The 55,135-nt window shown below is 66.7% G+C and carries 52 protein-coding genes (2 of these 52 cut by a window edge); 19 read left to right on the top strand and 33 right to left on the bottom strand.

All coding sequences use genetic code 11. The features are described from left to right. From kdpE to F7R26_RS00630, 9 genes are all read right to left on the bottom strand, one after another. Window positions 1-534, bottom strand: partial view of a two-component system response regulator KdpE gene (gene kdpE, locus F7R26_RS00670; protein ID WP_150985443.1) — the 5' portion only. Its footprint begins 162 nt before the window's first position; the window shows 534 of its 696 coding nt (coding positions 1-534); it begins with the start codon at window positions 532-534; its stop codon lies off the left edge, out of view. Window position 535: 1 nt separating this feature from the next. After that, on the bottom strand, window positions 536-3,469 hold the full coding sequence (locus F7R26_RS00665) for a sensor histidine kinase (protein WP_150985442.1): 2,934 nt from the start codon (window positions 3,467-3,469) through the stop codon (window positions 536-538). Between the two features lie 320 nt (window positions 3,470-3,789). Beyond that, window positions 3,790-4,407, bottom strand: coding sequence for a potassium-transporting ATPase subunit KdpC (gene kdpC, locus F7R26_RS00660; protein ID WP_150985441.1), 618 nt, complete (start codon window positions 4,405-4,407; stop codon window positions 3,790-3,792). Window positions 4,408-4,455: 48 nt separating this feature from the next. Further along, window positions 4,456-6,675, bottom strand: a complete 2,220-nt coding sequence (kdpB, locus tag F7R26_RS00655; RefSeq protein WP_150985440.1) for a potassium-transporting ATPase subunit KdpB — start codon at window positions 6,673-6,675, stop codon at window positions 4,456-4,458. An 11-nt stretch (window positions 6,676-6,686) separates the two neighbouring features. Continuing rightward, window positions 6,687-8,507, bottom strand: coding sequence for a potassium-transporting ATPase subunit KdpA (gene kdpA, locus F7R26_RS00650; protein WP_150985439.1), 1,821 nt, complete (start codon window positions 8,505-8,507; stop codon window positions 6,687-6,689). Beyond that, window positions 8,507-8,596: a K(+)-transporting ATPase subunit F gene (kdpF, locus tag F7R26_RS00645; RefSeq protein ID WP_006164365.1), complete on the bottom strand. Its 90-nt coding sequence runs from the start codon at window positions 8,594-8,596 to the stop codon at window positions 8,507-8,509. The genes kdpA and kdpF overlap by 1 nt, the downstream gene beginning before the upstream one ends. Beyond that, window positions 8,596-8,763, bottom strand: coding sequence for a hypothetical protein (locus tag F7R26_RS00640; protein ID WP_170301836.1), 168 nt, complete (start codon window positions 8,761-8,763; stop codon window positions 8,596-8,598). Before F7R26_RS00640 ends, kdpF begins: the two co-directional genes overlap by 1 nt. A gap of 273 nt (window positions 8,764-9,036) precedes the next feature. Then, the gene (locus F7R26_RS00635; protein WP_150985438.1) at window positions 9,037-11,121 is read right to left on the bottom strand and encodes a hypothetical protein; all 2,085 of its coding nucleotides are present in this window, start codon (window positions 11,119-11,121) and stop codon (window positions 9,037-9,039) included. 320 nt (window positions 11,122-11,441) lie between these two features. Beyond that, window positions 11,442-12,413 carry a magnesium and cobalt transport protein CorA gene (locus F7R26_RS00630; RefSeq protein WP_150985437.1) on the bottom strand — a complete coding sequence of 324 codons (972 nt, stop codon included), beginning with the start codon at window positions 12,411-12,413 and terminating at the stop codon, window positions 11,442-11,444. A 144-nt stretch (window positions 12,414-12,557) separates the two neighbouring features. Between F7R26_RS00630 and minC the strand changes: the two genes are divergently transcribed. The 4 genes from minC to F7R26_RS00610 all read left to right on the top strand — a co-directional run bounded on the left by minC (window position 12,558) and on the right by F7R26_RS00610 (window position 15,958). Then, window positions 12,558-13,373 (top strand): septum site-determining protein MinC, encoded by an 816-nt coding sequence (gene minC / locus F7R26_RS00625; RefSeq protein WP_150985436.1) that lies wholly within the window; start codon window positions 12,558-12,560, stop codon window positions 13,371-13,373. Between the two features lie 62 nt (window positions 13,374-13,435). Next, entirely contained in the window at window positions 13,436-14,251 is an 816-nt protein-coding gene (gene minD, locus F7R26_RS00620; protein ID WP_043342744.1) for a septum site-determining protein MinD, read from the top strand. 15 nt (window positions 14,252-14,266) lie between these two features. Beyond that, complete coding sequence (gene minE, locus F7R26_RS00615) at window positions 14,267-14,521, top strand: cell division topological specificity factor MinE (protein ID WP_006164360.1); 255 nt, start codon at window positions 14,267-14,269, stop codon at window positions 14,519-14,521. A gap of 351 nt (window positions 14,522-14,872) precedes the next feature. Beyond that, window positions 14,873-15,958, top strand: coding sequence for a porin (locus F7R26_RS00610; protein ID WP_150985435.1), 1,086 nt, complete (start codon window positions 14,873-14,875; stop codon window positions 15,956-15,958). A gap of 92 nt (window positions 15,959-16,050) precedes the next feature. On the opposite strand, the gene F7R26_RS00605 is transcribed toward F7R26_RS00610, so the two are convergent. Further along, the gene (locus F7R26_RS00605) at window positions 16,051-16,761 is read right to left on the bottom strand and encodes an ATP-binding protein (protein WP_150985434.1); all 711 of its coding nucleotides are present in this window, start codon (window positions 16,759-16,761) and stop codon (window positions 16,051-16,053) included. Between the two features lie 128 nt (window positions 16,762-16,889). Continuing rightward, window positions 16,890-17,588, bottom strand: a complete 699-nt coding sequence (locus F7R26_RS00600) for a response regulator transcription factor (protein ID WP_150985433.1) — start codon at window positions 17,586-17,588, stop codon at window positions 16,890-16,892. A 232-nt stretch (window positions 17,589-17,820) separates the two neighbouring features. Here F7R26_RS00600 and F7R26_RS00595 point away from each other — a divergent pair, with 232 nt between their 5' ends. Continuing rightward, window positions 17,821-18,513: a response regulator transcription factor gene (locus F7R26_RS00595; RefSeq protein ID WP_150985432.1), complete on the top strand. Its 693-nt coding sequence runs from the start codon at window positions 17,821-17,823 to the stop codon at window positions 18,511-18,513. 17 nt (window positions 18,514-18,530) lie between these two features. On the opposite strand, the gene F7R26_RS00590 is transcribed toward F7R26_RS00595, so the two are convergent. The 3 genes from F7R26_RS00590 to F7R26_RS00580 all read right to left on the bottom strand — a co-directional run bounded on the left by F7R26_RS00590 (window position 18,531) and on the right by F7R26_RS00580 (window position 21,052). After that, on the bottom strand, window positions 18,531-19,541 hold the full coding sequence (locus tag F7R26_RS00590) for a Bug family tripartite tricarboxylate transporter substrate binding protein (RefSeq protein WP_150985431.1): 1,011 nt from the start codon (window positions 19,539-19,541) through the stop codon (window positions 18,531-18,533). 134 nt (window positions 19,542-19,675) lie between these two features. Beyond that, on the bottom strand, window positions 19,676-19,966 hold the full coding sequence (locus F7R26_RS00585; RefSeq protein ID WP_150985467.1) for a hypothetical protein: 291 nt from the start codon (window positions 19,964-19,966) through the stop codon (window positions 19,676-19,678). Between the two features lie 48 nt (window positions 19,967-20,014). Further along, the gene (locus F7R26_RS00580) at window positions 20,015-21,052 is read right to left on the bottom strand and encodes an EamA family transporter (protein WP_241754391.1); all 1,038 of its coding nucleotides are present in this window, start codon (window positions 21,050-21,052) and stop codon (window positions 20,015-20,017) included. 121 nt (window positions 21,053-21,173) lie between these two features. On the opposite strand from F7R26_RS00580, the gene F7R26_RS00575 reads away from it, so the two are divergent. Then, window positions 21,174-21,752 carry a MarR family winged helix-turn-helix transcriptional regulator gene (locus F7R26_RS00575; protein ID WP_241754390.1) on the top strand — a complete coding sequence of 193 codons (579 nt, stop codon included), beginning with the start codon at window positions 21,174-21,176 and terminating at the stop codon, window positions 21,750-21,752. Between the two features lie 124 nt (window positions 21,753-21,876). Then, window positions 21,877-23,196, top strand: coding sequence for a M20/M25/M40 family metallo-hydrolase (locus F7R26_RS00570; protein ID WP_150985430.1), 1,320 nt, complete (start codon window positions 21,877-21,879; stop codon window positions 23,194-23,196). Window positions 23,197-23,387: 191 nt separating this feature from the next. Here F7R26_RS00570 and F7R26_RS00565 read toward each other — a convergent pair whose 3' ends face one another. Beyond that, window positions 23,388-24,644: an MFS transporter gene (locus tag F7R26_RS00565; RefSeq protein ID WP_170301835.1), complete on the bottom strand. Its 1,257-nt coding sequence runs from the start codon at window positions 24,642-24,644 to the stop codon at window positions 23,388-23,390. Between the two features lie 107 nt (window positions 24,645-24,751). Between F7R26_RS00565 and F7R26_RS00560 the strand changes: the two genes are divergently transcribed. Continuing rightward, a complete protein-coding gene (locus F7R26_RS00560; protein ID WP_150985428.1) occupies window positions 24,752-25,621 on the top strand; it encodes an AraC family transcriptional regulator in 870 nt (289 codons plus the stop codon). A 915-nt stretch (window positions 25,622-26,536) separates the two neighbouring features. On the opposite strand, the gene F7R26_RS00555 is transcribed toward F7R26_RS00560, so the two are convergent. The 3 genes from F7R26_RS00555 to F7R26_RS00545 form a co-directional block, all read right to left on the bottom strand. Further along, window positions 26,537-27,802, bottom strand: a complete 1,266-nt coding sequence (locus F7R26_RS00555) for a M20 aminoacylase family protein (RefSeq protein WP_150985427.1) — start codon at window positions 27,800-27,802, stop codon at window positions 26,537-26,539. 295 nt (window positions 27,803-28,097) lie between these two features. Next, window positions 28,098-28,940, bottom strand: a complete 843-nt coding sequence (locus F7R26_RS00550; protein WP_150985426.1) for a fumarylacetoacetate hydrolase family protein — start codon at window positions 28,938-28,940, stop codon at window positions 28,098-28,100. Continuing rightward, entirely contained in the window at window positions 28,937-29,665 is a 729-nt protein-coding gene (locus tag F7R26_RS00545; RefSeq protein WP_150985425.1) for a GntR family transcriptional regulator, read from the bottom strand. Before F7R26_RS00545 ends, F7R26_RS00550 begins: the two co-directional genes overlap by 4 nt. A gap of 181 nt (window positions 29,666-29,846) precedes the next feature. Between F7R26_RS00545 and F7R26_RS00540 the strand changes: the two genes are divergently transcribed. The 5 genes from F7R26_RS00540 (at window position 29,847) to F7R26_RS00520 (ending at window position 35,064) form a co-directional block, all read left to right on the top strand. After that, window positions 29,847-31,145, top strand: coding sequence for an MFS transporter (locus F7R26_RS00540; protein WP_150985424.1), 1,299 nt, complete (start codon window positions 29,847-29,849; stop codon window positions 31,143-31,145). Window positions 31,146-31,239: 94 nt separating this feature from the next. Then, entirely contained in the window at window positions 31,240-31,968 is a 729-nt protein-coding gene (locus F7R26_RS00535) for a maleate cis-trans isomerase family protein (RefSeq protein ID WP_150985423.1), read from the top strand. Window positions 31,969-31,981: 13 nt separating this feature from the next. Then, window positions 31,982-33,397: a dihydropyrimidinase gene (hydA, locus tag F7R26_RS00530; RefSeq protein WP_150985422.1), complete on the top strand. Its 1,416-nt coding sequence runs from the start codon at window positions 31,982-31,984 to the stop codon at window positions 33,395-33,397. Between the two features lie 379 nt (window positions 33,398-33,776). Continuing rightward, entirely contained in the window at window positions 33,777-34,514 is a 738-nt protein-coding gene (locus tag F7R26_RS00525) for an aspartate/glutamate racemase family protein (RefSeq protein WP_150985421.1), read from the top strand. Between the two features lie 76 nt (window positions 34,515-34,590). Next, on the top strand, window positions 34,591-35,064 hold the full coding sequence (locus tag F7R26_RS00520) for an isochorismatase family protein (protein WP_150985420.1): 474 nt from the start codon (window positions 34,591-34,593) through the stop codon (window positions 35,062-35,064). A gap of 8 nt (window positions 35,065-35,072) precedes the next feature. Here the strand turns inward: F7R26_RS00520 and F7R26_RS00515 are convergent, their stop codons facing one another. Then, entirely contained in the window at window positions 35,073-36,065 is a 993-nt protein-coding gene (locus tag F7R26_RS00515) for an NAD-dependent epimerase/dehydratase family protein (protein WP_241754388.1), read from the bottom strand. Between the two features lie 126 nt (window positions 36,066-36,191). On the opposite strand from F7R26_RS00515, the gene F7R26_RS00510 reads away from it, so the two are divergent. Continuing rightward, window positions 36,192-37,085 carry a LysR family transcriptional regulator gene (locus F7R26_RS00510; RefSeq protein ID WP_150985419.1) on the top strand — a complete coding sequence of 298 codons (894 nt, stop codon included), beginning with the start codon at window positions 36,192-36,194 and terminating at the stop codon, window positions 37,083-37,085. An 18-nt stretch (window positions 37,086-37,103) separates the two neighbouring features. Here F7R26_RS00510 and F7R26_RS00505 read toward each other — a convergent pair whose 3' ends face one another. Continuing rightward, window positions 37,104-38,015 (bottom strand): LysR family transcriptional regulator, encoded by a 912-nt coding sequence (locus F7R26_RS00505; protein WP_150985418.1) that lies wholly within the window; start codon window positions 38,013-38,015, stop codon window positions 37,104-37,106. Window positions 38,016-38,168: 153 nt separating this feature from the next. On the opposite strand from F7R26_RS00505, the gene gstA reads away from it, so the two are divergent. Further along, complete coding sequence (gene gstA / locus F7R26_RS00500) at window positions 38,169-38,795, top strand: glutathione transferase GstA (RefSeq protein WP_150985417.1); 627 nt, start codon at window positions 38,169-38,171, stop codon at window positions 38,793-38,795. A 21-nt stretch (window positions 38,796-38,816) separates the two neighbouring features. Here gstA and F7R26_RS00495 read toward each other — a convergent pair whose 3' ends face one another. The 4 genes from F7R26_RS00495 to F7R26_RS00480 all read right to left on the bottom strand — a co-directional run bounded on the left by F7R26_RS00495 (window position 38,817) and on the right by F7R26_RS00480 (window position 43,061). Beyond that, window positions 38,817-39,608 (bottom strand): oxygen-binding di-iron domain-containing protein, encoded by a 792-nt coding sequence (locus tag F7R26_RS00495; protein ID WP_150985462.1) that lies wholly within the window; start codon window positions 39,606-39,608, stop codon window positions 38,817-38,819. Between the two features lie 194 nt (window positions 39,609-39,802). Beyond that, on the bottom strand, window positions 39,803-40,441 hold the full coding sequence (locus F7R26_RS00490; protein ID WP_150985416.1) for a glutathione peroxidase: 639 nt from the start codon (window positions 40,439-40,441) through the stop codon (window positions 39,803-39,805). Between the two features lie 72 nt (window positions 40,442-40,513). Continuing rightward, a complete protein-coding gene (locus tag F7R26_RS00485) occupies window positions 40,514-42,004 on the bottom strand; it encodes an MDR family MFS transporter (protein WP_150985415.1) in 1,491 nt (496 codons plus the stop codon). Window positions 42,005-42,611: 607 nt separating this feature from the next. Beyond that, complete coding sequence (locus tag F7R26_RS00480) at window positions 42,612-43,061, bottom strand: CBS domain-containing protein (RefSeq protein WP_150985414.1); 450 nt, start codon at window positions 43,059-43,061, stop codon at window positions 42,612-42,614. A 255-nt stretch (window positions 43,062-43,316) separates the two neighbouring features. Here F7R26_RS00480 and F7R26_RS40820 point away from each other — a divergent pair, with 255 nt between their 5' ends. Beyond that, window positions 43,317-43,964: a CDGSH iron-sulfur domain-containing protein gene (locus F7R26_RS40820; RefSeq protein ID WP_150985413.1), complete on the top strand. Its 648-nt coding sequence runs from the start codon at window positions 43,317-43,319 to the stop codon at window positions 43,962-43,964. On the opposite strand, the gene F7R26_RS00470 is transcribed toward F7R26_RS40820, so the two are convergent. Then, window positions 43,939-44,667: a TetR/AcrR family transcriptional regulator gene (locus F7R26_RS00470; protein ID WP_150985412.1), complete on the bottom strand. Its 729-nt coding sequence runs from the start codon at window positions 44,665-44,667 to the stop codon at window positions 43,939-43,941. The two genes, F7R26_RS40820 and F7R26_RS00470, sit on opposite strands and share 26 nt — an antisense overlap. Window positions 44,668-44,728: 61 nt before the next feature. On the opposite strand from F7R26_RS00470, the gene F7R26_RS00465 reads away from it, so the two are divergent. Continuing rightward, window positions 44,729-45,871 carry a DUF2855 family protein gene (locus F7R26_RS00465; protein WP_150985411.1) on the top strand — a complete coding sequence of 381 codons (1,143 nt, stop codon included), beginning with the start codon at window positions 44,729-44,731 and terminating at the stop codon, window positions 45,869-45,871. 49 nt (window positions 45,872-45,920) lie between these two features. On the opposite strand, the gene F7R26_RS00460 is transcribed toward F7R26_RS00465, so the two are convergent. The 4 genes from F7R26_RS00460 to F7R26_RS00445 all read right to left on the bottom strand — a co-directional run bounded on the left by F7R26_RS00460 (window position 45,921) and on the right by F7R26_RS00445 (window position 49,825). Further along, on the bottom strand, window positions 45,921-46,769 hold the full coding sequence (locus F7R26_RS00460) for a PA4780 family RIO1-like protein kinase (RefSeq protein WP_150985410.1): 849 nt from the start codon (window positions 46,767-46,769) through the stop codon (window positions 45,921-45,923). Window positions 46,770-46,833: 64 nt separating this feature from the next. Continuing rightward, entirely contained in the window at window positions 46,834-48,255 is a 1,422-nt protein-coding gene (gene dbpA / locus F7R26_RS00455) for an ATP-dependent RNA helicase DbpA (protein ID WP_150985409.1), read from the bottom strand. A gap of 102 nt (window positions 48,256-48,357) precedes the next feature. After that, the gene (locus F7R26_RS00450; RefSeq protein WP_150985408.1) at window positions 48,358-49,512 is read right to left on the bottom strand and encodes an exo-alpha-sialidase; all 1,155 of its coding nucleotides are present in this window, start codon (window positions 49,510-49,512) and stop codon (window positions 48,358-48,360) included. Window positions 49,513-49,555: 43 nt separating this feature from the next. Then, a complete protein-coding gene (locus F7R26_RS00445; RefSeq protein WP_043342689.1) occupies window positions 49,556-49,825 on the bottom strand; it encodes a MoaD/ThiS family protein in 270 nt (89 codons plus the stop codon). 253 nt (window positions 49,826-50,078) lie between these two features. On the opposite strand from F7R26_RS00445, the gene F7R26_RS00440 reads away from it, so the two are divergent. Next, a complete protein-coding gene (locus F7R26_RS00440; RefSeq protein WP_150985407.1) occupies window positions 50,079-50,630 on the top strand; it encodes a glutathione peroxidase in 552 nt (183 codons plus the stop codon). 79 nt (window positions 50,631-50,709) lie between these two features. Here F7R26_RS00440 and F7R26_RS00435 read toward each other — a convergent pair whose 3' ends face one another. Then, window positions 50,710-52,191 carry a M81 family metallopeptidase gene (locus tag F7R26_RS00435; RefSeq protein ID WP_150985406.1) on the bottom strand — a complete coding sequence of 494 codons (1,482 nt, stop codon included), beginning with the start codon at window positions 52,189-52,191 and terminating at the stop codon, window positions 50,710-50,712. 247 nt (window positions 52,192-52,438) lie between these two features. Between F7R26_RS00435 and F7R26_RS00430 the strand changes: the two genes are divergently transcribed. Then, the gene (locus F7R26_RS00430) at window positions 52,439-52,933 is read left to right on the top strand and encodes a hypothetical protein (protein WP_150985405.1); all 495 of its coding nucleotides are present in this window, start codon (window positions 52,439-52,441) and stop codon (window positions 52,931-52,933) included. 51 nt (window positions 52,934-52,984) lie between these two features. Here the strand turns inward: F7R26_RS00430 and F7R26_RS00425 are convergent, their stop codons facing one another. From F7R26_RS00425 to F7R26_RS00415, 3 genes are all read right to left on the bottom strand, one after another. Next, window positions 52,985-53,320, bottom strand: a complete 336-nt coding sequence (locus tag F7R26_RS00425) for a nucleotide pyrophosphohydrolase (RefSeq protein ID WP_150985404.1) — start codon at window positions 53,318-53,320, stop codon at window positions 52,985-52,987. 92 nt (window positions 53,321-53,412) lie between these two features. Further along, window positions 53,413-54,684 carry a DUF445 domain-containing protein gene (locus F7R26_RS00420; protein ID WP_150985403.1) on the bottom strand — a complete coding sequence of 424 codons (1,272 nt, stop codon included), beginning with the start codon at window positions 54,682-54,684 and terminating at the stop codon, window positions 53,413-53,415. A 142-nt stretch (window positions 54,685-54,826) separates the two neighbouring features. Continuing rightward, a protein-coding gene (locus F7R26_RS00415) for an ADP-ribosylglycohydrolase family protein (protein ID WP_206702500.1) crosses the window boundary here: on the bottom strand, window positions 54,827-55,135 show its final stretch. 816 nt of this gene lie beyond the right edge of the window; the window shows 309 of its 1,125 coding nt (coding positions 817-1,125); its start codon lies beyond the right edge, outside the window — the gene reads right to left on this strand; the stop codon is at window positions 54,827-54,829.

Raw genomic sequence — 55,135 nt, 5'->3', positions numbered from 1 at the left:
CGTCATGACCTTGCCGCGATGCGCGATCAGCACGGCGAGCAGGCGATACTCGATCGGCGTCAGGTGCACATCCTGCCCGGCGCGGGTGACCACGCGGTTGGCCAGGTCGATCTGCACCTCGCCAAAGCCGACCTGCGGCGTGCCTTGCGGATTGGTCTTGGCGTGGCGGCGCAGCAGCACACGCACGCGCGCGATCAGCTCGCCCACGCCGAAGGGCTTGGTCAGGTAGTCGTCCGCGCCAGCGTCCAGCGCGGCGATCTTGTCGTCCTCGCCAGAGCGCGCCGACAGCACCAGCACCGGCACTTCGGTCCAGGTACGCATCTCGCGGATCAGCGTCATGCCGTCGCCATCGGGCAGGCCCAGGTCGAGGATCACCACGTCGGGCTGGCGCGTGCCGGCATCGATCAGGCCGCGCTTGAGCGTCTCGGCCTCATGCACGGCGCAGCCTTCTGCCTGCAGCGCCTCGCGCACGAAGCGCCGGATATGCGGCTCGTCTTCGACCAGCAAGACAGTTGGCGAAAATTCAAATGCCATTTTAGTTGGACTCCTTGTGTGCTGCATCGTGCGCAACCAGCCCGGCGCCGTTGCCGTGCGTGGCAAGCTGCGCCGATTCAAGTGCCTCGGGCGGCTCGGCCTCGATCGCAGGCGGATTGCCGCGCGGCAGCGCCACGACAAAGCGCGCGCCGGTGTGGTCCGCGTTCACGCTCTCCACCCAGATGCGCCCGCCGTGCACCTGCACGATGGCCTCGCACACGGCCAGGCCGAGGCCAACGCCCGCGGTCGCGGATTCGCGCTCGCCGCGCGTGAATTTCTGGAAGATCGAGAGTTCTTGCCCGCGCGGCACGCCGGGGCCGTCATCCTCCACCGCGAGCCGCACCTCCGCTTCGACCACTTCGCCGGAGATGCGGATGCCGGTGCCCGGCGGCGTGTACTTGGCAGCGTTCTCCAGCAGGTTGCACAGCACCCGCTCCATCAGCACCGCATCGCACTCCACCAGCGGCAGCGCCGACAGATCCGCGACCGACACATGGTGCCGCGACAACGCATCACGCATGCCGGCAAGCGCCGCGCCGACCAGCTCTTCGAGCGACTGCCACTCCTTTTGCATGCGCACGTCGCGGCTTTGCAGCCGCGCCATGTCGAGCAGATTGACCACCATGGTGCGCATGCGCAACGCTTGCTCGCGCATGGCGGCGACGGTTTCCGACAGCGGCGCAGGCAGCGGCGGCTCGGTGCGCTGCATGGTCTCGGCCATGCCGATCAGGCTGGTCAGCGGCGTGCGCAGATCATGCGAGACGGCGGCCAGCAGCGAGCTGCGCAGCCGCTCCGACTCCATCGACACCAGCGCCTGCTGCGCGACCTCCACGTAATGCAGCCGCTCGATGGCGATCGCGATCAGCGTGGCGAACACGTCGATCTGGCGGCGCCGCTCGGGCCGCGCAAAGGCACGCCACTCCTGCGGCTCCACCGCCAGCACACCGCGCGTCTGCATCGGCGCCTTGAGCGGCAGGTAGAGCACGGTGCTGCCCGGCAGCGTATGCGTGCCGGTGCCGGCGGGCTGGCCGTGATCAAACACCCATTGCGCCAGCACGGGATCGATCGCGTCATTGCCTCGCTGCGTGGGATCGATCACCGGCGGCATCAGCCGCCCCTTGGGCGAGACGAGGAAGAACGCCGAGCGCGCACCAAGCGCGGCTTGCAGGAAGCGGCTGCTGATGTCGATGATCTGCTCTGGCATCAAGGCAGCGGACAACTCGCGCGCCAGCTCGTACAGGGTGCGCGCATCGGTCTCGCGCTCCACCGACACCTGGGCCTGCTCGCGCAGCCCGGCGGTAAGCTGGCCGATCACCAGGCCCACCGTCAGCAACACCGCGAACGTCACGAGGTACTGCACGTCGCTCACCGCGAAGGACATGCGCGGCGGCACGAAGAAAAAGTCGAAGGCCGCCACCGACAGCACCGAAGCCAGCGCGGCGGGGCCGCGGCCGTGGCGCAGCGCCACGCCGACCACGGCCGCGAGGAACAACATCGCGATATTGACCAGGTCGAACCATGGCCGCGTCAGCGCCGACAACAAGCTGGCGCCCCCGCACCATGCAACCGCCCACAGGTAGTCGATGCGGTGCGCCACCACGCTGCTGTCGTCGTTGCGCGCCGGATCCTCGCGCACGTCGGCGCGCCCGCCCGCCGGCTGAGCGCGGCCGCGCGTATCGGCGCCCATGGCGTCGGCGGCCACGCGGATCACGTCGATCTCCGGGCAACCGAGCGCCAGCGAATCGGCAAAGCTATGGCGCCCGAACAGCCAGGCACGCGTGCCCAGGAACGGCGACAAGCCGAGCGCCAGCAGCGCCCGGCCGCGTGCCAGGAGGCTGCCGCCGCTGCGGCGCCAGTTGCCGGGGGCCCGCCCGACAACAACCTTGGTGAGGTTGTGGCGCCGCACATAACCCGCCACCGCCTGCACGATATCGCTGCCGGCCAGCGTCTCGGTGCGCGCGCCCAGCTCTTCGGCCAGCCGCATCGCCTCCTCGATATTCGCGCGCTCGTGCCCGGCGAGCGGCGCCAGGCGCGGCGTGGCCACCGTGACCACATGCCAGTCGCAATCGAGCTGCCCGGCCAGCCGGCGCGCGCTCTTGACCACCTGCGCGGCATCGTCGCCGGTGCCGATGCACGCGAGCACTGCCTCGCGCGTGCGCCACACCGGACGGATGGATTCGGCATGGCGGTATGCGCGCACGTCGTCGTCGACGCGGTCGGCGGTGCGGCGCAGCGCGAGCTCGCGCAACGCGATCAGGTTGCCCTTGCGGAAAAAATTGGTGGCCGCGGTGCGCGCCTGCTCCGGCAGGTAGACCTTGCCGTCGCGCAGCCGCCGCAGCAATTCGTCGGCGGGCAGGTCCACCAGGATGACTTCGTCGGCGTCATCGAAGACCGTGTCGGGTACCGTCTCCCACACACGGATGCCGGTGATGCCGCCCACCGCCTCGTTAAGGCTGTCCAGGTGCTGCACGTTGACGGTGGTCCATACATCGATGCCGGCCGAGAGCAGCTCCTCGATGTCCTGCCAACGCTTGGGGTGGCGGCTGCCGGACGCGTTGGAGTGCGCCAGCTCGTCGACCAGGATCAGCGCCGGGCGCCGGGCCAGCGCGCCGTCCAGGTCGAACTCCTGCAGCACGCGGTCGTCGAGCTTGTGATGCGGCATGGCCTTCATTGGCAGCCGCTCCAGCCCCGCGACCAACGCCTCGGTCTCCGCGCGGCCATGGGTCTCCACCACGCCGATCACGACATCGCTGCCCTGCTCGCGCAGCGCTCGCGCCGCGGTCAGCATGGCAAAGGTCTTGCCCACGCCCGCGGAGGCGCCGAAATACACCCGCAGCTTGCCGCGCGCGGCGCGCTCGCCCTCCTGCTGCATGCGTTGCAGCAAGGCATCGGGATCGGGCCGGCCGGGGGCGTCGCGCTGGGCGGTGTCAGGCATGGTGGGGGTCATTGCCCGGGAGGAGGATGGATGAAAACGATTGTGCCACGCCTGAGGTCAAACCCCGCGCGAATAGCGCGCCGGCGGCGCATGCCGAAGCCGCCGAACGGGCCAAGACCACGCGCCATGACGACGGCTGTCTCTCCCTCTCCCCTCATGGGGAGAGGGCCGGGGAGAGGGGCGGTTCGGCTAGGAGCCACTGGAAGCGGAGCCAACGGTTTTATCCGGCCCGCCCTTCTCCCGCCCCTCCCGCCCTTCTCCCGCCATGCGGGAGAGGGGAGCAAACCCGTGGATGCATGGCGAGGCAATCGCGTGCGCCCTTACCGCTTCTCGGCATCCAGCGCCAGGTTCAACTGGAGCACATTCACCACCGGATCCCCCATCACCGCAAGCAGCGGCTTTTCCGTGTTGGCCGCAACCAGCGCCTCTACGCGCTCCAGCGGCAGGCCGCGCAAGCGGGCCACGCGCACCGCCTGGTACTGCGCCGCGGCCGGGCTGATCTGCGGATCGAGGCCACTGCCCGAAGCCGTGACCAGATCCACCGGCACGGGCGCCTTGTTGCCGGGGTCCGCCTCGCGCAGCGCGTCGATACGGGCGCGCGCGGCATCGGTCAGGGCCGGGTTGCTCGGGCCAAGGTTGGAGCCGCCGGAAGCCGCGGCGTTGTAAGGCATGGGCGCGGTGGCCGACAAGCGGCCCCAGAAGTACTTCGGATCCGAGAACGGCTGGCCGATCAGTTCCGAGCCGATGGCGCGGCCGTCCTTGACGATCAGCGAGCCGGCCGCTTCATGCGGGAACACGACGCGCGAGATGCCGGTGATCACGCCGGGGTACAGCAGGCCGGTAACGGCCGACAGCACGACGAAGATCGTCAGCATGGGGCGCAGCAGGCCACCCTGGATGGGCGTGGCGGGCTGGGCGGGTTGGACTTGCGTATTCATGGATGGCTCCGTTTATGTTCAGCGCGTTCGATGCGTTCGATGCTGCGCTCAGACCCAGCCGAACAGGGTCAGGATCATGTCGATCACCTTGATGCCGACAAAGGGCACCAGGATGCCGCCGAGGCCGTACACCAGCAGGTTGCGCCGCAGCAAGATGGCCGCGCCGAGCGGCCGGTACACCACGCCGCGCAGCGCCAGCGGGATCAGCACCACGATGATCAGCGCGTTGAAGATCACCGCCGACAAGATGGCCGAGGCCGGCGTGGACAAGCCCATCACGTTGAGCTGGTTGAGCTGCGGATACGTGGTGGCGAACGCTGCCGGGATGATGGCGAAGTACTTCGCCACATCATTGGCCACGCTGAAGGTGGTGAGCGAGCCGCGCGTCATCAGCATCTGCTTGCCGATCTCGACGATCTCGATCAGCTTGGTCGGATTGCTGTCGAGGTCGACCATGTTGCCGGCTTCTTTTGCCGCCTGCGTGCCGCTGTTCATCGCCACCGCCACGTCGGCCTGCGCCAGCGCCGGTGCGTCGTTGGTGCCGTCGCCGGTCATCGCCACCAGGCGGCCTTCGGCCTGGTAGTCGCGGATCAGCTTGAGCTTGGCTTCGGGCGTGGCTTCGGCAAGGAAGTCATCGACGCCGGCCTCCGCTGCGATCGACGCGGCGGTGAGGCGGTTGTCACCGGTGATCATCACCGTCTTGATGCCCATCTTGCGCAGCTCGCCGAAACGCTCGCGAATGCCAGCCTTGACGATGTCCTTGAGCTCCACCACGCCGAGCACGCGTACATGCTCGCCATCGGTGCTGGACTCCGCCACCACCAGCGGCGTGCTGCCGGCGCGGGCCACGTCGTCCACCGCCTGCATCACGGCCTCGGGGAACTTGCCGGCGCGCTCGGTCACGTACTTGCGCACGGCATCGGCGGCGCCCTTGCGCACGCTGCGCCCGCCGGCATCCACGCCGCTCATGCGGGTCTGCGCGGTGAACGGCACGAAGATCGGGCGCAGCGCGCTGATATCGGGCGTGGCGGCGCCGGCCTGCTGGCGCGCCAGCGTGACGATGCTGCGGCCTTCCGGCGTCTCATCGGCCAGCGATGACAGCCAGGCGGCTTCGGCCAGTTGCTGCGCCGACACGCCGGGCGCGGCGATAAAGCGCGAAGCCTGGCGGTTGCCGTGCGTGATGGTGCCGGTCTTGTCGAGCAGCAGCACGTCCACGTCGCCGGCGGCTTCCACCGCGCGGCCCGAGGTGGCGATCACGTTGGCTTCCATCATGCGGCTCATGCCGGCCACGCCGATGGCCGACAGCAGGCCGCCGATGGTGGTCGGGATCAGGCACACCAGCAGCGCGATCAGCACGGTGATGGTGACGGGCATGCCGGCCTTGGCGACCAGCACGCTGTACACCGAGAACGGCTGCAGCGTGGCGGTGGCCAGCAGCAGCACGATGGTCAGGCCCACCAGCAGGATGGTCAGCGCCAGTTCGTTCGGCGTCTTCTGCCGCTTGGCGCCTTCCACCATGGTGATCATGCGGTCGATGAAGCTCTCGCCCGGATTGGTGGTGATGCGCACCACGATCCAGTCGGACAGCACGCGCGTGCCGCCGGTGACCGAAGAAAAGTCGCCGCCGGACTCGCGGATCACGGGAGCCGATTCGCCGGTAATGGCGCTCTCGTCGACCGAGGCCACGCCTTCGATCACGTCCCCGTCGCCGGGCACCATGTCGCCCGCCTCGACCAGCACCACGTCGCCACGGCGCAGCGCGGCAGCGCCGCGCGCCTCGGTGGCGCCGGCGGCGCGGTAGTCGCGCCGGCCCTCCTTGACCAGCTTGGCGGTGACGGTGGTCTTGAGCCCGCGCAGCGCTTCGGCTTGCTGCTTGCTGCGGCCCTCGGCCAGCGCTTCGGCAAAGTTGGCGAACAGCACGGTGAACCACAGCCACACCGACACGGCCAGGATAAACCCGGCGCTCTCGCCGCCCGCCGTGGCGGGCGAGAACAGCGCGCGGAAGAACAGGATCGTGGTCAGGATGCTGCCCGCATAAACCACGAACATCACCGGGTTGCGCAACTGATCGCGCGGCGAGAGCTTCTTCACCGAATCGAGCAGGGCCGGCTTGACGAGCTCGGGCGCGAACATGCCGCCGCGCGGGCGATGATGGCCGCCGCTCTTTTGCGCGGCCAGGGCCGGCGTGACCACGCTGGTGGCCGGGGTAGTGTTTGCCGGTGCCGCGCCGGCGTTCTTGCTGCGCGTCACCATGGATTCTTGTTGCATGCGTTTCTCCATTACTTGCTAGCCGCCGAGACCACCGGCGCCTGCAGCTGCTCCGCCACCGGGCCCAGCGCCAGCGCCGGGATATAGGTGAGCGCGCCCACCATCAGCACCGATCCGACCAGCAGCACCACGAACAGCGGGCCGTGCGTGGGCATGGTGCCGCCCGTCACCGGCAGCCTGCGCTTGGCCGCCAGCGAGCCCGCCATGGCCAGGATCGGCACGATGATCCAGAAGCGGCCGAACCACATCGCCGCAGCCAGCGCCACGTTGTAGAAGGGCGTGTTGGCAGACAAGCCGCCGAAGGCGCTGCCGTTGTTGTTGGCAGCCGACGAGAACGCATAGAGGATTTCCGAGAAGCCGTGCGTGCCGGGGTTGAACACACCGGCGCGGCCCGGCTCCACCATCACCGCCACCGCCGTGCCCAGGAGCACCAGCAGCGGCGTGACGAGGATCGCCACCGCGGTCATCTTCATCTCATAGGTCTCGATCTTCTTGCCCAGGTACTCCGGCGTGCGGCCGATCATCAGGCCCGCGATGAACACGGCGAGCACCGCATACACCAGCATGCCGTACAGGCCCGAGCCCACGCCGCCGAACACCACTTCGCCAAGCTGCATCAGCAGCATCGGCACCAGCCCGCCGATGGCGGTGAAGGAGTCGTGCATGGCGTTGACCGCGCCGCACGACGCCGCCGTGGTGATGGTGGCGAACAGCGCGGTGGCGGCGATGCCAAAGCGCGTTTCCTTGCCTTCCATGTTGCCGCCCGCCTGCAGCGCGCTGGCCGCGTGGTCGATCGGCAATCCCGCCAGCGCGGCGTTGGCCTGCTGCTCGGAGAGCGCCGCCACGCACGCCATGACGATAAAGATCACCGCCATCGAGGCCAGGATCGCCACGCCCTGGCGGCGGTCCTTGACCATCTCGCCGAAGGTGAAGCACAAGGCCGCCGGAATCAGGAAGATGGCCAGCATCTGGATCAGGTTGGCGAGCTCCGTCGGGTTCTCGTAGGGATGGGCCGAATTAGCGTTGAAGAAGCCGCCGCCGTTGGTGCCGAGCATCTTGATGGCTTCCTGCGAAGCCACCGGGCCCATTGCCAGTGTCTGCTTGTCGGTCTTCATGGCCTCCATCACCGGCGCGCCCTTGGCGTCGAGCACGGGCTGGCCGGCTGCGTCCACCTTGGGCTGGCTGTATTCGACCGGCGTGACCAGGCTGACTTCCTTGTAGCTGTCGAAATTCTGGATCACGCCCTGGCTGACCAGCGCCAGCGCGATCGCGGCGGCAATCGGCACCAGCACGTAAAGCGTGCAGCGCGTCATGTCGACCCAGAAGTTGCCGATGGTGGCCGCGCTCTGGCGCGCAAAGCCGCGGATCAGCGCGAACACCACTGCGATGCCGGTAGCCGCCGAGAAGAAGTTCTGCACCGTGAGCGCCAGCATCTGCGTGAGATAGCTCATGGTGGACTCGCCCGCATAGCCCTGCCAGTTCGTGTTGGAGACGAAACTGACGGCGGTGTTGAAGGCGGAGTCCGGCGCAACGGCGCCAAAGCCTTGCGGGTTGAGCGGCAGCCAGACCTGCACACGCTGCAGCACGTAGACGGCCACCACGCCCAGCATGTTGAAGGCGATGACCGCGATGGCATATTGCTTCCAGCCCATCTCGGCATTGGCGCGCACGCCCGCCACGCGGTACAGCACGCGCTCAAGCGGGCGGCCCCAGGCGGTGGCGAGGTAGCGGTCGTCTTCCATCGCGCGGCGGATATAACGCCCCACGAAGGGCGCGAGCGCCAGCAGGATGGCTAGGTAGAGGACCAGTAGTCCCAGGAATTCGGTGGACATCAGAATTTCTCCGGCCGGAACAGGGCGATCAGGAGGTAGATAAAGACAGCAACGGCGAGCACGCCGCCCAGCAGGTCAGCCCAATCCATCACAGCCTCCTGTCGGTGGCGCTGTCCTTGCGGCGCGCGTCGGCGGCTTCTGCGCCCGGCCCCTCGGCCGCTCCCGGCGGTTTGCCTGCGAGCGCGGCGCACAAGAGCAGCAGTGCGCCGGTCAGCGCACCAAACAGCAACAAACCAATGAAATAGATCCCGTCCATGGCAAACACCGTGAGTGATTCACAGATGGCAGATTAGGGATCGAGCGGTAAAAACGGGGTAGAGAGGGGAGGCGGGGGTGTAAAGAAGATATAAAAATCGCGTAAAAACGGTGCGAATGCCCGTGGCGGCGCGCGTCCCGCTTGCCGGGCATCGGCGCTAGTGAAAAAAAAAGCCCCGCAGGCTGTTGGCCTTGCGGGGCTATGCAGGTCGCCGAAGCCGGCTGTGGCGCCGGCTGCGTCAGGAGCGCCTGATCCGTTACGTCAGTTGCACGGTCAGTTGTAGGTAAAGACCGCTGACTTGTTGCTGTTATCCAGCATGCGGTACCCGAACAGCAGCCCGCGGCTGGTGGTGGCCGTGAAGGCCGGCACCGCCGCGTTGACCACGATCGAGGTCGCGCCCTTGGGCGCCGGCGTGGCGGTGCTCCAGGTGCCGCTGTTGTCGACCGTGGCGGCAACGCTGCCGATCTGCTGGGCGGCGACGTTCTGCACCCAGTCCGCCGTCAGCGACGTCTGCGCACCGGCCAGGCTCGAGTTGGACGGGTCCAGTGCGGCCAGCGACTTGCTGCCCAGCGTGTTCCACGGCAGGTTCGCCCCTTGGGTGGCCGGCACGAGATCGCTCAGCAGGGTCTTGTTGTAGCTGTAGGTCGGCGTGGTGTTGGTGCCATGGAACAGCTCGATGCGGTACTTCGCGCCCTTGACCACCTTGGAGGCATCCGCGTTGTCCGCCGCTTGCGCCCATACCAGGCTGGCAGGATTGCCCGCCAGGGTGCTGGCCGCGCTACCGCTGAGGCCCGCGGTCCGCGAGAACCAGAAGTTCGGGCAGTTGTACGACGGCGCGGGCGGGCTGAGCTCGTTGCCGCACTGGGCGGTGACGGGCACCGTGCCGGTCTTGTTGCTCACATCCATATAGGTCTGGCCCACCTCGGCCGGGACCGGCGCGATATAGACGATGCCATTGCTCGGCAAGCCGGGCCCGGTCACGCGCGCATAGCTCAGGGGGGCGTTGTTGACCACGCTGCCCGGGCCCTTGGCGTTGATCATGAACTGGATGCCGCTCTGGAAGTGGCTGTAGTTGTTGTTGCCCTTGTTGAAGCCCGGGTTCATCTGCTCGACGCGCCGGATCTGGGGCTTGAGCGTGACGTCGACCGGCTGCTGGTTGCCGACCAGCCACCAGGTCGACGGATGCGCGCTGGACGCGCCGCCCGCGATATCGCGGGCCGTGGTGATGATGTTGCCGGGGTTGCCGCTGGCGTCCAGGTACCGGATGTTGAAGATGGCTTCGTCACGCCCCGAGGCCGTCGATGCGGCGGGATAGAACGCCATGATTTCCGGCACGCTGAACTGCGCGCCCGTCATGGTATCGCTGGTCAGGATGCCATAGAGCAATTGCCCGAAGTCGTAGCCGTTGTGCAGGAAGCCGATGCCGGCCGCGTTGCTCAAGTCAGCAGCGATGTTCTGGCATGCGGACGCCACCCCATCGACCTCCGGGCCGCCCTGCGACGCGCTCAGGCTGGCATTGGAGGACGTCACGCGCTGCGCGACGGGCAGCGCGAAGCAGGCCGAGAGCCCCTTGGCGACCGCCTGCGCTGCCTGCGGCAAGGCCGCGACGCCGGCGGGCGGCGCAGCGAGCGTGCCACCCGTGCTGGTGGCAGTGGCGATGGCCACGGGCGTCGGGTTGTCGACGGTGGCCAGCGCCAGCTTGCCGGTGGCGGGATCCGTGACCACCTTGACGATATCGAGCACCTGGTCGGCGGTATTGCCCACGCCGGTGGCGGTGGCGGCGGTAATCGCGGTCGAGAACGGATCGTAATTGGCGGGCGCGCCGATGGCGGCGAGCACGCTGGCGAGCTGCGCGACCACATTGGCGGTGACCTTTTGCAAGGCGGCGGCGTCCACCGTCTTGCCACTGACAAAAGTCAGCGGATTGCCGTCGGCGGCGAGTTGCGCCACGATGGCCGTGGTCAGCGGCGTGGCGTTGATGGTCAGTTGGGCGCCGGCAGCCGGCGTGACCGTGCTCACGCTGACCAGCGGGGCGGTGTTGCCCGTGGGGTCGGTGACGACCACGAAGAACGGCGCCACTTCGCCCGTCTTCAGGGTACAGGTGTAGGTGCCCAGCGCGCTGGTGGTGATAGCGGCTTCCTGGCAGGGGGACGCGCCCGCGCTGTCGGTAATGGCCACATTGGCGTTGGCCAGCGCCGCGCCGGTGGCGGCCGTGCCGGTCACCGCGGCTGCGGTGACCGGCTTGTCGCCGGCGGCGCCGCTGCTTGTGCTATCGCTGCCGCCGCCACCGCAGGCGGCCAGCGCCAGCAGCGCCGCGCCGCTCAGCGCGACCCCGAATGTCTGACGTTGAAGCTTCATTGGATTTCCCCCTGAGAATGGATTCCGGTGTTTCTTCCGCTTTTCTTTTTTTGCCGGCGCCGTGCTGGCAACATGATTTACGGCAGGACCCTGTTATTCATTAGCCGGCCGATGGCGGCGGTCTTGCGCCCCCCGGCACGGGCAAGACTAAGCAGCCGGCCGGCAGGTGGGAATCCCATAAACATGGCATGGCGCCCTACCCCGGCCTGCGCGGGGAGGCGCGGGGGGGAGGCGCGGGGAGGAGGCGTGAGGGAAGGCGGGCGGGGAAAGAAGGGGGGCGCCGTGGGGCGCCAGGCGTGGCAACCGGGTTGCCGCGCCGCTCAGATCCAGCCGGATTTATGCAGCTTGCGCCAGAGCCCGCCGCAGGCCAGCACGGTCACCCCGATCACGGTCGGATATGCATAGTGGAATTTCAGCTCCGGCATGAAGTTGAAGTTCATGCCGTACAAGCTGAACACCACGGTGGGAATCGCCAGGATGGCGCCCCAGCCGGCCAGGCGCTTGACCACTTCGTTCTGGCCCACCGTGACCAGGGCCAGGTTCACCTGCACCGCGGTGGTCAGCATCTCGCGCACCACGTCCAGGGTGCGCACCAGGCGGCTGGCATGGTCCTCGATGTCGCGGAAGTACGCGCGCAGCTCCTTGGGCACCAGGTCCTCGTGCAGCCGGATCAGTTGTCCGCAGATCTCCTCGATCGGGTAGACCGCATTGCGCAGGCGCAGCACCTGGCGCTTGATGTGGTACAGGTGCTCGATCGCGGCACGGTCGAACTCGTCGCGGAAGATACCTTGCTCAAGCTGCTCGAAGCCATCCTCGAGCCGGGTGACGATGGGCATGTAGTGGTCGACCACGAAATCCATCAGCGCGTAGAGCACGTAACCCGGGCCGTTGGCCAGCGCGCGCGCGTCGCTCTCGCAGCGCTCGCGCACCGGGGCGTAGCTGCTGCTCACGCCGTGGCGGACCGACACCACATAGTTAGGGCCGACAAACAGGTGGGTCTCGCCCACCACCACTTCGTCGTCTACCAGCTGTGCGGTGTTCAGCACGATGAAGATGGAGTCGCCGTAGGTCTCCAGCTTGGGGCGCTGGTGGGCATCAAGGGCATCCTCCACCGCCAGGTCGTGCAGGCCAAACTCCTGCTGCACCTTGCGCAGCAGCGCCAGGTCCGGTTCATGCAAGCCCAGCCAGACAAAGGTGCCCGGGACCGAGATTGCGTCACTGATCTGGTCCAGCGCGACATCACCCACGCGCTTGCCGCTGCGGTAGGCCACACTGTTGACGATCGCGCCCATGACTGCTCCCTTATTCAGATGGCGCAATCGTAACAAGAGCGCCGTCAACGCGCCGCATCCGGCACTGGTCTCGGGTCATCCGGCATTTGTTACAGTTCTGCACCCAGACGAAGTTAGAATGTCCCATTTCCACGGTCACCGACTATGTCCCAGAAGAAATCGCCACGCTTCGAGCTGCGCAGTGGCAATGTCGACGCCCTCCTCCTCGCTCTCAAGACCACCGACATCGCAGCGCTGCGTGACGATCTCCTGTCCCGCTTCGAATCGACCCCCGATTTCTTCTCCAACGATGTGGTGGCCCTGGACCTGCGCCGGCTGGAAAACGACGACCAGGTGGCCCTGGACACGGTGATCGAGACCCTGGCCCTGCTCAAGGCCCGCGCTATCGGCGTGGTGGCCCGCGAGGCGCAGCGTGGCTGGGCCGAGTCGTTTGGCCTGCCGCTGCTCGACAGCCAGAGCCGGCGCGGTGGCCGGGACGAAACCCCGCCGGCCGAGCCGGCAGGCCCCTCCCCGGCCGAAGCGCTGGCCGACGCCCAGGCTGCGGCCCAGGCCGAGGCAAAGGCGGCGGCCGCCGAAGTGGAAGCCGCCGCCGCGGCCGCCATTGCCGAAGCCGCCGCGCGCAGCGTGCCCACCATGCTGATCGACAAGCCGCTGCGCTCCGGCCAGCAGATCTACGCCGCCGGCGACGTGGTGATCCTCGACCTGGTCAGCTACGGCGCCGAGGTCATCGCCGAAGGCAACATCCATATCTATGCCCCGCTGCGCGGCCGCGCGCTGGCGGGGGTCAAGGGCTACGCGCAGGCGCGCATCTTCTGCACCTGCCTGGAGCCCGAACTGCTCTCCATCGCCGGCATCTACCGCACCGCCGAACTGCCGCTGCCCGCCGATGTGCTGGGCAAATCGGCCCAGGTGCGGCTGTCGGGGGAGAAACTGATTCTCGAACCGCTCCGGATGAAGTAACACCCGCCGCAGAGCCCAAACCACAGCAGCGCAAGCTTCAACCATTACTGGATCCAAGAGCCATGGCAAAAATCATCGTTGTGACCTCCGGCAAGGGAGGCGTAGGCAAGACCACCACCAGCGCCAGCTTTTCCGCCGGCCTGGCCCTGCGTGGCCACAAGACTGCCGTGATCGACTTCGACGTCGGCCTGCGCAACCTCGACCTGATCATGGGTTGCGAGCGCCGCGTGGTGTACGACCTGGTCAACGTAGTACAGGGCGAAGCCAACCTGAACCAGGCCCTGATCAAGGACAAGAAGTGCGAAAACCTGTTCATCCTGCCGGCCTCCCAGACGCGCGATAAAGACGCGCTCACCAAGGAGGGCGTGGAGAAGGTCATCAATGGCCTGGTCGACATGGGCTTCGAGTACATCGTCTGCGACTCGCCCGCGGGCATCGAGTCCGGCGCCCTGCTGGCCATGTACTTCGCCGACGAGGCGCTGGTCGTGACCAACCCCGAGGTGTCCTCGGTGCGCGACTCGGACCGCATCCTGGGTATCCTGTCGTCCAAGACCAAGCGCGCTGCCGAAGGCGGCGACCCGATCAAGGAACACCTGCTGATCACGCGCTACAACCCGAAGCGCGTGCACGGCGGCGAAATGCTGTCGCTCACCGATATCCAGGAAATCCTGCGCATCAAGCTGATCGGCGTGGTGCCGGAATCCGAAGCCGTGCTGCACGCGTCCAACCAGGGCACACCGGCCATCCACCTGGAAGGCTCCGACGTGGCAGACGCCTATGGCGACCTGGTGGACCGCTTCCTCGGCAAGGACAAGCCGATGCGTTTCACCGACTACCAGAAGCCGGGGCTGCTTTCGCGCATCTTCGGCAACAAGTAAGGGGGGTCTACCATCATGTCGATTCTGTCCTTCCTGCTCGGCGAGAAGAAGAAGTCCGCCTCGGTTGCCAAGGAGCGGCTGCAGATCATCCTCGCCCATGAACGCACCGGCCATTCCGCGCCGGCCGATTACCTTCCCGCCTTGCAGCGCGAGCTGGTCGCGGTGATTTCCAAATACGTAAAGATCAGCGACCAGGATCTGCGCGTGAGCCTGGAACGCCAGGACAATCTCGAAGTGCTCGAGGTCAAGATCGAGATCCCACAGGGATAACCCTGAGCCGGGCCAGCATTCTCCGGCCCGCGCTTCCAGCGGCGGCGCTTCACCGTGAAACGCCCGCCTGGCCTGCCTTGGTGGCCTGCGCGCACTCGCGCCGCCGGCACCATCCCCACGGCGTGGGGTACACGAGTAACGCGGGCTTCATCTCGCGATGCACCATTGTGTAGATTTGTCGCGGCGTCACAACGCTTTTGCACCAATTGCCAGCTTAGAGACTGCCAACGGCGTGCATTAGTGTCTAAATCTTTTCTGTTTTGTTAAATTTTCGCGGGCGTTTACACGAAACGTAAACTCGTCAGCCGTCGCGATCCGACCGCTGACACTACAGAATAGAAAAGGAGCCACATGAAGAAATCAGCCCTGACCCTCGCACTTGGTACGCTGCTGGCCGGCAGCGCCTACGCACAGACGTCCGTGACCCTGTACGGCATTGCAGACGTGAGCATTCGCTACACGAACAATTCCAACCAGGCCAACAACAGCCAGTACCAGATGACCGACGGTGCTGTGACGCAAAGCCGTTGGGGCCTGAAGGGCAGCGAAGCCCTCGGCAACAACCTGAAGGCGATCTTCCAGCTGGAAAGCGGCTACAGCCTCGACAACGGTTCGATGAATTCGTCGGGCGTGCTGTTCAATCGTCAGGCTTATGTGGGTCTGGCAGGCGATTTCGGCACCATCAAGCTGGGCCGTCAGTACACCGAAGGGTTTAACTTCTTCGGCGACTTCGATCCGCTGACCATCGGTAACTACCAAGCCAATGCCTGGCCGTTCTTCCTGACCCAGTTCCGCGCCAACAACGTCGTGAGCTACGGCGGCAAGTTCAGCGGCCTGGACGTGGGTGCCAGCTATGGCTTCGGCGAGCAGCCGGGCAGCCTGACCAAAGCCAGCTCCACCGGCAAGCCGTACTTCGGCGCTCGTGCAGCCTATACGGTTGGTCCGTTCGCCTTCGGCGGCGTGTACCAGGAAATCCGCGACACCTTCGGCAACAAGCAGCAAATGTGGGGCGCGGCTGGTAAGTACTCCATCGGCCCGGCGAAGGTATTCCTGGGTTATGTCGGCGGCCAGGACAAGACCGGCCAGATCGACACCAACTTCATGAACGTTGCCGGCAATCCGGTTCCGGTCGGTGGCAACGCTGTGAACAACCCCCGCAAGGACGCCCTCGGCTACCTGGGCCTGACCTATCAGGCAACCCCGGCCCTGGCGCTGACCGGCGTGTTCTACGGCGACCACATCCAGAACAAGAATGGCCTGTCCAACAACGCTGGCAATCGCTACACCGGCGTGCTGCTGGCCGAGTACTCGCTGTCCAAGCGCACCCAGGTCTACGGCACCGTGGACTACAACAAGGTGACTGGCGGCGTGACGACCGAACTGCCGGGCAAGAACAACCAGACCGGTGCGGCAGTCGGTATTCGCCACATTTTCTGATTGTCCTTGTCGGCATGCCCCGCGCTCGCGCGGGGTAACGCCTGACTGCAAGAAAGCACCTTCGGGTGCTTTTTTGTTTTTCAGCGCATTTTTCAGCGCAGCATGGGCAAGCGCAGATGCCAGGTGACACTGCCATCGGCTTCAGTGCCAGCTTCAGTTCCGGCTTTGGCATCCGCATCGAGCGCGCCGCCATGGCGCAACAGCACGCGGCGGCAAAACTGCAGCGCCGGCGTCCCGGCACGCGCGGCACGCCACGCATCGGCATCGGCATCGGGCACGAAGACAACGGAAATCCGGCAGAGGCGGCCGTCGAGCCGCTGCCGCACCCGCGGCGGCGTGCTCCCGGCTGCGGACATCATGGCCAGCGCCATCAGCACGCGCAGGGCTTCGGCCAGCATGGCGGCATCGCCCCGTATCCAGGCCTTGCGGCCAGCCAGGTCGAGTTCGGGCGTGGGCCCGGCATGCAGGCAGAGCGTGTCGGCGGACTCGCGCAGCAGCGCGGTCAGCTCCAGTATCTCCATGCGGTAGCCGTGGGCAAGCTCGCGCAACAGACGCGCGATGTCGTCGGTGAGCCGCAGCGACGCCTGCGCATAGCCCGCTGTCTGCGCCACGAATGCCGCGTGCGCGCATGCCGACGGCACATCCTGGTGCAATTGCACCAGTGCCAGGATGGCACTCTGCGGCGAGCGCAGATCGTGCGACAACGCCCGCATGGCGGTTTGCCAGGATGCCAGCGCCGCGCTGTCGCACGCCGCCGCATCGACGGCGCCACCAGCAGGTAGCATCGCGCGGATGGCGGCCATGCCCGCGGGCCTGTCTTGCCCGCCCTCTGCCATGCCCGCCCCCATCCTGTGGGCTAGACGCTCCAGGCAACGCGCGACAGCACGCAGGCCCGCTGCCCAGCGCAGGATTTCACAACACAGCCACGCCGTCATGGCGCCGCGCCGGTGAGTTCGAGACGGTAGCCATGCGTGTAGACGGGCAGCAGCCGCAGCCCGTGTTCCGGGTTCAGGGCTAGCTTGCTGCGCACACGCGACATATGCGTATCGATGGTGCGCGACAGCGGCGAGATCTCGCGCCCCCAGACCGCCGCCACGATATGGTCGCGCGACACGATGCGCCCTTCGTTGCGAAACAGCAGCACGGCCAGGTCGAACTCCTTGGGCGTCAGCCTGAGCGGCTGGGCGCGATGCGCCACCGTGCGCGCGGCGCAATCGATGACGTAGTCGGCCAGCGCCACCTGCGCGCCGCCGCTGCCCGGGTCCGGATAGGCACGGCGCAGCAGCGAACGGGTGCGCGCCAGCAGCTCGCCGCGACGCACCGGCTTGAGCATGTAGTCGTCGGCGCCCGTGGCGAAGCCATCGACGATGTCTTCTTCCTGCGTGCGGCAGGTCAGGAACATCACGGGCACGCGCCGGTCCAGGTTGGCGCGCACCCAGGTCAGCACCTCCTTGCCGGAAAGATCCGGCATCTGCCAGTCGAGCAGCAGCAGGTCGAAGTTCTCCTCGCGCAGTTGCCGCAGCAGGTCGCGGCTGCGCGTGAAGGTGGTGCAGGCATGCCCGGCCTCGCCGAGAATCTGCCGGATCAGGGCCGCCTCGGCGGGTTCATCTTCCAGTGATGCGATCTTCATACCCATGCAATTTGGCCGGAAAGGCTTGGGCGCCTGCCGGTCTCGCGGTAATTGGCGCCGCCGGCGCCAGGGATTGACCCGACGATGCGGGGCTATCCGTCATTAGAAGCCGCGAGAGAAGCCTGTCGGATGAGAAATTTCGCAATCTGCGGCGGGAGCTTCCATTAGCGCTCCGCCACGCGGGCCGCGACGCTAAGATGCCCTGGCAATGCCGAGCACGAGGAGAGCGTTCATGCGAGTCGCAGTACTGGAGGACAACCCGGCGCGAGCCATCCTGCTGGAGCAGACGCTCAGGCTCAGCGGCCATGAGACAGTGCGCTTTCGCGAAGGGGGCGCGCTGATGCAGGCGCTGCGCAGCGAGCCCTACGCGCTGCTGCTGATGGCCTGGGAGGTTCCCGGCATCCCGGCGCGCGACGTCTTGCTGTGGATACGCCGCACCCTCGGCGATGCGTTGCCGGTGATGCTGCTGAGCCAGCACAACGACGACGACCATATCGCCCGGTGCTTCGCCCATGGCGCGGACGCCTTCCTGCCGCCGCCGGTGCGCCATGCCGAGCTGGCCGCGCGCGTCGATGCGCTGCTGCGGCGCATGGCGCCGGTAGCGCAGGCCTGCGGCGATCTTGAGCTGGGCGCTTACCGCTTTGTGCTGGCCGAGCGGCGCGCCTTCGTCAACGGCCGCCTGGTCAAGCTGGCGCCCAAGGAGTACGAGCTGGCGGTCTTGCTGTTTCGCCATGCCGGCCAGTTGCTGCTGCGCCAGACCATCGAGGAAGCGGTCTGGCACCGCAGCATGCCGTGTGCGTCGCGCACGGTGGACAGCCACCTGTCGCGCGTGCGCACCAAGCTGGCGCTGGAGCCGCGCAATGGCGTACGCCTGTCGGCGGTGTATGCCACCGGCTGCCGGCTGGACCTGGTCGAGCAGCCGTGACGCGGCTGCCCGGCCCGTCAGTCCGCCTTGATGCCCGCTTCCTTCACGATGCGGGCGTTGTCGTCGTATTCCGCATGGATGGCCTTGGCGAACTGCGCGGCGGTACCGCCGGTGGGGACTTCGCCGCCCTTGAGCAGGCGCTCGCGCACCTCGGGCTCCTGCAGGGCCTTGTTCAGTTCGGCATTCAGCCTGGTGATGATGGCCACGGGCGTGTGCGCTGGCGCGAAAATGCCGAAGGTGGAGGTGAGGTTGGCCTTGGGGTAGCCCAGCTCGGCAAAGGTCGGCACATTGGGCAGCGACTCGATGCGCTTGGGTGCGCCCACCGCCAGCGCGCGCAGCCGGCCGGCCTGCATGTGCTGGGTCAGCATGGGGCTGGCGTTGGTGCTCATCACCTCGAACTGCCCGCCGAGGGCGTCGTTCATCTGCTGGCCCGCGCCCTTGTAGGGAATCAGGGTGAGGTCGGCCTTGGCCTTCGACTTGACCTGTTCCAGCATGACATGGCCCACCGTGCCCAGTCCGGACGTGGCCCAGCGCACCGAGCCCGGCTTGGCCTTGGCTTGCGCCAGCAGGTCCTGGAACGACTTGCCGCCAAAGCTGGACGTGGCGATCACCAGCACGGGCGAGTACATCACGCTCATGACCGGCGCGATGTCACGCTGCGGATCGTAGTTGACGCGGCCCACGTGCGGGTTGAGCGTGAGCGGGCTGGTCGAGGCAAAGCCGAGCGTGTAGCCGTCCGGCGCGGCCTTGGCCACGGCGTCGATGCCGATGCTGCCACCCGCGCCCGCCTTGTTTTCCACCACCACCGAGGCACCCATCTGGGCCGACAGGCGCTCGCCGAGCGCGCGCGCCACGGTATCGCTGATGCCGCCGGTGGGATAGGCCACGATCAGCCGGATCGGGCGCGCGGGATATGCACCAGCGGCACCGGCGGCACCGGCTGCATCAGCAGCGTTGGCGAGCGGGCACATCAGGGCCGCAGACACGGAGGCAGCAGCCAGCAGGGGAATTCGGTGGGAAGCGGACATGGCGGGGGACGACGAGGACAACGGTTGGAAGACGGCACAACGGAACGACGGAACAACGGAACTGGCCGTGCTGGCGCCGCCGGGCGGCCCGGAACCGGGCGCTGGACCGTCAGCACGCGTGCAGGAAACAGGCACTATTTTATCCGATCGGCGCCGCGGCCCAGCGCGCGGTCCGGCACCCACGAGACAAAGAGCTCGTTGGCGCGGTCATAGAGCCGCCATACGGTACCGCACTCGCGGCACGTGAACGTGAGCATGCTGAACGGCACGCCGGCGGCGCTCTGGCTGACCAGCGGCGCGGTGTGCTTGAGCACAAGCCGCTCATGCGGCTCGCGCCGGCGGGAATCCGCCGCTAGCGCCAGACAGTGATCGCAAGCGGGCCGGGAGGAGGTGGGGGAAGGTACGGCGGACGTCATGCCCGCCATGATGCCGCAAAAACGGCGCGCCATTCACCCTGGTCGTTCACCTTTGCTTCACCGTTGCGTTCCCCCTTGCCGCGGTGCCAACGGCGCATGCGCCTTATCTGAAGCCCCGGAGCCTGCGGCAGCAGCCTGCGCCGCCTTCGGCGCGCGCTGCCCGAGCCACACGCTGGCCAGCACCAGCAGCGCGCCGGCCATCTGCGCCGGGTTCAGGGTCTGGCCAAGTACCAGGAAGCCCAGCACGGTGGCGCTAACGGGGCTGAGCAGGCCCAGCGCGGACACCGCCGCGGTCGGCAAGCGGCCAATGCCACGGAACCAGAACGCATAGCTCACGCCGGCACCGGCCACGCACAGCCACAGGTAGCCGAGCACGTTGGGCAGCGTCAGCCGCGCCGGCAGTGTCTCGAAGGTCAGCGCGAAGGGCAGCAGGAACAAGGCGCCCGCGGTGAGCTGCCACGCGGTGAGCACCAGCGGCGAGACCGGAGGCCGCCAGCGTTTGGCGAGCACCGTGCCCAGCGCCATCGACACCGCGCCGGCCGCCGCGGCAGCCACGCCCACGCCGTCCAGCCGCGCGGCGGGCCCCAGCACCAGCAAGGCCACGCCGCCGATGCCGCCCAGCCCGGCCAGCCACGTCGCCAGATGCGGCCGCGCGCCCAGCAGCAGCCACGCCAGCAGCACCACCAGCAACGGCTGGATCGCACCCACGGTCGCTGCCACGCCGCCCGGCAGCCGGTAGGCGGCGATAAACAGCATGGCCTGGAACAGGCCAATATTGAGCACGCCCAGCACCGCCGCCTTCCACCACCAGCCGCCGCGCGGCAGTTGCCGGCCCCACGCCAGCATCGCCAGGCCGGCCGGCAGCGCGCGGATCACGCCCGACAGCAACGGCTGCCCCGGCGGCAGCCACTGGCTGGTGACCAGGTAGGTGCTGCCCCAGATCAGGGGCGCCGAAGCGGTCAGCAGGACATCCGCCGTGCGTACCTGAACCTGCGGGGCAGGCGTGGAAGACGGCGCGGATGGGCGCGCCGCGCGCAGCGTTGGCGAGACGAGTTGGGGGGCGGGTTGGGGGGCGGGCTGAGGGTCGGCTTTCATGTCGTCATGGCTCCATTTTTCTTCACGACAATATTCTTGATATCAAGATATAAAATCCACTTTACGAACTGAAAGCCTTGATGTCAAGATTCTCGTCAACCAACATCAACAGCAGCCCACCATGGCCACCCGCGGCAAACCCAAGCCACGCAGCGCGACAGCGCCCTCCCCGAAAGCCGGCAGCGACGAGGCCCCCCAAGACGGGGGCGATCGCGTCGACCATATCCTGGCCCAGTGGGCGCGCGAGCGCCCTGACCTGGATGCCGCGCCGATGGGCATCATCGGCCGGGTCTGGCGCCTGGCGCGCCACACCGACCGCGCGGTGGAGGCCGCGCTGGCGCCGACCGGCCTGAACGCCTGGGAGTTCGACGTGCTGGCCACGCTGCGCCGCTCCGGCCCGCCTTATGCGCTGTCGCCGGGCGCGCTGATCGATTCGCTGATGATCACCTCGGGCACCATGACCAACCGCATCGACCATCTGGAGCGTGCCGGGCTGGTGCGTCGCAGCCCCAACCCGGATGACCGGCGCGGGCTGCTGATCGAGCTGACCCAGCCGGGCCGCGAGCGCATCGACCACGCGCTGGAAGTGCACGTGGCCAATGAGCACCGTTTGCTGGAGCGGCTATCGGCCGCGGAGCGCAAGCAACTGGCAAGCCTGTTGCGGCGCTGGCTGCAGGGCTTCGAGACGGCCGGCGAATGACGCGGCAGGCGGGCGCGTCGCAGCAACGCATGCGCCACGCGTGGCACGAACCCTGCAATCCTCCCAGCCTTTTTTCTGTTTCCCCCCCAACGCGTTTTTCCTCACTGCATCACGGAGCCCCCACATGCGCTTGAACCTTAGCCCGCGCGCCAGCGCGCTTGCCCACCGCCGCCGTCCGTCCTTGAAAACGGCGGCCGCGCTTGCCGCCCTGCTCTGCGCCGCTGCCGCGCAAGCGGCGCCGGTGGAGCCCGCCTACCAGTTGTCACAGCAAGAAAAGCCGGCGCTGATCGCCACCCTCAAGGACCTGGTCTCGATCGAATCCGGCAGCAAGGACATCGAAGGGCTGGACCGCATCGCCACGCTGATCCGCGACCGCCTGGCCGCGATGGGCGGCGACGCGCAGCTGATCGAGCCCACCGAGGTCTACCGCATGGAAGACACGCCCAAGCAAGTGGGCAAGATGGTGATGGCGCAGTTCAAGGGCACGGGCAAGCGCAACATCATGCTGATCGGCCATATGGATACGGTCTACCTGCGCGGCATGCTGGCGCAGCAGCCGTTTCGCGTCGACGGCGAGCGCGCCTACGGCCTGGGCATCGCCGACGACAAGAACGGCGTGGCCGTGATCCTGCATACGGTAGCCATCCTGCAGAAAATGGGCTTCAAGGACTACGGCACGCTGACCGTGCTGATCAACGGCGACGAGGAAATCAGCTCGCCGGGCGCGCGCGCCATGCTGACCAAGATGGGCAGCCAGCAAGACGCGGTGTTCTCCTGCGAAGCCACGCGCGTGACCGGCGACCGCCTGTCGCTGGCCACCAGCGGCATCGGCGCCATCTCGCTGACTGTGCACGGCAAGGCCTCGCACGCCGGCAGCTCGCCCGAGAATGGCCGCAACGCGCTGTATGAACTCTCGCACCAGATCCTGCAGATGCGCGACCTGTCCAACCACGAGACCGGGCTCAAGGTGAACTGGACGATCTCCTCGGCCGGCACCAACCGCAACGTGATCCCGGCCACCGCCACGGCCCAGGCCGACGTGCGCGTGCTGCGCACCGCCGACTACGACAACCTGGAGCGCACGCTGCAGGAACGCATAAAGAAGCAGCTGATTCCCGATACCAAGGTCGAGGTCAAGTTCGAACGTCGCCGGCCGCCGCTGGAAGTCACCGACGCCGCGCGCAAGCTGGCCGCGCACGCGCAAGACGTGTATGCGGAGATCGGCGAGAAGCTGGCCGTGTACGACACCGCCGAAGGCGGCGGCACCGATGCGGCCTTTGCCGCGGCCGCCACCAAGGCGCCCGTGATCGAGCGCTTCGGCCTGCGCGGCTTTGGCGCGCACTCCAACGATGCGGAATACGTCGACCTCAACTCGGTCACGCCGCGCCTGTACCTGCTCACGCGCATGATCATGGACGTGTCGCAGGACAAGACCGGCCGCTGATCGGCTCGCCCAGCCTGTCGCGCGTGCCGGCCCGATGCCGGGCTGGCACGCTTCTCACCTATGGAGTACGACAGGAGCGCGGCAGCACGCGCCGGCGATGCGGGCCGCGGCTTCAGCGTCGTGGCGAATCAGGTCAAGCCGGTCTCCGAGCTCACCCAGCTCGGTATGGCCACAAGCCGCCGCGCGCGGACTCAGGCCAGCTTTTTTCGCCCGCCCAGGTCTGGCAGGAAAATGGCCAGCAGCCCCAGCAACGGCAGGAAGGCGCACAGCTGGTAGACCGATTGGATGCCGTGCGCATCGGCCAGCTTGCCCAGCACCGCGGCGCCGATGCCGCCCATGCCGAAGGCAAAGCCGAAGAACAAGCCCGACACCATGCCCACCTTGCCCGGGATCAGCTCCTGGGCGAACACCAGGATGGCCGAGAACGCCGAGGCCAGGATAAAGCCGATGATGAACGACAGCACGCCAGTCCAGAACAGGTTGGCATGCGGCAGCATCAGCGTGAACGGCGCCACGCCCAGGATCGACGCCCAGATCACGCGCTTGCGGCCGATGCGGTCACCGATCGGGCCGCCCAGGATGGTGCCGGCCGCCACCGCGAACAGGAACACGAACAGGTAGAGCTGCGAGCTCTGCCGCGTCAGGCCAAAGCGCTCCATCAGGTAGAAGGTGTAATACGTGTTCAAGCTCGCCATGTAGAAATACTTGGAGAACACCAGCGCCATCAGCACCACCATGGCCCGCACCACGGTACTGCGCGGCAGCGGCGCGGCGGCGGCGACCGCCTTGCGCTTGCGCGTGGTGTGCGCCAGTTCACGGCCATACCAGCCGCCGATCTGCCACAGCACGGCAATCGCCAGCAACGCCGCCAGCGAGAACCACGCCACGCTGCTCTGCTGATGCACGATCCACGCCGCCAGCAGCGGCCCGGTTGCGCTGCCCGCGTTGCCGCCAACCTGGAAGATCGACTGTGCCAGCCCGTGCTGCCCGCCCGACGCCATGCGCGCCACGCGCGACGACTCCGGATGGAAGATCGACGACCCGGTGCCCACCAGCGCGGCCGCCACCAGCAGCACGCCATAGGTCGGCGCCACCGACAGCAGCAGCAAGCCGCACAACGTGAACCCCATGCCGATCGACAGCGACTGCGGCTTGGGATGCTTGTCGGTGTACAGGCCCACCACCGGCTGCAGCAGCGAGGCGGTGATCTGGTAGGTCAGGGTCAGCAGCCCGATCTGGGTAAAGCTGAGGTTGAAGCCGCCCTTGAGCATCGGATAGATGGCCAGGATCAGCGACTGGATCATGTCGTTGAGGAAGTGCGAAAAACTGATCGCCCCCAGCACCCGGAAACCGGTCCGCTCGGTGGCCTGCGCGGTAGTGGAAGTCTGGGCCAGGCCTTGTGGCGAGGCATTCGCGCCGCCGGGCGCGGTTTCGATGTGGCTGCTCATGATGGATACGGGGCCGAAAAGGCAATGGGGGAATCCTGGCGCTCATCCTAAATGGCACGATCCAGTCTGTCCTGCGAGAATAGGGCCAGAACCTTGGAGAAAAGGACATGCCCCGCCTCCCCCGCCCGATCACACAGCGAAGCGCCAAAAAAGCCGAACGCGCCGAAAACGCCGCGCCCACGACACCCGCCTCCCCCCGCGCCGACACCTACTCCGAGTCGCCCGACTACCTGCGGTACGACCGCAGCGCCATGCCGGTCACCGCCATGGCCGCCGACTACGTGCCCGGCCACGTTACCAAGCCACACCAGCACCCCAATGCGCAACTGGTGCACGCGGTGCATGGCGTGATGGTGGTCGCCACCGCCGAAGGGCAATGGATCGTGCCCCCCACGCGCGGCATGTGGATGCCTGGAGGCATGTTGCACTGGATCCGCATGGTCGGGCACGTGCGCATGCGCACCGCCTATATCCGGCCGGACGCCGCTGACAACCTGCCCACCCGTTGCACCGTGCTGGGCATCACGCCACTGCTGCGCGAGCTTATCCTCGCCGCGATCGATATCCCTTCGCCCTACACGGAAGCGTCCCGGAACGGGCGGCTGATGCGGTTGTTGCTGGACGAAGTCATGCTGGTGCCGACGTTGCCGTTGCACTTACCGCGTCCTGCCGATGCGGGATTGCGGGAGATTTGCGATGCGATTGTCGGAGCGCCGGATACAGCGCTGACTTTGGCGCAATGGGGCGAGCGGCTGGGAGTGGATCCCAAGACCATTCAGCGGCGCTTTGCGCGGGAGACCGGGATGACATTTGGGCAGTGGCGGCAGCAGGCTCGGCTGCTGTCGGCGTTGGAGGGGCTGGCCGCCGGGGCTAAGGTGGTGGATGTGGCGCTGGATCTGGGGTATGAGAGTCCTAGTGCGTTTTCTACTATGTTCAGGAGGCAGTTTGGGGTGCCGCCTAGTGGGTTTTTTCGGTGATTTTTGGGGGGGGCGAGGGGGGAACCGTTGGCTCTTGGTGTTTGATTTGGCTTGGATTTGGTACGGCGTTGGCTTTTGCACCCAAGGGCCATACGACATCCCCCTGCGGGGGCTGCCGGTCACTTTTCTTTGACCGGCAAAGAAAACTAACGAAAAGAAAGCCGCCCTGCCGGGAGCAGAGCAATCGGGCTTATGTGGGGCGGTGGTTGCGTCGTACGGCCCGGAGTGTTGGCTGGCAGATCCTACCGACCCAAAGGACATCGCACTTGCATGACCTACGGGTTGCGTGGTGCGGCCCCTGACCTCGTGTGCGGTGACCATTCCCACATCTGCCGTTCGCGGGGCGAAGTGCTGCGCCGTTTCGGGTGTGGCTGGTTTCGTGGTTTTGTCTCGGAGGGCGAGCGTCGTGGGTGGGGTCTGAGCACGGCCCTCACGGGCGGGCCACGGTGCCCACCACGAAACCAGGGGAGTTGATAGCAAGGCGTCGGCTGCGCCGGTACGGCAGGACATCAAATGGCCGGGCGCCCGCCGCCAGAGACAAAACCACGAAACCACCAGGGCAGGCAGGATCGTGGTGCTGCGCACCGCGAACGGCAGATGTGGGAATGCTCACCGCGCAAAGCGATCAGGGGCACCGCCACGTGACCATTGGGTCATGAAGTTGCGATGACCTGTGAGCCGGTAAGGCAAAGGCCAGCCAACACTCCGGGCCGTACGACGCAACCACCGCCCCACATAAGCCCGATTGCTCTGCTCCCGGCAGGGCGGCTTTCTTTTCGTTAGTTTTCTTTGCCGGTCAAAGAAAAGTGACCGGCAGCCCCCGCAGGGGGATGTCGTATGGCCCTTGGGTGCAAAAGCCAACGCCGCTGAAAAAACACCAGCCAACACAGCAAAAGCCAACTGGTCACCCCCCTTTCAATTCTCCAAATACCTCTCCACCAACCTAGCCCAATAAGCCGCCCCAACCGTCAAATTCTCATCATTAAAATCATACCCAGCGTTATGCAGCAAAGGCTGCCCCGCCCCATTCCCCATCCGCACAAAACACCCCGGCCGCTGCTGCAGGAAGTAAGCAAAATCCTCGCTCCCGGCGATCAGCGGGAAATTCGCCACCACCTTGTCAGGCCCCACCAGTTCCTCGGCCACCTGGCGGGCGAACTCCGTCTCGCGCTCACTGTTGATCAGCACCGGGTAGCCCCGGATGTAATCAATCTCCACCGTAGCGCCATAGCCCTCCACATGTGAGGTCACCAGCCGCCGGATACGATCCTCCAGGGTGCGCCGCACATCGGGGCTGAACGAGCGCACGCTCAACTCCAGCTTGGCGCTCTCGGGGATCACATTGGGCACATGCCCTGCATGCAATGTGCCGATGGTGACCACGGCGGTTTCGTTCGGGTCGATATTGCGCGACACGATGCTCTGCAGCGCCATCACCAGGCTGCCGGCAACCAGGATCGGGTCGATCGACTGGTGCGGGCGGGCCGCGTGGCCGCCCTTGCCGCGGATAGTGATGGCGACCGTATCGCAGGCCGCCATGAAGGGGCCGGCGCGGAACATGAAGGTGCCGGCTTCCACGCCGGGATGGTTGTGCAGGCCGAAGATCGCGTCGCAGGGAAACCGCTCGAACAGGCCGTCGGCAAGCATGCGCTCGGCGCCGCCGCCGGCGCCGATTTCCTCGGCGGGCTGGAAGATCAGGTTGACGGTGCCGTTGAAGTTGCGTGTGCGGGCCAGCTGGCGCGCCGCGCCGAGCAGCACGGTGGTGTGGCCGTCGTGGCCGCAGGCGTGCATCTTGCCGGCATGGATGCTGGCGTATGCCAGGCCGGTGCGCTCATGAATGGGCAGCGCGTCCATGTCGGCGCGCACGCCGATGCTGCGCGGACTGTCGCCCTGGCGCAGCGTGCCGACCACGCCGGTGCCGCCAACGCTGCGCGTCACCGCGTAGCCCCAGCCTTCGAGCTGGGTGGCGACCAGCTCGGCGGTGCGCACTTCGTCGAAGGCGAGCTCGGGATGCTGGTGGATGCTGTGGCGAATGGCTTCCAGCTCGGCGCGGCTGTCGACGGTGTCGGCCAGTTCACAGAATCGGGAAGCGCGGGAAGTGGAGGTAGCGCAGGCGGCGGGTCGGGTCGCGTGCGAGTCGGCAAGAAGTGACTCGATCAGTTCGGGGGCGTGTTCTGACATGGCAGTACTCTTTTTCTCGATGCCCTTTGCGAGGCGCAGGGCGTATAGAAAACAGTATTTCACGCTGGGCGCAGAGCGCAAACGGTTTAACCCTTTGTAGCGAAATCAGCGTAACAACTGTTGCGAACGGGGAACGTTCTCGCGTTCATTGGGATCATGGGGAGATTTGCGGCCGTGGGGGCAGGTGCCGATAGCGGTACAGGCGGGCCGACCAGCAGGCCAACAAGCGGCACCACAAAGCAAGAAGGGCGGCCATCGCTGGCCGCCCTTCTTCACGTCTTTCGGACAATCCGCTCTACGCGTAGGCCACCACCGTCTGGCCCTGCTCGCCCAGGCCGTCGATGCCCAGGCGCATGGTGTCGCCCGCCTTGAGGAAGCGCGGCGGCTTGAAGCCCATGCCCACGCCCGGCGGCGTGCCGGTGCAGATCAGGTCGCCGGGGTGCAGCGTCATGAAGCGGCTGACGTAGCTCACCAGCGTGGCCACGTCGAACACCATGGTGGCGGTGCTGCCCTTCTGCACGCGCTGGCCGTTGACATCCAGCCACAGGCCCAGCGCCTGCGGGTCGGGCACTTCGTCGCGCGTGACCAGCCAGGGGCCGACCGGGCAGAAGGTGTCGCAACCCTTGCCCTTGTCCCAGGTGCCGCCGCGCTCGATCTGGAATTCGCGCTCGGAGACGTCGTTGACCACGCAGTAGCCGGCCACGTGCGAGAGCGCATCGGCGAGCGAGACGTCGCGTGCCACTTTGCCGATCACCACGCCGAGCTCCACTTCCCAGTCGGTCTTCTCGGAGCCGCGCGGCAGCATCACCGGGTCATTGGGCCCGTTGAGCGCGCTGTTGGCCTTCAGGAAGACGATGGGCTCGGCCGGCAGCGCCATGCCCGCCTCGGCGGCGTGATCGGCGTAGTTCAGGCCGATCGCCACGATCTTGCCGATGCCGGTCCAGGGCACGCCGAAGCGCTCGGCCTGCACCACCGGCAGCGTGGCCGGGTCCAGCTTGGCCAGGCGCGCCAGCGCTTCGGCCGACAACGCCTGCGGCCCGAGGCCGTCCAGCACGCCGGACAGGTCGCGCACGCGGCCTTCAGCATCGATCAGACCCGGGCGTTCCGCGCCCGGCTTACCCACACGTACTAGTTTCATCGTTTCCCCTTGGCTTCGGTGGCGATGTGGCCGGCGGGCTCGGAAAGGGTCCGCGCGACCACGGTCAGGACTTCTTTTGCAGTGTTCTCGGAATGCTGGCGCAGCACCTGCGCCAGCCGCGGCCGGCCCGGTTCGCGCAGCGCGGCCATGATGGCCTCGTGTTCCTCGTGCGACTCCTGCCAGCGCAGCATATCCGCATTGGCGGCACCGCGCGCGCGGTGGACCTTGCTCATCAGCATGGCGTAGATGCCGGCCAGCACGGGGTTGGCCGCGCCGTCGATGATGAGCTGGTGGATTTCCTGGTTGGTGCGGAAGTACTCGGTGCGCCGCCCGGCGGCGTGAGCCTCCAGCATCGTCTGGTGCTTGCGCTCCAGCCGCGCCATGGCCACCTCGGACAGGCGCGCCGCCGCGAGTTCGCCGGCGGTGGCCTCCAGCCCGTGCAGCGTCTCGAAGGTGGAGCGCAGCTCATCCAGATCGAGCGGGGCCACGCGGTAGCCGATGTACTGCCGATGCAGCACCAGGCCTTCGGACACCAGCACCTTGAGCGCCTCGCGCAGCGGCGTCTTGGAGACGTCGAACATCTCGCAGAAGGCGCGCTCGTCGATGCGCGCGCCGGGGGGCAGTTCGCCCTCCTCGATCATGGTACGCAGCCGCGCGGCGATTTCGGCCGACATGCCGAGGGTGCGCAGGCGGGTGGATTTAGGAAGCGTTTGAGTCACAGACATCACCGAGATGGGGAACATGCACCACAAGAAGGCTAACACATCCCAAAATTGTGCGTTCGCATAACAATAAAATCAATGACTTACGAGAGTTGTAATTACAGATTACGTATCCTATACTCCGTCCCAGTTGCGCGACACACAACACAAACCGCCTAACATTCCCCCAAAGGAGACAAGCGTCATGCAAACGACAAGCCGGGCTGCAGCGCTAACGGAGACGAAGAGCTCCGTGCGCTGGAAGATTTTCCTGATGATGTTGTTCCTCATCGCCATCAACTACATCGACCGGGCCTCGCTCTCGGTCGCGATGCCGCTGATCGCCAAGGAATTCGATCTCAGCCCCACCATGCAAGGGCTGATCCTCAGCTCTTTCTTCTGGACCTACGCGGTCATGCAGATTCCCGGCGGCATGCTGGCGGACAAGTACAAGCCGCGCATCGTGATCGCCACCGCCACCGTTTTCTGGGGCGCGTTCCAGGCCCTGGCGGCCGTGTGCACCAGTGCCGGCGCGCTGTTGCTGACCCGCCTCGGGCTGGGCGCGGCCGAGGCGCCGATCTACCCGGCCGGTGGCAAGCTCAATGCGATCTGGATGACGCAGAACGAACGCGGCCGCGGCGCCACCCTGCTGGACGGCGGCGCGCCGCTGGGCGCGGCGCTCGGCGCCATCATCATCACCTGGCTGATCACCGCGCTGGGTTCCTGGCGCCTGGCCTTCGTGGTCGCTGGCGTGGGCACCGTGCTGGCCGGCATGCTGGCGTGGTACTACGTGCGCAACTCGCCGCGCGAACACCGTGGCGTCAATGAGCTGGAAGCGAGCTATATCGAAGCCGCGCAAGCCAGCGAGCACCGCGCCGAGCCGGCCAACCTGTCGGGCCGCTCGCTCGACTTCCTCAAGTACCGCTCCGTGTGGTGCATGGCGACCGGCTGGATGTGCTTCAACAGCGTCTTCTACGGCCTGCTGACGTGGATGCCCAACTACCTGAACAAGGTGCATGGCTTCGACATCAAGCAGATGGGCGGCGCCAGCTTCATCATCTTCTTCTCCGGCTTTATCGGTGAACTCATCGGCGGCTGGATCGCCGACAAGTGGAAGGCCGCCGGCGGCGCGCCCAACCTGGTGATGCGCACCCTGTTCGGCATCGCCGCCGTGGTGGCTACCGTGTCGATCTTCTCGGTGGCGTACGTGAAGGATCCGGTGGTGGTGGTTGCCCTGCTCTCCTCCACGCTGTTCTTCCTGCGCTGGTGCGGCCTGTACTGGTGCATCCCGTCCATCCTCGGCACCCGCAACAAGGTGGGCGTGCTGGGCGGCATCATGAACCTGGGCGGCAATATCGGCGGCATCACCGTGCCCATCATCGTCGGCATGATCGTGCAGATCACCGGCTCGTACTTCCTGGCGCTGATGTTCTTTGCCGCCGCCGGCGTGGGCCTGCTGATCTCCTCGACCGCGATCGACTACGAGAAGAAGCTGCCGGTCTGAGCGCAGCGCGACCTCCACAGCTAGCCATACAGTCGCACGCGCCGCGCCGGCACACGCCGGCAGCGGCGCGGCATCTCCTAAAGAGCATTACCCCATGACCAAACGCACCCTCCTCGGCATGCTCACGCCGTCGTCCAATACCGCGCTGGAACCCATCACCAGCGCCATGGTGAGCGGCCTGCCCAATGTCAGCGCGCATTTCTCGCGCTTCACCGTCACCGAGATCTCGCTGCGCGACCAGGCCCTTGGCCAGTTCGACCTCGACAAGATCATTGGCGCGGCCAAATTGCTGGCCGATGCGCGCGTGGACGTGATCGCATGGAACGGCACCTCCTCCGGCTGGCTCGGCTTCGAGAAAGACCAGGCGCTGTGCCGCCAGATCACCGAGGCAACCGGCATTCCCGCCACCACCTCGGTGCTGGCGCTGAACGAAATCCTGGAAAAGACCGGCGCGCACGACTTCGGCCTGGTCACGCCCTATCTCGACGATGTGCAGCAACGCATCGTGCAGAACTACAAGCGCAACGGCTTTAGCTGCACGGCCGAGCGTCACCTCGACCTGCATGTGAACTACAGCTTCGCCGAGGTGGAAGAAGACACCATCCGCCGCATGGTGCGCGAAGTGGCGCAGCACAAGCCGTCAGCCATCACCACGTTCTGCACCAACCTGCGCGCGGCGCACCTGGTGCAAGCGCTGGAAGCCGAGACCGGCATCCCCGTCTACGACACCATCGCCACCGTGGTGTGGAAATCGCTGCGCCTGGCCGGCGTGGACACGCGCGCGCTGCGCGGCTGGGGCCGCTTGTTTGCCGAAGTGGAATGAAGGAGCAGGGCGCATGAACACCGAACTTGATCTTGTCATCCGCAACGCCGAAGTGGTCACCGCCTCTGACCGCTTCACCTGCGACATCGGCGTGCGCGACGGCCGCATCGCCATGCTGGGCAATGGCCTGCCGCGTGCCGCGCGCGAGATGGATGCCACCGGCCTGCTGGCGCTGCCGGGCGGCGTGGATGGCCACGTCCACCTGGACCAGCCCATGCCCGACGGCATGCGCATGGCGGATGATTTTTTCACCGGCACGCGCGCTGCCGTGTGCGGTGGCACCACCACGGTGATCCCGTTCGCGGCGCAGGAAAAGGGCGGCTCGCTCAAGGCCGCGGTGGCGGACTACCATCGCCGCGCCGAAGGCCGCGCGGTGGCGGATTACGGCTTCCACCTGATCGTGGCGGACCCCACGCCGGAAGTCTTGCAGAATGAATTGCCCGAGCTGATTCGCAAGGGCTACACCTCGTTCAAGGTCTACATGACCTACGACGACCTGAAGCTGTCAGACCGCGAGATGCTGGACGTGCTCGACGTAGCCAAGCGCAACGATGCGCTGGTGATGGTGCATGCCGAGAACGCGGATTGCATCTCTTGGCTCACTGAAAAGCTGGTCGGGGAAGGGCGCATCTCGCCGCGTTTCCACGGCATGGCCCGGCCTGCGCTGGTGGAACGCGAAGCCACGCATCGCGCGATCACCTTTGCCGAGCTGGTCGACGTGCCGATCCTGATCGTGCATGTTTCCGGCAAGGAGGCGATCGAGCAGATTCGCTGGGCACAGGGCAGGGGCCTGCCGATCCTGGCCGAGACCTGCCCGCAGTACCTGTACCTGACTGCCGAGGATATGGGCTTGCCTGGCGATGATGGTTACGAAGGCGCCAAGTGCGTGTGCAGCCCGCCGCCGCGCGATCCGGAGAATCAGGAGGCTGTCTGGCGTGCGCTGACCAATGGCGTGTTCAGCGTGTTTTCCTCGGACCACGCGCCGTTCAACTATGACGATCCGCAGGGCAAGAAGCTGGGCGGCACGGCGCAGCCGTTTGACCACATTCCCAATGGCGTGCCCGGCATCGAGACGCGGCTGCCGCTGTTGTTTGATGGGATTGCGAAGGGCAAGCTTTCGCTGCATCAGTTTGTTGAACTGACTTCCTACCGGCCGGCACGGCTGTATGGCTTGTACCCGCGCAAGGGGACCATCGCTGTTGGCGCGGATGCCGATATTGCGTTGTGGGATCCTTCGCGGAAGGTGCGGATTGCTAATAGCGATTTGCATCATGCGGTGGATTACACGCCTTATGAGGGGATTGAAGTGACCGGGTGGCCGGTGCATTGCTTCTCGCGGGGGGAGTTGCTGGTGGAGGATGGGAGGTATCTGGAGCCGGCGCCGGGGAGGGGGAGGTTCTTGCCGGCGGGGGCGCCTTCGTTGGTTTGAGACTGTTGTTGAGTTGACGTGAGTGGCTTAACTTCAAATTCAAAAGCCTAAAGTCAAAGGCAGTTTCACCACCCCTGCGGGGCGGCGACCTACTTTCTTGTCTTGCCAAGAAAGTAGGCAATGAAGGCGCGCCGGATGGGGCGACACCCCCTCGTCGTCAGGCAAAAAGAGCGGCCGGGGGCCAAACTCACATCGCCTTAAGGCGATGCTCAGACATGGCCCCCTCTTTTCCGCTCTTTTTGCCTGACGACGAGGCGCCCCATACGGCCTGGTACACCTTCACGGCTCGCTTCGCATCGCGTGGGGGGGCTCGCTTCGCATCGCCTGGTGGGCAGCCACTCGGGGCCGGTTTGCTGGGCAATTTTTTCCGGACATGATCATGCGTATTCTTGTTGTTAATCCTAATATTTCCGAGAGCGTTACCGAGCTGATTCGCGCGGAGGCTTTGCGTACGGCTTCGCCGGGGACTTCGCTGGCGATGGCGACGGCGCAGTTTGGCGTGGCTTATATCGAGACGCGTTTCGAGGCGCTGGTGGGGGGCTACGCTACGGCTTGCGTGGCGGCGGAGCATCAGGGGCAGTTCGATGGCCTGGTGGTGGCTGCGTTTGGCGATCCTGGGCTGGCGGGGTTGAAGGAACTGTTCAACGTACCGGTGGTGGGGATGACAGAGGCGGCGCTGGCCAGCGCCTGCCTGCTTGGGCAGCGTTTTTCCATCATTGCGATTTCGCATCGGATCGAGGCCTGGTATCGCGAGTGCGTGGCGGCTAACGGGCTGACCTCGCGGCTGGCCAGCGTACGTTCGCTGCAGCAGCCGCTGCGCGATATCGGCAGCGTGCAGGAGGATCATGCGGCGCGGCTGGAGGAACTGAGCCTGAAGGCAGTGCGCGAGGATGGCGCGGACGTGATCATCGTGGCCGGCGCGCCGCTGGCCGGGCTGGCGCGTACGCTCACGGACCGGATTCCGGTGCCGGTGGTGGATGGTGTATCCAGCGCGATCCGGCATTGCGAGAGCTTGATTGCGCTGGCGCCCACTGGCGCGGCAGAGGGCAGCTTCGCGCGGCCGCCACACAAGCCGAATCGCGGGTTGCCGCCGACGCTGGCGGCGATGCTGGACTAAGTGGCGCCGCCGGGCGCAGGCCGTCTCTTATAATCTCCCGGCTTGGCATTTCGATGCGATCTCCGGAGAGAATACCTTGCGACAAGCCCTGTTGATCGTCGACGTTCAGCCCACCTTCTCGCCGCCACAATGGCTGATCGATGGCCTGTTGCCACTGATCGGCCAGATGCCATCGGTAGCAACCGTGGAGCACCATGACGAAGCGCGCACGCCGTTCATGCGCCAGCTCGGCTGGGCGCCCGGCACGGGCGACCAGTCCCTCATACCGGCGGATCGCGTGTTCGTGAAGCATGGCTACCTGCCGTGCGCCGAGGCAATTGCGTATCTGCGTGAGCTGGCGCCGGAACGTGTGCTTGTTGCCGGCATCCAGACCGAGACCTGCGTGCTGGCAGCGGGCTTCGCGCTGTTCGATGCGGGCCTGCAGCCCACGCTGATCTCCGATCTCACCGTCGGGTCGTCTCTCGATCCTTCCGGTGCGCTGGGCGAGACGCTGTGGCGGCATCATTTCGGCAGCGTGGTGACGCGCGCTGACATCATTGGGCAGGCCTGACGCCGCACTCAGGCGGCCACCCGCAAACCCAGTTCGCCCAGGCTTGCGCGCAGCGCTTGCTTGAGCGGCGTGCGGGGCAGCTCGCCCACCAGGGCCTCCAGCGCCGTGCCATCGAGCGCGTGCGGCACCTTCCACAAGTAAGCCATCTCGGCCAGCTCGCGCCACATGGGCACCACCGCGCCGCCTGCGCGGATCAGCCACCATGGCATGCCGGCCACGCGCGGTGCGTGCGCCATGCCGCTGGCTTCGGCCAGCGCGCTCACCAGTTCATCGCCCGTTAGCGTATGCCCCGCGAAATGCAGCACGGCATGGCCGCGCAGATCCGCGTGGCGCCGTGCCACCGCAACAAAGGCCTGCGCCAGGTCGGGCAGGTAGGCCCAGGCATGCGCGCGGTCACGCGGGCCGGGATAGACCACCTTGCCTTGATCGAGCGACTTGGCGATCGCCAGGTCCATCCATGCACCGCGCCCCGGGCCGCCGAAGAAATCGCCCGCGCGCAGGATTACGCTGCGCAGCCCCGGTGCTCGCTCGCGCAGGCCGGCCTCGATGGCGCGGCGGATCTCGCCCTTGCGCGCGCTGGGCTGCTCGGCGGTATCGGGGCGCAGCAGCGGCGGCATCGACTCGCCGAAGTTGTAGACGTTGCCGGGATAGAGCAGCAGGGCATCCAGCGCCTGCGCCACCGCCATGCCACAGCGCGCCAGTGCTTCGGCGTGCTGCTCCCATTCGGTATAGACCGGGTTGAGCGCGTTCACCACCACGCTGGCGCCGCGCGCGGCGGCGAGCAGCTTCGTGGTGTCCGCCACATCGATAGCCATGCCGCGCACGTTGTGCGCCGCCGTGCCCGCCAGCGGCCTGCGTGCCTGCGCCAGCACCGTCCAGCCGGCCGCGGCAAAGGCATCCACCAGGGTGCGGCCAAGCCGGCCGTTGGCGCCGAGTATCAACACGGTGTCGCGCACCATGTTCTCCTGCATCGCGTTGTCCAGCATCGCGTTGTCCAGCATTGCGTTCTCCTTGCGGCATCGCCTGAAGACCATTGTGGGCAATCCTTCGCTACGCCACAATTGCATAAACATGCAACGCACGAATGCATTTTTGAATAATGCGCCAGGCAAGGAGCGATGGAGAAAATGGCCGAAGCATTCGACTGGGCGCTGATGCGCTCCTTCCTGGCCGTGATGGAGGCCGGCAGCCTGCTGGGCGCGGCGCGCCAGCTTTCCAGCAGCCAGCCCACGCTGGGGCGCCACGTGGCGCAGCTGGAGGCGCAGCTCGGCGTGCCGCTGTTCGAGCGCACCGGCCACGGCCTGCAGCCCACAGAGGCTGCGCGCGCCATCGCCGGGCATGCGCGGGTGATGCAGCAGGGCGCGGACGCGGTCGCGCGCACGCTCGCGCGCGACCAGGCGGGCATTGCGGGGACGGTGCGCATCTCCGCGAGCCGCGCGGTGGCCAGCTACCTGCTGCCGCCGCTGCTGGCGGACCTGCGCCTGCGCGAGCCGCAACTCGCCATCGAAGTGGTGTCGTCCAACGCCGTCAGCAACCTGCTGCGGCGCGAGGCCGATATCGCCATCCGCATGGTGCGGCCGGTGCAGGCATCGCTGATCGCGCGCAAGGTGGCGTCCGTGGCGCTATGTGCCTGCGCCCACGAGGACTACCTGCGGCGCAAGGGCGTGCCGCGCACGGCGCAGGACCTGCCGCGCTTCGACCTGATCGGCTATGACCACGACGACACGATCCTGCGCGGCTTTCGCGCCATGGGCGTGGAGATCACGCGCGAGGCGTTTGCCGTGCGCAGCGATGACGACATCGTGCTGTGGCAGTCGATCCGCGCCGGCCTGGGCGTGGGCTTTGCGGCGCGCTATATTGCCGCCGGCGATGCGCGCGTGCGCACGGTGCTGCCCGAGCTATCCATTCCGCCGCTGCCGGTCTGGCTCACCGTGCACCGGGAAATCCGCGGCAGCGCGCGCATCCGCGCGGTCTACGACTTCCTGGCCAGCGCCATTCCCGCCGCGCTGGCGGCGCCGTGAGCGCACGCTCTCACCGCCCTACGCATCCAGCCTGACATGCTCCGCCAGGTGGCTGACCACGGTGGCGATGCGCCGCAGATGCCGTGACTCGGGATGCGTCAGCAGCCACAGGTCGGTGTCGCACTCGTCCAGCGTGCCGGTGAGCGCCACCAGCTTGCCGCTGCGCCGCCCGATCATCAGCGAAACAATGCCGGCGCCGAGCCCCGCCTCGACGCCTTCCAGCACGCCGGCGATGCTGTTGACGCGGTACTGCGGCACCACGCGCGGCAGGTGCTTGCGGCGCCAGCGCACCGACGGGTGATCGGGCATGGCCTCGTCCGGCGCGATCCAGGGCAGCGTGGCCAGCGCGGCAAGGTCGACGGCGCCGCCGTGCCCGGGAATCGCGATGCCGGCCGCCTCCACCAGCTCCCGCGCCGCGAACACCGCCACGCGCAAGGGGCCGAGGCACTTGCCGATCAGGTGATCGGGCGGACGGCGCGTGGCGCGCACCGCGATGTCGGCGTCGCGCCGGGTCAGGCTGACCAGCTCGTTGGTGGCGATCAGCTCGAAGCTCAGCCCGGGATGCTGGCGCCCGAGCGGCGCCAGTGCCGGCAGCACCATGCCATGCAACACGGTATCGGTGGTGGTGATACGCACCAGGCCCGACACCGTGCCGGCCGACACCGAGGCATGCGCGCGCGCCGCCTCCAGCTCGGCCTCGATGCGTTCGGCATGCTGTGCGAACTGCTGGGCGAGTTCGGTCGGCAGGTAACCCGCGCGGCTGCGCTCGAACAGGCGCCGCCCCAGCCCTTTCTCGATGCGCTGCAGCGCGCGGAACACGGTGGAGGCATCAAGCCCGAGCCGGCGCCCGGCTTCGGCCAGCGTGGCGCCGCGCACCAGTGCCAGCACCACGTCGAGATCGGGGGAAGAGAGTTGGTAGGGTATGTTCATTGCAGATTTGCAGTCATGACTTGCGCCAGCGCGCATTGTGATTGCACTTTCGCAATCCTAGACTGCCTGCACTGTCACCACAAGGCGTGGCGGCAAACCCTGAAAACCCGAACCCAAACCCGAACCCGAACCCAAAACAGCGAGGACCACCCGATGAAGCTCTACTACTCCCCTGGCGCTTGCTCCCTGGCCGTGCATATCGCACTGCGCGAAGCCGGCCTGCCGTTTTCGCTCGCCAAGGTCGACCTGGCCAGGCATAAGCTGAGCGAGCCGGAAAACGGCAGCGACGACTTCTACACAGTGAGCCCGCGCGGCTACGTGCCGATGCTGCAACTGGACGATGGCTCGCGCCACACCGAAGCCGCATCGCTGCTGCAATACGTGGCGGACCTTGCCCCGGGCAAGGCGCTGCTGCCGGCGGCCGGCACCCAGGCACGCCTGGAAGCGGTGGGCTGGCTGACGCTGGTCTCCACCGAGCTGCACAAGGTCTTCAGCCCGTGGCTGTGGCACAAGGAAACCGCGCAGAGCACGCGCGAGGATTGCAAGGCCAAGGTGGCGCTGCGCTTTGCCGAGCTAGACCGGCACCTGGCCACGCGCGACTACCTGTGCGGCACGCAATTCACCGTGGCCGACGCCTACTGCTTCGCGGTTGCCAACTGGGCCAATCTACTGAGCATGCCGCTCAATCCTTACCCCGCGTTGCAGGCCTACCTGTCACGCGTGGCCGCGCGGCCGAAGGTGCACGAGGCGCTGGTGGCCGAAGGGCTGGCGCGCGATTGATCGCGCAACCGGTGCCGGGCGTCAGGCTGGCGTCGCGGTGACGGGCGGCAGCCTGTAGTTGTCCTGGCTGAGCAGGTCCAGCCCGCACTCCAGCGTGGAGACCCAGTCGATGAACTGCGCCACCATCGCCTTGCCGCGAAACGACGGGCCGTGCTGCGGCACGATCCACTCGATATCCAGCCCGCGCGCCATGTTGGCCCACAGCCGGCACGCGCGGTTGCCGCTCATGTAGCGCTGGTGGAAGGGCAGCATGGCATGGGTATGCGCGGCAAAATCGCTCACCACCGCGCCGGCTTCCCGCGCGCTGGTCATGGCCGCGCCCAGGTCGCCGGAGAACAGGATCTTGCTGATGGGATCGTAGAACTGGAAGTTGCCCTCCGAGTGCAGGAAATGCGCCGGCACCGCCAGCAACGTGCAGTTGCCCAGCGCGATCGGCATGCCGGCATCGGGGATGGTGACGATGCGCCCTTGCGTCTTGCCCGCCTGGCAGAAATGCGGCAAGAACCGCGCCCAGACGCGCGAGATCAGGATGCGGCTATCTGAGGCGGTCAGCCAGCGCCCGACCGAGGCCACGATGTCCGGATCGGCGTGCGACGCCAGCACATAGTCGAGCTGCTTGGGCGGAAAGTAGCGGCTGATGGCGAGGTACAGCTCGCCGTAGGTCATGTGCCCGCCCGGATCGATCAGCGCGCCGTGGCCGGCGTCGACGATCAGGAACTGGTTGGTCTGCACCACCTCGCCGTGCTCCTCCTCGACCAGGTCCGAAAACAGCAGGCAGGTGTGCCCGCCAGCGTCGTATAGCGTGATGGCCATCGTCTGTCTCTCCCCAAAGCGGCGAAAGTAGCGATGGCGGCGCTCCGGCGGCTTGACGCTGGTCAAGAAGGGATCGATTCGCGCCCCGATGCCGTGAGCGCGGCCACGCCGGACGCGGCCGCCCTTGCGGCAATGCCGTCGCGCAGCGCGTTGGACATCGGCTCCAGCGGATGGCGGCGCAATAGCCTGGCGGCTTAGCGTGCGGCGTCCAGCAGTTGCTCGATCTTGCTCACGAACTGCTTGTCGTCGGGCTTGGTCATGCTGTTATAGCTGCCCACCACCTGGCCGTTGCGATCGATCACATACTTGTAGAAATTCCACTTGGGCGTGGTGCCGGACTGCTTGGCCAGCAGCGCGTACATGGGATTGGCATCGCTGCCGCGCACGTGCGACTTGCCCAGCATCGGGAATTTCACGCCATAGGTGTTGTAGCAAAAGTCGGCGATCTCCTTGGAGGAGCCCGGCTCCTGCGAAAAGTCGTTCGACGGGAAGCCCAGCACCACCAGCCCGCGTTCGCGGTACTTGGCGTACAGCGCCTCCAGCCCTTCGTATTGCGGGGTAAAGCCGCAGTAGCTGGCGGTATTGACCACCACCACGACCTTGCCGGCGTACTGGCAGAGGTTTTGCGGCGCTTCGTCCTGCAGGCGGGGGAACTTGAAGTTGAGCGAGGCCGGACAGGCGCCGGCCGGCTTGGCGGCGGTGGCTGCCGGGGTATCGGCGGCTTGCGCAAGACGCGGCGCGGTGACAACAGCGGCGGCCGCGGCCAGGACCAACGCGCCGGACAAGGCGATGCGTTGCAGGGCGCGTGAGCGCTGTTCGGGAAGGCTGCGCATGTAGGAAACTCCGGAGATGGTCTGTCCCTAGTTTACGCCGTTGGGCGTGAAATGGATGCGCGAGCCTCCCGCTTACTCCATGGCCAGCGTGGCCGCGTGCTCGGTCACGCTGCTGCGCAACTCCACGTCCGGCATGCGGCGCACGATCACCAGCGCCAGCAACGCGGCCACGGTGCCCACGGCAAAAATCAGCCGGAAGCCCGACTCCACGCCGCCCGTCAGCACGTCCCGCACCGCGGGGGAGAGATGGGCCAGCGCTTCGCTGCCGTGGCGCAGCGCACCCAGGTCCAGCACCTGCGTCACGCCGGAAGCATGCAGCGCGTTGCGGAATTGCAGCGTCAGCAAGGTGCCGGCCAGCGCGCCGCCAAAGGCGCTGCCCAGCGAGCGCAGCACCAGCAGCGCGCCGGTACCGGCGCCGGTATCGCGGCGCTCCAGCACGTTCTGCACCGTCATCAAGGTGCCGACCATGGTCATGCCCAGCCCCACGCCGGCCACCATCATGGCCAGCAACACCAGCGCCAGCGGCGTGGATGGCGAAATCACCACGAGCGCCAGCAGGCCCAGCGCCGCCGCGATGAAGCCGCCGGTCAGGATGCCGCGCATCCGCCCCAGGCGCGGCGCCAGCCCGGCCACGATGAAATTGCCCGCCACCGTGGAGAGCAGGAAAGGCACGACCAGCAAGCCGGACTCCGACGCATCGGCGCCGCGCACCAGCTGGAAATGCAGCGGCAGCGCGAAGATGCACAAGAAGATATTCAGCGCAGCCATCGCGGACGCCGCCACGCCCAGCACATAAGCGCGGTTGCGAAACAGCCGCGGCGGCAGCATCGGGTCGTCCGCGCGGCGCTCCTGCCAGACCAGCGCGGCCACCGCCACCAAGGCCAGCAGCGCCAGGCCAGCGATTTCCGGCGAGATCCAGTCATAGACATCGCCGCCCCAGCTCATCGCCAACAGGAAGGCCACGATGGAAACCGTCAGCAGCGCAGCGCCGCCCCAGTCCACCCGCGCCGAGCCGCCACGCGCCTGCAACTGGCTTAAGCCCCGATAGCACATGAACATGGCCAGCAGCCCCAGCGGCACATTGATCCAGAACAGCCAGCGCCACGACAGATGATCCGACGTCCAGCCCCCCACCAGCGGGCCGGCAATGGAGGCCACCGCCCACACGGTCGCCAGGTAACCCTGGTAACGCCCACGCTGGCGCGGCGCCACCACATCCGCGATCGCTGCCTGCGCGAGCGACATCAAGCCGCCACCGCCAATGCCTTGCAGCGCACGGAACAGGATCAGTTGCTCCAGCGTAGCCGCCATCGCGCACGCCACCGAGGCCAGGATGAACAGCGCGATCGCCAGCATCAGCAGCCGGCGCCGTCCATAGGTATCCGACAACTTGCCGTACAAGGGCGTGGAAACGGTGGAAGTGATCAGGTAGGCCGTCACGATCCACGACAGATGGCCAAACCCGTTCAGGTCATTGGCAATGGCCGGCACCGCCGGAATCACCACGGTCTGGTCCAGCGCGGCCAGCAAGATGCAAAGGATGATCCCGCCGATCACGCGCATGATGGCCTGGTGGCTCAGGGCAGGGGTAGCAACAGCAGAAGCGGCAGATGTAGCAGGAGCGGAGGACGGCATCGGAGGCAGCAGGGCGCGTAGTCATGAGCAACCAACGTTGCGCCCAATCGCCAACAAACCACCTCGTTTGTCAGCCTACATCGGGGAACATGGCCACAAAATTGAAATCAACCGATTTGACGCGTACCCAGCGCTGCGCGAATCGAGAGCTGCCAGAGCTGGCAGATGCCGCCTGCACGGCCCGGGCGGGCCTAATTCAGTGAATGCATAATTATATGCGGATACCAAATATGGAGTGCGGCACTAAGTTGGTTTCTGATGTGGCGCAGATGTGCCTTTTGCCGGAACGTGCGTACTTCTGCTCAGTACGCGCGGCCATCTGCCAGCAAGCCGGCACGAAGCGAAAAGACGGAAATCTTGTGGTTTTTTTTGAGATGCGCCAAGGCGTATGGGGCGCCCGCCTGCCTGCCATTTTGACAAGACAAGAAAGCAGGCAGGCGAGCGCCCCGCAGGGGTCGTGAAACCGATTTTGACTTGAAGCTTGTGACGTTAAGGTAAGCAGCGCCCATCAACCAGGAATCCCCGGGCAATGAGATCAGAGCTTGGGATGCGGCGTCCCGCTAATGTAGTGCTCCAGCTGGTCGATGATAAATTTCTGCTCGGAAATAATATCCTTGACCAGGTCCCCGATCGACAACATCCCCACCAGGGTATCGCCGTCCATCACCGGCAAGTGCCTCAGCCGATGCTGCGTCATCAACGCCATGCACTCGTCGGTACTCTGGTCCCCGCGCACATAGATCACCGCCGACGTCATGATGTCGCGAACAAAGGTTTCCCGCGAAGTCCGCTGCATCAGGATCACCTTGCGCGCATAGTCCCGCTCGCTCAAGATACCGACGATATCGCCGTGTTCGATCACCAATAACGCGCCAATGCCTTTTTCCGCCATCAGTTGCAGCGCAGCATAAACCGTGGCGCCAGGGGAAATGCTGTAGATAGCCTGAGTCGGCTTGGACTCAAGAACCTGCCGTGCGGTTTTCATCACCCACTCCTTGTTCGATCCCAACGGATTGCACACGACCCGCGCAATGGCGGGAGCGCCTGGCAGGGCACCTGCGCAACGCGCCGCTGCCTATCGCTTTCAGATTAGCACCACGCGCGCGCGCCTTACAGGGTGACGCACACGAATCTTTGTAAAAAGACAAAGCCGCTGAAAAGCACCGCACAAACCCGCCGGCAAGCGCTATAAAGGAAAGGGAGCGCGCCACCTGGCGCGCCATGCGCAGGAGGGCCAGCCATGGCCACCGAGTCCGTTGCCGGCAAGCGCGTCATCGTGCTCTTCGACGACAGCCGCTGCATCCATTCGCGCCACTGCGTGCTGGACCGCCCGGACGTGTTCGTGCCCGGCGTACAGGGCGAGTGGATCCATCCCGACAACGCCAGCGCCGAGGAAATCGCAGAGATTGCGCACAACTGCCCATCGGGCGCCATCAGCTACCAGAACGTCGACGATTCCCCCGGCGAGGCGGCGCCGCTGGTCAATGTGGTGCGCGTGCTTGAGAACGGCCCGCTGGCGCTGCGCGCCGCCATCACCATCGATGGCCAGCCCGCCGGCTTTCGCCTGACGCTGTGCCGCTGCGGCGCTTCGCGCAACAAGCCCCTGTGCGACAGCAGCCACGCCAGCGCGGGTTTCGTCGCCACCGGCGAGGCCGCCACCGTGGCATCGGAGCCGCTGGCGCAGCGCGACGGGCCCCTCGATATCCATCCCATCCCCAACGGACCGCTGCGCGTCAAAGGCAATCTTGAAGTCATCAGCGGCACCGGCAGGACCATCACCCGCATGACCGAGGCCTGGTTTTGCCGCTGCGGCCAGTCGGGCAACAAGCCGTTCTGCGACGGCACGCACAAGAAGGTGGGGTTCAGGAGCGAGCCTCAGGATCCATAGAATCCATAGAATCCGCAGCATCCGAAGTTAGCGGCGCGGCCCCCAGCGCCAGCAGACAAAGCCGCTCCATCTGCGCCACCCATGCCGTGCGCGAGGACTCGGCAGCCCGCAGCAGCAGGCGATAGCGGCGCGCGCCCCAGACCGCCTCCAGCAGGCTGCGCACCGTGTCGGCGTCCGGCGTGCCTGGCAGATCCGGGCATGCCGCCAGCGCGCGCTGCCAGGCCGCATACAGCTCATCGAACACACGGCGGTGATGCTTGGTCTCGGCGATGCGCGCTTCCAGCATGAGCATGTCGTGCTCGAAGCCCTCCAGCGAGGCATCGTCGGCGCCGCAGGTCAGCCGTGCCAGGCGCCGGACGCGCGTGCGCCAGTCCAGCCCGGGCGCGGACGCCACCTCGGCCTCGATGCGCGCCAGCAACAGCTCAATGGTGTGCCGCACATAGCCGGAGAGCAGCGCCTCCTTGTTGGGGAAGTACTCGTACAGGGTGCCGACGGAGCATCCGGCCTCCAGCGCCACGGCGCGCGTGGTCACGCCGTCCCAGCCACGCGCCCGCCATATCCGAACAAAGGCCTCGTAGATGGCGTCCACGGTAAAGCGCGCGCGCTGCTGCGACGGGCGTTTCAGCGGCCTGGCAGGCGCCTGCGCCGGCTCGGCCGCGGCGTTCGCGTTTCCGAACCCGGCGGCCGGCTTGCGGCGATACATTGGTGGCATCGACCTCGACGGTAAAAAAGGACAAAAAATGGGACAGACAATAGATCAGACAATGGCTCAGACGAAGCACGGCAGTCACGACGACAGCGCCGAACAATCGCTCACGGTCACCCGCCTGCTGACACGCAAGCATGCCCTAAATGAAAGCCGGCTGGAAGCGCGCCAGGAACCCACCGACGCCGCCCCCGGCGAAGTCCTGCTGAAGATCGACCGCTTCGCGCTCACCACCAACAACATCACCTACGCCGCCTTCGGCGACGCCATGAACTACTGGCAGTTCTTTCCCACCGGGCAACAGGAATGGGGCCATATGCCGGTGTGGGGCTTTGCCGATGTGGTGGACTCCAAGGTGCCCGGCGTGGCGGCGGGCGAGCGCTTCTACGGCTACTTCCCCATCGCCAGCCATATCCGCATGCAGCCGGAGCGCGTGACCGAGCGCGGCTTCTACGATGCCATCGAGCACCGCCGGCCCCTGACCTCCGCCTACAACCAGTACACCCGCGTGACGCATGACGCCGCCTACGCGCCCGAGCTGGAAAACTACCAGATGCTGTACCGGCCGCTGTTCATCACGTCGTTCATGCTGGCCGACTTCCTCGAGGACAACCGCTTCTTCGGCGCCACGCGGCTGGTGGTGTCCAGCGCCTCCAGCAAAACCGCCTATGGCACCGCGTTCTGCCTGCGCAACGTCCCCGGCATCTCGCTGGCCGCCATCACCGCGGAGCGCAACCGCGCCTTTGTCGAAGGCCTTGGCTGCTATGCGGAGGTGGTCAGCTACAACGGGCTGGAAACACTCGCCACCGACGCGCCCACGCTCTACGTGGACTTCTCCGGCGACGAAGCGCTGCGCGCACGCGTGCACCATCACTTTGGCGGCGCGCTGGTGTACGACTGCTTTGCCGGCTCGGCGCAGAACACGGGCTTCTTGCGCGATACCGGCCTGCCCGGGCCCAAGCCCGAGTTTTATTTCGCGCCGGTGCAGATCCGCAAGCGCAACGCCGACTGGGGGCCCGAAGGCGTGAACCAGCGCTTCAACGCCGCGCAGCGGGCGTTTATCGATTATGTGAAGGCGCCAGCGAACGGCTGGCTGACGCTGGTCGAAGCGCAGGGCTTCGGCGCCGCGCAGGAGAGGATCGCGAGCCTGGTGGCAGGCGGGAGCGAGCCGAAAGCGGGGTATGTGGTGCGGCTCGATTGAAGCGAGCGATCAAATGACCGGCTGACCGGACGATGATCCGGTCAGCCAGTCACTCCGCGCTTTGCAGGTAGCGCTGGCGCGCCTCTTCTTCCAGGATCACGTCTTCCACCTCCGCCAGCACGGCTTCCACGTCCACCGGGGTGTCGTCCACGGCAACCTGGCCGGTCAGCTTCACGCCGGGATGCAGCAAGCCGGCCTGGTAAAGCGCCCAGATCTCCTTGCCGTACTGCGTGCCGTTGAGCTCCGGCGCAAACTGGCCGAAGTAAAACGCAAGGTTATCCACATCGCGCTCCAGCATGGCGCTGGCTTCGCTGTTGCCGGCCGCATCCACCGCCTGCGGCAGGTCGATGATGACGGGGCCGTCGGCATCCACCAGGATGTTGAATTCGGAGAGGTCGCCGTGCACCACGCCGGCGCACAGCATCAGGATCACCTGCTCGATCAGCGCGTCGTGGAATGCCACCGCCTGCTCCGGGCTCAGCGCCACGTCGTTCAGGCGCGGCGCGGCATTGCCTTCGGCATCCACCACCAGCTCCATCAGCAGCACGCCCTCGAAGCACAGGTGCGGCGTGGGCACGCGCACGCCGGCGGCGGCAAGACGGTACAGCGCATCCACCTCCGCGTTGTGCCAGGCTTCTTCCGCCACCTTGCGCCCGTAGCGCGTGCCTTTTTCCATGGCGCGCGCCTGCCGGCTGTTCTTGACCTTGCGCCCTTCCTGGTAGGTCGAGGCCTGGCGGAAGCTGCGTTGCGCGGCATCCTTGTAGACCTTGGCGCAACGGATCTCGCCACCGCTGCGCACGACATAGACGGTGGCTTCCTTGCCGCTCATCAACTGGCGCAACACCTCATCGACCAGGCCGTCTTCGACCAGCGGCTGGAGCCGCTTCGGCGTTTTCATCGGGCAGCACCAAGCGGGCAGGGCGAGCGCGCCATGCGCGGGGACAGCAGCGTCGCGGCCACCGTTATTCCGTCAGCATGCGCACTTTCACGCGCTTGCCCTTCACGGTGCCGTCATTGAGCTTGCGCATCGCCTCGCGCCCGATCGAACGCTCCACCGCCACGTAGGTGGACATGTCCATCACGTTGATCTTGCCGATCTGGTGCTTGGTGTAGCCCGCGTCGCCGGTGAGCGCGCCGAGGATGTCGCCGGGGCGCATCTTTTCCTTGCGCCCGCCAAGGATCTGCAGCGTGACCATGGGGGGCAGCAGGCGCTCGTTGCTGGCGGGCGTCAGCTCGGACAGGGGCTGCCATTCCATCTCGGCGCCCATGGCCTGCTCGATATTGCCCACGCGGCCCATCTCGTTCATGCTCGCCAGGCTCAGCGCCCAGCCATCCTGGTCCGCGCGGCCGGTGCGGCCGATGCGGTGGACGTAGACCTCGGGGTCGGGCGTGACGTCGACGTTGATCACCGCTTCGAGCTGGGCAATGTCCAGCCCGCGCGCGGCCACGTCGGTGGCGACCAGCACCGAACAGCTGCGGTTGGCGAACTGCACCAGCACCTGGTCGCGCTCGCGCTGGTCCAGCTCACCGTGCAGCGCCAGGGCTTCGAAGCCTTGCGCGCGCAGCAGGTCGACCAGGTCGCGGCAGCGGGCCTTGGTGTTGCAGAAGGCCAGCGTGCTGACCGGGCGGAAATGATTGAGCAGCAGGCCCACGGCGTTCAGGCGGTCGCTGTCGGCCACCTCGTAGAAGCGCTGGCGGATCTTGCTGTCGTCGTGCTGCTCTTCCAGCTTGACCTCGCGCGGCTTGCGCAGGAACTGCTGGCTGAGCTTGGCGATGCCTTCGGGATAGGTGGCCGAGAACAGCAGCGTCTGGCGCTCCTTGGGGCAGTGGCTTGCCACATAGGCGATGTCGTCGAAGAAGCCCATGTCGAGCATGCGGTCGGCTTCGTCCAGCACCAGCGTGTTGAGCGCATCCAGGTTCAGCGTGCCGCGCTCCAGGTGATCCATGATGCGGCCGGGCGTGCCCACGGCGATATGTGCGCCATGCGCCAGGCTGTCGGCCTGGGGGCGCATCGGCGAGCCGCCGCACAGCGTCAGGATCTTGATGTTTTCTTCCGCGCGCGCCAGGCGGCGGATTTCCTGCGTGACCTGGTCGGCCAGTTCACGCGTGGGGCACAGCACCAGCGCCTGCACGTCGAAACGGCGCGCATCGAGCCGGTTCAGCAGCGCCAGCGCGAAGGCGGCGGTCTTGCCGCTGCCGGTCTTGGCCTGCGCGATCAGGTCCTGGCCGGCCAGCGCGATCGGCAGGCTGGCCGCCTGGATCGGGGTCATGATCTGGTAGCCGAGCTGCTCCAGCGTCGCCAGCGTGGCGGGCGAAAGAGGCAGCTTGGAGAAAGAGGCGCCGGCAGCGGCGGGCGCTGCGGATTGGGTAGGGCTTGAGGTCATGCCGGATTATACCGGGCTGGCTGCCGCGCTCCTGTCGTCAATTTGTCGTCTCCCGGCGTCTCCGGCGTCTCCCGGCGTCTATTTACCCCTGGCGCGGACAATTCAAACAAAGCGCACGCAGTAAACCGGCGGCAGATGTGCCGAGAACAGCTTCCAGCGCTCCCCGCCGCTCTCCGATATCCACAGGCTGCCGGTGGTGGAGCCCATGGCAAGCCGCTCGCCGGTATGGTCCACCGCCAGCCCGTGCCGGTAGATCAGGTCATACGACGGCGCCGCGGGCAGCCCCTCGGAGAAGGCCTCGAAACTCACCCCGCCGTCACGCGTGCGGGTGACCACCAGCTTGCCGTCCACCGGCACGCGGCATTCATCCTTGACCGCCGGCACGAACCACGCGGTATTGGGCCGGCGCGGATGCGCCGCCACCGCAAAGCCAAAGCTCGACGGCTTGGCGTGCAAGCGCTGCCAGTGCATGCCCGCATCGCCGGAGCGAAAGATCCCGCCATGGTGCTGCACCCACATGGCATGCGGATGGCCGGCACATTGCGCCAGCCGGTGCGGATCCTGGATATTGCCATCCTCGCGCCGCTCCGGTGGCATGTAGTCGGCCACCATGCCGCTCGCCGTGCAGGCCCAGTTCCTGCCACCATCCCGCGTTTGCCACACACCGCCGCACGACACGGCCACGGTGACATGGCGGCTATCGTGCGGATCCACGCAGATGGAGTGGATGCCCGGCACATCGTAGCCGCCGCCGAACCACTCGCTGCGCTCGGGGCGGTCCCACAGCGGCCGGTTCAGCGCCCAGCTGGCGCCGCCGTCGCCCGAGCGGAACAAGCCACCCGGCAAGGTGCCTGCCCACAGCACGCCGGGCTCATCGGCCCCGCCGGTTTCCATCGACCAGATCTGCTGCAAGGACCACGGCACCGGCGGCGCCGCCACCGCAGGTTCGCCGGTTTGCGCAGGGACGGGTACGCCCGGCACGGCCGCTTCCCGGGGCGGATCCGGCTCCGGCTGGGGCGGATAGACCGGCACGGCGCAAGCCTCCCACTCCACGCCGCGCGCCCTGCGCCGCCATAGCTTGACGCCAAAATGCCCAAGGTTAAGTGCCGCATACAAGGCACCGTCACGCGCATCGCCCAGCACCATGCTCACGGGCTCGCCCAGGAAATGCACCGACTCCTGCAGCCAGCCCAGCGCGCTGTCGCGCCGCAACATCAACAAGCCCTTGCGCGTGCCAATGAGAAGTTGATCGTTCATGCTGACCTCCACGCTTGAGCGCCGAGCCTTCAGCGGCAAGCCGTCAACCGCCTGACAGCGCCTGCACCACGAAGATCTGGCTGCTGGCACCCACGCGATCGCTCATGCGCCGGCGGTCGCGAATGGCCGAGCCATCCACAAACACCGCCAGGTGCCGGCGTAACTGGCCCTGGTCATCGAGGATATAGCCGCGCAGCTCCGGCTGCTCCCGAAACGCCATCTCCAGCGCGGCGCAGACGGTAGCCGCGGGCACTTCCCGCTCCGGGCTCGGGATATGGCGCTGGATCGCAGAGGCAAAGACAAGGCGCGGCATGGCGTAAGGGCCAGCGCGGGGACCGCTGGCCGTGATGGCGAGTGTCTTGCAGTTTAGGAAATACTGCGGGGGAATGGGTGTGCGGTTGCGCGCAGAGGCAACGATAAGGGCTGCGGCGCAGCCGTGGCGCATTGACGCTGCAATGCGGCATGCGCGGGAAGCCGGGACGCCGGGACGCCCACCGGCAAGAAACCTCCAAGGCCGGCATACTGTCGGCTCCATGGCATCCGTACCACTCACGTAAGGACGAAAGATGGCAAGCACCTTGTACGACATTCCCCTGAAACGCATCGACGGCACCGACAGCCGGCTCGCGGATTTTCGCGCTCATGTGCTGCTGGTCGTGAACGTGGCATCGAAGTGCGGCCTGACGCCCCAGTACGAAGGGCTCGAAGCGCTGTACCAGGCCAAGCGCGCCGAGGGCCTGGAGGTGCTGGGATTCCCGGCCAACAACTTCAAAGGCCAGGAGCCGGGCGACGAGGCGCAGATCCAGGAATTCTGCAAGCTGACCTACGACGTGCACTTCCCGATGTTCTCGAAGGTCTCGGTGCTCGGACCGGACCAGCATCCGCTGTACGCGGCACTGACGCAAGCCCAGCCGGCCGCCATCGGCGACGGCCCTTTCCGTGAACGCCTGAAGGGCTACGGCGTGAACCCGGAGAACACCGCCGACGTGCTGTGGAACTTCGAGAAATTCCTGATCGACCGGGAAGGCAAGGTGGTAGCGCGCTTCGCGCCGGACGTCGCCGCGAACGACCCGCGCCTGCTGGAGGCGATCGATGCGGCGCTGGCCAAGGGCCGCTGACCAGTAGCCGTTGGCCAGCGGCGTAGCGGCGGCACGAGGAGGGCATCAGGACTCGCCCGCTCCGGCCGCCGCCCGCTGGCTACGCGGCCAAGGTCACGCCCGCGTCCAGCGGATACACCGGCCGCGTCAGGCGCGCAAACGGGAACTGCGCGTAGCGCGAACTCGTCACGCCGCCGCCATCACACTCCACCACCGCCTTTGCGATCGGCACGAACACCGGCCGGCAGTACATGCGCGACTTCAGCAACAGGAAACGCTGCGCCAGCGGATCCACGCCGATATGGGTAAAGATGCCCAGGTCCCAGTGCTCCTGCGGTGTCTCGGTCACCACCACCTGCGCCGCGCCGATATCGAGCAGCACTGTGCGGCCCATGCGGATGCGCGCGCCGGTGTAGGTCGGGCCGCTGATCACGTATTCGCCATTGCTGATGGCGGCCACCCGGCCGGTCAGGGTCAGCGGCGTCGGGTAGATGCCAAGCTGGGTCAGCGGCACCTTGTTGCCCACCGGCAACGTCACGCTGGCATCCACGCCGGCCTCGATCATCGCGGCTACGGCCTGCGGGTCGCATATCGGCCCCACGGCAATGCCGGGCAAGCCTTGCCGCAAGGCCTCGCGCAGGACCTGCATATCGTCGCAGGTGCCGCCCGACATGCAGTTGTCGCCGTGGTCCAGCAACAGCACCGGCCCGCTGCCGCCTTGCGCGGCCAGCTGCGCGGCGCGCGCAATCGATTCCGCCAGCGGCTCGCTCTCATAGACAAAGCCCGCGCGCTCCGCCCAGATCTGCGCAGCAAGCTTGTCGGCCGCTGCCTGCGCCGCAGCCTGGCCGCCGTCGGCCACCACCAGCACGCTCAGGCAAGGCGCCGCGATATCCGCCAGCCCGAAGCCGGCCAGCACCGACACCGCCAGCATGCCGTCGGCCTCGGCCTGCCTGGCCGCCGCCACCGCGCGCTGCATCGCGCCTTCGCCGGTATTGCTGCGCAGTGTGTGCGTGACCATCGGCAGGCGCCGCCAGGCCAGCGCGGGCCGCGCCTTTTGCTGGAGCATGCGCATCAGCAGGCGGCCGGCGTGCTCGCCGGTCTCGTACATGTCCACGTGCGGATAGGTCTTGAAACTGACCGCGATATCCGCGTGATCGATCATGGCCTGCGTGACGTTGCCGTGCAGGTCCAGCGCAACGGCAATCGGCGCATGCGGCAGCACTTCGCGCAGGCGCGCCAGCAACTCACCCTCGCCGTCGTCGCTGTTCTGCGCCACCATGGCGCCGTGCAGGTCGAGCATCACGCCGTCGCACCCGGGCGCCGCCTTCACGATGGCATCGCACAAGGCCGTATACGCATCGGCCGCGACGCGCCCGCTCGGGTTGGCGCTGGCCGTGACCGGCACCACCAGCTCCGCGCCTGCCGCCTCGGCCAGGTCGATAAAGGCACCGATGGCCGTGCGCGTGCCCTTGCTCGCCCGATACGCGTCCTCGCCGTATTGCGGATGAAAGGACGACAGCGGCGTCGCCACCGGCGAGAAGGTATTGGTTTCGTGGTTCAGTCGTGCGATCAGGATCTTCATGGCGGTGCGGGGGCTCCAGCATGGAAGGGGCCGGAAATGTCCGGCCGGAACGGGGGTGGGGACCAGCGATGCGGCATCGGTGCGGCATCGGCGGCCAATGACTGCCATGGACGCGATGCAACGGCCAAAGTCTACCGGCATGTGGCCCGGGATGAAACGGTGAGAAAGAGGGGCACCGGAATTCCATCGCGCGTCATGCAGTCATGACGGACAATATCGCGCCAATCCCAACCTCGGAACAATAACAATGAAGAAGCAACTGCTGCGCCTGGGCGCTATCCTGCTGGCCGTCGGCGGCCCCGCCATCTCCCACGCGGCCAACCTGCCACCGCTAGCCGCCCTGCTCGACTGCAAGGGCGAAGCCAGCGGCGTGGCCGCCTATGTCGATGCCCTGGAAGACGGCGGGCTGCCCGGGTGGAGCAAGAACGATGAACTGAGCGGCTTCGCCTCCGCCGTGTATCGCACCCCCAAGCCCGTCAGCGTGGCCGGCCTGCCCACCTCGGACGTGCGCTTCGGCGACTACCAGCTCGGCAACTACACGGCCTATGGCATCACCAGCGCCACCGATGTCAACGCCGTGGCCAGCCAGCTCGGCCTGCGTGGCGTGGCCGGCCGGGGACTGGCCCGCGAGAGCGCGCGCGGCGCGTGGATCGTGGCCCGCGAGTACAAGGGCCGGGTCGAGCTGGGCTGCGAGTATCCCAATCCGCGGCTTGGCGGGCAGAAGGGTACGCCAGCGCGCTGAAGACTCACCGGCGGCGCCGCTGCCCTGGCGCCGCTCGCGTGCCCCCTTACCTCAATCCGTGCCGCCCGTCTTCGCCGGATACTTCACCGCATTCATCTCCATCTTGGCCTTCACCGCCGCGTTCAGGTCAACATCGAGCGCGGTCAGCAACTGCGCCAGGTAGATCGTGATGTCCGCCAGCTCCTGCTCCACGTGCGCACGCTCGTCCGTGGACATGACGGCGCGCGCCTCCTCCTCCGTCTTCCACTGGAAAATCTCAACCAGCTCGGCCACTTCCACGCTCAGCGCCATGGCCAGGTTCTTGGGGCTGTGATACTTGCCCCAGCCGCGGGCCTCGCCAAATGCGGCGGCCGCTTGCTGGAGCGTCTTGATGTCGATCAGGGTCATAATGGTTCACTGCGAAAAATAAGCACCGCGCCTATTGAACCACGAATGCAAGCCGGACGACCTGGTCAATGGCGCGAAGATCCTGCTGGCGCCTAGCGGCCGAGCCACGCCGGCAACTGCGCGATCAGGTACAGCGCCGCACCGATCAGCCCGCCGACCACCGTGCCGTTCATGCGGATGTACTGCAGGTCCTTGCCCACGTTCAGCTCGATCTGCCGGGACATATCGCGCGCATCCCAGCTGCGGATGGTGTTGCTGATATGCCGCGTGATGAACTCCGCAAAATCCGGCGCCATGCTGCGCGCCGCATCGCGCAGGTGATCGTTGAGCGATGCGCGCAGGGACGCGTTGCGCGCCAGCTCCGCGCCGATCCACTGGCCCGCCGCCGCCACCTTGCGGTGCGTGGCGGAATCCTCGCGCGCCAGGTCGCGCTTGAACCAATCGCGCCACTCGGCCCAAAGCCCGCCGACATAGGCGTTCAGCGTGCCATCCTGCTTCAGGTGCGCTTTCAGCGCCTCTGCCCTGGCGTGGAACGTGGCATCGTGCTTCAGCCGTTGAATCAAACGCTGCACGGCCGCATCGAAGCGTTTGCGCAGCGCGTGATCGGCATCGCCCTCGATCTGGGTCAGCACACGGCTCAGCGCCGCGGAAATCATGTCAGCGCCATTGCTCCCGATCCACTCGGTGGGAAGTAGCCGCTCCTTCCGGGGGTGATCGCTCTTCAGCCACTCCACGATCCGCTCCGAGATAAAAGCGCGGGCGGGCGGCTCGTTCAGCAAGGCGATCAACTGCGCGATGGTCTCGTCGAGCAGCGCCTGGTGCCGATCGTCCCTGGTCAGGCTGTCGAGGATCGTCGCCGCCGACTCCGACAGATCGACCTTGTCGATCATCGTATCCACCGCCCGCTTCAGCAGCGACTGGATGTTGCGCTCATCCATCACATCCAGCATGCCGCTCGCGAACTTCACCACCACGTCACCGATCTGCCGCGCATTGGCTGGCGACTCCAGCCAGCGGGTGACCACCAGCGCCGGATTGTGCCGCTCGATCAGCGCAACCACGGACTGCACGTCCAGGAACTTCTCCTTCACGAACACCGCCAGGCCATCCGCGATATCGTCCCGCTTGCGGATGATGATGTTGGTGTGGCGCGCAAAGCCCGGCAACGGAATCCGCCGGAACAGCGCCGCCACGGCAAACCAGTCCGCCAGCCCGCCAACCAGCGCCGCCTCCGCCGCCGCCCGCACGCCATCCGTCAAAGGCGCGCGCGGCAGGAACACGGTGGTGACGAAAACGGCAAACGCAAACAGCAGCAAGGCCAATGCCTTGCGCTTTGCGACCCTGAGTTCTTCTTCCTGATGCATGGGATACCGGGCCCTGCTGCTGGGCTTGGAGATGGGAGCGCCATCATAAATCGCATTCCGGACAAGGCAATGTCCGGTCCCGCTATCGGCTATCGGCTATCGGCTATCGGCTATCAAACGCTGCTGCCGTAGCGCGCAACATTCAAAGCCCAGGATACTTCGTCCGGATGCGCCGAACCAGCGCCGCGTCTGCCGGGTCGATGCCCAGGTCCCACTCGGGGAACTCGCTCAGGTCGTCGGCCAGCTCGGTGATCACTTCGCGCAACTCCAAAGGCGCCAGCCACTCCGGCGGAATCGCCTCCGCGCCAAGCAACGTCCCCAGCAGGTTTCCCGTGATGGCGCCCGTGGAATCCGAGTCGCCATCGTGATTCACCGCCAGCACAACCCCATGACGAAAATCACGCGCGACCAGCGCGCAGTAAATGGAGATTGCCAACGCCTCCTCCGCCAC

The sequence above is a fragment of the Cupriavidus basilensis genome (assembly GCF_008801925.2).
Lineage (GTDB): Bacteria > Pseudomonadota > Gammaproteobacteria > Burkholderiales > Burkholderiaceae > Cupriavidus > Cupriavidus basilensis.
The sequence above is the reverse complement of the archived record's forward strand: the minus strand, read 5'-3'. Positions and strand labels throughout refer to the sequence as shown.

What these genes read in the sequence shown, in the direction of transcription:
- F7R26_RS40820 (WP_150985413.1), top strand. Translation starts at nt 43,317, where the DNA reads ATGGCCACCGAGTCCGTTGCCGGCAAGCGCGTCATCGTGCTCTTCGAC.
- kdpB (WP_150985440.1), bottom strand. Translation starts at nt 6,675, where the DNA reads ATGCAACAAGAATCCATGGTGACGCGCAGCAAGAACGCCGGCGCGGCA.
- F7R26_RS00495 (WP_150985462.1), bottom strand. Translation starts at nt 39,608, where the DNA reads ATGGCCATCACGCTATACGACGCTGGCGGGCACACCTGCCTGCTGTTT.
- gstA (WP_150985417.1), top strand. Translation starts at nt 38,169, where the DNA reads ATGAAGCTCTACTACTCCCCTGGCGCTTGCTCCCTGGCCGTGCATATC.
- F7R26_RS00595 (WP_150985432.1), top strand. Translation starts at nt 17,821, where the DNA reads ATGCGAGTCGCAGTACTGGAGGACAACCCGGCGCGAGCCATCCTGCTG.
- kdpF (WP_006164365.1), bottom strand. Translation starts at nt 8,596, where the DNA reads ATGGATTGGGCTGACCTGCTGGGCGGCGTGCTCGCCGTTGCTGTCTTT.
- F7R26_RS00630 (WP_150985437.1), bottom strand. Translation starts at nt 12,413, where the DNA reads ATGGGCGCGATCGTCAACAGTGTGGCCTACCGCAGCGGCAAGCGCGTG.
- F7R26_RS00540 (WP_150985424.1), top strand. Translation starts at nt 29,847, where the DNA reads ATGCAAACGACAAGCCGGGCTGCAGCGCTAACGGAGACGAAGAGCTCC.
- F7R26_RS00575 (WP_241754390.1), top strand. Translation starts at nt 21,174, where the DNA reads ATGGCCACCCGCGGCAAACCCAAGCCACGCAGCGCGACAGCGCCCTCC.
- F7R26_RS00505 (WP_150985418.1), bottom strand. Translation starts at nt 38,015, where the DNA reads ATGAACATACCCTACCAACTCTCTTCCCCCGATCTCGACGTGGTGCTG.
- F7R26_RS00425 (WP_150985404.1), bottom strand. Translation starts at nt 53,320, where the DNA reads ATGACCCTGATCGACATCAAGACGCTCCAGCAAGCGGCCGCCGCATTT.
- F7R26_RS00525 (WP_150985421.1), top strand. Translation starts at nt 33,777, where the DNA reads ATGCGTATTCTTGTTGTTAATCCTAATATTTCCGAGAGCGTTACCGAG.
- F7R26_RS00420 (WP_150985403.1), bottom strand. Translation starts at nt 54,684, where the DNA reads ATGCATCAGGAAGAAGAACTCAGGGTCGCAAAGCGCAAGGCATTGGCC.
- F7R26_RS00570 (WP_150985430.1), top strand. Translation starts at nt 21,877, where the DNA reads ATGCGCTTGAACCTTAGCCCGCGCGCCAGCGCGCTTGCCCACCGCCGC.
- F7R26_RS00565 (WP_170301835.1), bottom strand. Translation starts at nt 24,644, where the DNA reads ATGAGCAGCCACATCGAAACCGCGCCCGGCGGCGCGAATGCCTCGCCA.
- F7R26_RS00450 (WP_150985408.1), bottom strand. Translation starts at nt 49,512, where the DNA reads ATGAACGATCAACTTCTCATTGGCACGCGCAAGGGCTTGTTGATGTTG.
- F7R26_RS00435 (WP_150985406.1), bottom strand. Translation starts at nt 52,191, where the DNA reads ATGAAGATCCTGATCGCACGACTGAACCACGAAACCAATACCTTCTCG.
- minC (WP_150985436.1), top strand. Translation starts at nt 12,558, where the DNA reads ATGTCCCAGAAGAAATCGCCACGCTTCGAGCTGCGCAGTGGCAATGTC.
- F7R26_RS00440 (WP_150985407.1), top strand. Translation starts at nt 50,079, where the DNA reads ATGGCAAGCACCTTGTACGACATTCCCCTGAAACGCATCGACGGCACC.
- F7R26_RS00465 (WP_150985411.1), top strand. Translation starts at nt 44,729, where the DNA reads ATGGCTCAGACGAAGCACGGCAGTCACGACGACAGCGCCGAACAATCG.
- F7R26_RS00480 (WP_150985414.1), bottom strand. Translation starts at nt 43,061, where the DNA reads ATGAAAACCGCACGGCAGGTTCTTGAGTCCAAGCCGACTCAGGCTATC.
- F7R26_RS00550 (WP_150985426.1), bottom strand. Translation starts at nt 28,940, where the DNA reads ATGAAACTAGTACGTGTGGGTAAGCCGGGCGCGGAACGCCCGGGTCTG.
- minE (WP_006164360.1), top strand. Translation starts at nt 14,267, where the DNA reads ATGTCGATTCTGTCCTTCCTGCTCGGCGAGAAGAAGAAGTCCGCCTCG.
- F7R26_RS00555 (WP_150985427.1), bottom strand. Translation starts at nt 27,802, where the DNA reads ATGTCAGAACACGCCCCCGAACTGATCGAGTCACTTCTTGCCGACTCG.
- dbpA (WP_150985409.1), bottom strand. Translation starts at nt 48,255, where the DNA reads ATGACCTCAAGCCCTACCCAATCCGCAGCGCCCGCCGCTGCCGGCGCC.
- F7R26_RS00545 (WP_150985425.1), bottom strand. Translation starts at nt 29,665, where the DNA reads ATGTCTGTGACTCAAACGCTTCCTAAATCCACCCGCCTGCGCACCCTC.
- F7R26_RS00560 (WP_150985428.1), top strand. Translation starts at nt 24,752, where the DNA reads ATGCCCCGCCTCCCCCGCCCGATCACACAGCGAAGCGCCAAAAAAGCC.
- F7R26_RS00460 (WP_150985410.1), bottom strand. Translation starts at nt 46,769, where the DNA reads ATGAAAACGCCGAAGCGGCTCCAGCCGCTGGTCGAAGACGGCCTGGTC.
- F7R26_RS00635 (WP_150985438.1), bottom strand. Translation starts at nt 11,121, where the DNA reads ATGAAGCTTCAACGTCAGACATTCGGGGTCGCGCTGAGCGGCGCGGCG.
- F7R26_RS00600 (WP_150985433.1), bottom strand. Translation starts at nt 17,588, where the DNA reads ATGAAGATCGCATCACTGGAAGATGAACCCGCCGAGGCGGCCCTGATC.
- F7R26_RS00590 (WP_150985431.1), bottom strand. Translation starts at nt 19,541, where the DNA reads ATGTCCGCTTCCCACCGAATTCCCCTGCTGGCTGCTGCCTCCGTGTCT.
- F7R26_RS00535 (WP_150985423.1), top strand. Translation starts at nt 31,240, where the DNA reads ATGACCAAACGCACCCTCCTCGGCATGCTCACGCCGTCGTCCAATACC.
- F7R26_RS00605 (WP_150985434.1), bottom strand. Translation starts at nt 16,761, where the DNA reads ATGGCCGCCATCCGCGCGATGCTACCTGCTGGTGGCGCCGTCGATGCG.
- F7R26_RS00640 (WP_170301836.1), bottom strand. Translation starts at nt 8,763, where the DNA reads ATGGACGGGATCTATTTCATTGGTTTGTTGCTGTTTGGTGCGCTGACC.
- F7R26_RS00580 (WP_241754391.1), bottom strand. Translation starts at nt 21,052, where the DNA reads ATGAAAGCCGACCCTCAGCCCGCCCCCCAACCCGCCCCCCAACTCGTC.
- F7R26_RS00445 (WP_043342689.1), bottom strand. Translation starts at nt 49,825, where the DNA reads ATGCCGCGCCTTGTCTTTGCCTCTGCGATCCAGCGCCATATCCCGAGC.
- kdpA (WP_150985439.1), bottom strand. Translation starts at nt 8,507, where the DNA reads ATGTCCACCGAATTCCTGGGACTACTGGTCCTCTACCTAGCCATCCTG.
- F7R26_RS00510 (WP_150985419.1), top strand. Translation starts at nt 36,192, where the DNA reads ATGGCCGAAGCATTCGACTGGGCGCTGATGCGCTCCTTCCTGGCCGTG.
- hydA (WP_150985422.1), top strand. Translation starts at nt 31,982, where the DNA reads ATGAACACCGAACTTGATCTTGTCATCCGCAACGCCGAAGTGGTCACC.
- F7R26_RS00430 (WP_150985405.1), top strand. Translation starts at nt 52,439, where the DNA reads ATGAAGAAGCAACTGCTGCGCCTGGGCGCTATCCTGCTGGCCGTCGGC.
- kdpC (WP_150985441.1), bottom strand. Translation starts at nt 4,407, where the DNA reads ATGAATACGCAAGTCCAACCCGCCCAGCCCGCCACGCCCATCCAGGGT.
- minD (WP_043342744.1), top strand. Translation starts at nt 13,436, where the DNA reads ATGGCAAAAATCATCGTTGTGACCTCCGGCAAGGGAGGCGTAGGCAAG.
- F7R26_RS00665 (WP_150985442.1), bottom strand. Translation starts at nt 3,469, where the DNA reads ATGCCTGACACCGCCCAGCGCGACGCCCCCGGCCGGCCCGATCCCGAT.
- F7R26_RS00470 (WP_150985412.1), bottom strand. Translation starts at nt 44,667, where the DNA reads ATGTATCGCCGCAAGCCGGCCGCCGGGTTCGGAAACGCGAACGCCGCG.
- F7R26_RS00610 (WP_150985435.1), top strand. Translation starts at nt 14,873, where the DNA reads ATGAAGAAATCAGCCCTGACCCTCGCACTTGGTACGCTGCTGGCCGGC.
- F7R26_RS00490 (WP_150985416.1), bottom strand. Translation starts at nt 40,441, where the DNA reads ATGCGCAGCCTTCCCGAACAGCGCTCACGCGCCCTGCAACGCATCGCC.
- F7R26_RS00585 (WP_150985467.1), bottom strand. Translation starts at nt 19,966, where the DNA reads ATGGCGGGCATGACGTCCGCCGTACCTTCCCCCACCTCCTCCCGGCCC.
- F7R26_RS00515 (WP_241754388.1), bottom strand. Translation starts at nt 36,065, where the DNA reads ATGCTGGACAACGCGATGCTGGACAACGCGATGCAGGAGAACATGGTG.
- F7R26_RS00485 (WP_150985415.1), bottom strand. Translation starts at nt 42,004, where the DNA reads ATGCGCGTGATCGGCGGGATCATCCTTTGCATCTTGCTGGCCGCGCTG.